This window comes from Paenibacillus ihumii, from assembly GCF_001403875.1.
GTDB lineage: Bacteria > Bacillota > Bacilli > Paenibacillales > Paenibacillaceae > Fontibacillus > Fontibacillus ihumii.
Genome location: NZ_LN884299.1, coordinates 3,437,674 through 3,495,344 on the forward strand (window position 1 = coordinate 3,437,674; position 57,671 = coordinate 3,495,344).

A 57,671-nucleotide genomic window follows, 5' to 3' on the forward strand; every position below is an offset into this window, starting at 1 on the left:
TGTCTGGTGAAATCACGTTGCACCTGAGAAGCGGCCTGCAGAACCCCCTCGTTAGAGAGTGCCTCCTCATGGTGGGGGTGCTGATGGTCCTGGACCTGGCCTTGCAGTGCGAAGGAATTCTACGGTCGCTTGTACACGTGACGGGGTGAAAAGGGGACAGAGCACAAGCAGCAGCGCGGTGATAAGCAGCGCACGCTCCCAGCTGTGCAGCGACTTGTGCGGCTGCACCGGGAAGTGGAGCGCCTCCTCCGGCTCCTCCCATTTCAGCTCGCGTCCGCCCGTTGCAGCGGCCAGCTTGGATAGCATCTCCCCGGCGTTCTCCGTTACGATCCGATATTCCGGAGAGTAAGGGATCACGAACCCGGTGCCTGTGCCCCCGCCAGCTACAACCTCGTCTCCACGCTTGCCCTGCAAATGAATCAGGAATGACCCCGGCTCCTCCACTGCAGTCACTCCGGTATAAATCCCGGGGGAGGTTTGGATAAGCGGCACAGTCTTATCTTTTAAATCCTCGCCCGTAATGATCGCTTCCAGCTCATCCGGCGGAGCCAGACCTTCCGAGGCGGCCACTTCAAAATAAACCTCATTCCCCTTCACCGTCGTGCTCACCTCAAAAGGCGAAGCTGAAAATTGCGGAAAAGTCCATTTCACCATATCCGCAAACAGCCCCGGGAATCCCGGCCAGTTCACCCAATCCCGGGACCATTTTCCCGTCAGATCGCTCGTCCAGGCAACGGTACGTCCCGAGCCATACTGCCAACGGGCAAGCAGCGGATCGGGTTCAGGGCTCGCCAGCACCGTCTGTGCGGTCGATTTGGCCGACGCCGCCACATAGCCATATATAGTCGGAAGACCCCCCGCCATCGATTCACGCCAGTCTCCGGGCTGAACCAATGCGGGCACAAATGGTTTGTCCACGATATACGTTCTGGCGATCACAGCCGCTTCCCGGCTGAATATCGTCGGCAGAGTCGTCGCGTCTTTGACGAAATAGTAACGCCCCTTCGCTTCCTTGGCAAGCGATTCCAGCAGCTGCGTGTCCGCACCGTCTCCTACAGCTACAGTCGACATCGTCATATGGTTGTCCTTCATCGTATTCAGCAGCTCTGCATACCCGGAATTGCCTGCCGACTGTCCATCCGTAAGCAGAATAATGTGCTTGCGCTGGGCATCGATACCCAGCAATTTATCCGCGGCATCCGCTACAGCAGGATAAATATCCGTCCCGCCCGCGCTCGGAATGCCGCTGATTCTGGCAATGACATCGTCCTTCCGGCCGGCGAGCTTCGTCGGCTCTACGACCCACCACGGCTTGTCGTCGAATGCGACGACCCCGACCGTATCCTTGGAGCGAAGCATCTCCACCGTTCGCATCGCGGATTCCTTCGCCAGCCTGATTTTGTCCCCCTCCATGCTGCCGGAACGGTCAATGACGAGAATGAGTCCCAGGGACGGAATTTCCCGTTTGCCCTGCAGCTCCATCGATACCGGCAGCAGCTTCTCGATCGGTGTCTTGAAATACCCGCCCATGCCGAAGCTCTCCTCGCCGCCGACCATCATAAAGCCGATGCCGTAAGAACGCACTGCCTGCTCGATGAGCTCCATCTGCTTGCCTCCGACCTGCTCGCCGGATACATTATTGAAAATAATGCTGTCATAACCGGCATACTTCGCCAGCTCCGCCGGAAGCAGGCCAGGCTCAATGACCGCATATTGAATCAAGCTGGACTTCAACGCATTTTCTAGATTGGAGGACGTTCCCGGCTTGCCTTCCACGATCAGCACCTTCGGGCTGCCGGTGACGCGGGTAAAAGCATAGCCCTCATTATTAGCGGCCTGCTCGTCCCCCTCCATAAATATTTCCGCCTTATAGCGATGAAGCCCAGGCTCCCTGGCCAGGCCTTGCAGAGCGAAGCGATTCTCCCCCCGCTCCAGAGCAACCGTCTTTCGGCCGATTTCCCGGCTATCCTCATACAAGCGAAGCTCGCCGCTGCCGGCATACGTACTGCGTATCGCTACCTCAAACGTAAAAGCTTCCGCTCTGTACAGCTTCTCCGGAAGATGCAGCGACTCGATGGCCACATCCCTCCGCTCCTTAGCCGCTGCCTGGAGCACGTCGACGCGGATGCCTCTCTCCTTCAGTGTTCTTGCTGCAGAGAGCGCATCTCCTACATTTTCCTCTCCGTCCGAAATGACGACGATTCTCTGATTTCCTTTCCCTCTGAACAGGCTTCCAGCTAGCTGAAGACCCTTCTCCAGATGGGTAAAAGAAGCGTTCACTTCGGCCCGGGCTCCGCCTTCGGTCAGCGGCAGGGGATCAAGATTCTTCTCGACGGCGCCATCCAGCCCGGCCGAGACGACGGCGACGCTGTCCTGCTCCCCTTTGGCCTTTGATGCCTGGGCGGCCCAGGCCAATGCGGCATCGGCACCCTCCATGCTGGCGGAACGATCGATCAGAAATACGACTTCCTTATTTTTAACCAATGTAAAGGTCTGAAAACCGGCTAAAGCCAATATCAGCAAAACAACGACTGCTGTCCGCAGACCTACAGCCCATTTCTTCCTTCCCCCGTGCAGGCGGAAATCCGAGCGGTACGCATAGAATGCACCAGCAGCGGCTAGAATCAGCAGCAATAACACCCACGGATGGTTAAATTGAACGCCCACGCTGGTACACCCCCCATTCTGCGATGATCACGATCAGCGCCAGCAAAACGGCCAAATACGTTAAGGAATGCTTGGATTTCGTCTCAGATTCCAAGCCGGAATCAGCCGAAGCCTTAGAAGGGTCTGAATCAGTCCGGGGGCCTTCCTCTGCCTGGCCCGCAGCAATATCGCTTCCATGACTCGCATTTATATCGCTGCCATGGCCCGCATCTGAACCGCTATCATGATCTGCAGCTGTATCGTGATCAGGCGAGCCTCCCTCGGTCCCGCCTTCTGTCGCGCCTTCGTTCCCGCTTGGACTGCCGCCAAATGCAAGAGCCTTGGTCTGCCCGATTACGGATTCGGCTGGAGGGGAGATTACCTCCAAGTAGTATCCGGGCAATGCACTGCCTTCCGCCCCCTTCATCTCAAAACGCCACAAGCCGGGAAGCTGAGGAGCGGTCTGCACTGCCGCCAGGCTTTGGCCATCGGTGACCGCTGGAATCGGCTCCGCTCCCATGTCCAGGGCATACCCGTCTGCAGGAATCCAAGAAGCCTCGGCGGCCTCCACCGACAAGGGAATTTCCAGCGCCGAGCCGGCAACCATGCGGCCGAGCCCTGTCGTTCTTCCCGCTTGCAGCCACTGCACGGCGTTGTTGACCATGACCGGGAATTCCGGACGCAGCGGCAGATCGCCGTCGCTTAATGAGAAGAGGAAGACCAGCCGGTTGATTCCGTTCTCCGTGCCGGCATAAGCCGCCGGTTTTGAACCGATCTCCATGAGCGGTCTGCCCCATGAGGGAATTTCCAGATCGAGCAGAGCAGCTGCAGGCGGATCATTCAGCGATATATAGCGGGTGACAGGGTGATTGGCTGTGATCGTTCTGCCGTTGGGCGGCTGAATCGTCTTGCCGCTGCCGCCAAGCATCCAGGACGGCGTCTCTTTTACAAGGCGGACCCATTCACCGGTCTCCAAATAAGCAGGAGGCATGCCGTCGATGATGATCATATCCGGTCTATCCTTGGGTAGTGCCGGAGCCTTTTCCCCTTCCCCGCCGGATTTATTGGAACCTGTGCTTGAGCCTGCGCTTGGGCCTGTGATTGGCCCAGGCTCCATTCTTGTCACCCTCGCGCCGGACAGCTGCAGTGCCTTCTCCAGAAACAAATTGCCCTCTGAGAGGAGCAGCACCTGGGGAGCCCCGCCTCTCTCGCGAAAAGCGAAGGCCTCGTTGTCCGGTGCATAATCGTCGTCTGGCTCCAGCTTTAATTTATAAATATCCGCAGCGGGCAGCTCCTCGAAGGTAACGGTCACGGCCCGGCCGCTCTCTACCTTGACGGCTTTCGAAGCCAGAAGATGGCCGTCCCCGGACAATTGCAATACGGCATCCAGCGGGGTACCGCCGTAATTCCGCACGACTGCTACACCGGTGCTCAGATCTCCCTCGTTTTTTACGCCGAACTGCTCCACCGCAGCATTGCTCGCCCCTTCGTCCTTCAGGGATACGACCTCTACCGGGGCTGTAAAGGAAATATCGTCCGCAAGCTCGCCCCAATGTTCATCGGTAAACACGAGAATCCTCGCATCGGGATCATCCCGCGTCAGCGCTGCGGCAAGAGACATTGTTTCCCGGTAGGCAGCCTTGCCGAACTCAGCCTCCAGCTTAGCCACTTGACCGCGAATCGCTTTAGGATCCCTCTCGCGGGTAAGCAGTACTTCCGGCTCGGCTCCCAGCTTCAGCAATGTAATCTCTCCGTCACCACCCAACGAATCGATATATTCGTTGACCTTCTTTTTAAGCTCGGCCATCGCCGAGCTGGAAGGCTGGGCATCCCCGCCGGATGCCCCGCTCCGCTTCGCGCTCATACTGGCCGAGCCGTCGAGAACGATGACCGTATGCCCGGACAGGCCCCCTTTGACCCACATGAACGGCATCATCAGGGCGAAGGCGAGCAGCGCGGCGGCCAGCAGCTGCAGCCATAGCAGCAGCCGGTTTTGCAGCTTCTGCCAGGGGCGGTTAGCCTCAATATTGCGGAGCACGCGGTTCCATAGCAAATGGCTGGGTACCAGCGTATCCACAGACTTTCGTTTAAACAGATACATCAGCACGATCAACGGGATCGCTAAAGCGAACCACAATCCGGCCCAAGAGGCAATTCCCATCCTTTCACCCCCTTCTTGTTGCCTAACCAATACAGATTGTCTTGCGAGGAGCCGCATCCTTGGTTCGGCCGCCAAACTCGACGTCCAGCACCATCCAGATGCGAAATAACAGAATGCGCGCAGCTCCAAGTGTGCTGTGCTGCGCTGCATGACTGCGTCGGGCAGGCACGGGCAGCACATTCTCATTCTTACTGGCACGGGCAGCGCTTTAGCTCTCTTCCCGGCACGGGCAGCGCTTTAGCTCTCTTCCCGGCACGGCAGCCCATTTTTATTCTTAATAAGATGCCAAAATACTTAACAAGTTTGAAATCAGACCCGATTGGCTGCCTCGATTCCGTACGCTTTTTAAAATACTGCGCCAGGACTCCATGAAGGAACTATCGCAATCGCTGGCCCACCAGTTATTTACGAGCCCAATACCCCAGCTCCGCGCAGCGTCTCGAAGATTCCCTCCTCCAGCGGCACGCCGGTATTTGCCTGTATATAAAAAATAGCCCGCTTACTGCAAAATCGCGCAATTTCCGCTTGATAAGCCTGCAGCGTTCGTCTATACTCCTCCAATACTTTTCCGGTCATAGCGATTTCTTTACCTGTGCCAAGCTCACTGTCCACCAGCCGCAAATCCCCGCTCAAGGCAGGGGTGATTTCCTCCGGCGATAACACGTGCACAAGTACGATTTCCTGTCCCGCTGCAAGTAAATAAGATAAGGTCTCCACAAGCTCGTCCATGCCTCCAGCCAGCCAAAAATCCGAAAAAATCCAGGTCATCCCCGGCTGCTTCGGAAGCGCTTTGGGCTGCCGCAGCGATCGGGACAAGCTGCCCTCGCCGCCCGGCTCTGCCGACTGCAGAAACGAAAACAACCGGGCGGCCGAGGCCTTCCCCCTGACGGGAGGAAGCTGTCCCTCCAGCTCCGAGCTGAATACCGCTGCCTGAACGCGGTCATAGGACGCCAGAGCCATATAGCCAACCGATGCGGCAAGTTTCTTCGCATAGTTCAGCTTGTTCGAGTCGGATTGGTTCCCCTCGGTTTGCTTGCCATCGATTTTCTTATCAGCTTGATCCCCCTCAGGCTTCTGTTCAACAGACTTGTCTCTGCCAGATTTGAGCGTGTCCGCCATGCCGGACACCCTGCCGCCCCCGAAATCCATAGAGGCAGAGGTGTCCACATACAGGCTCACCTGCAGCTCCTGCTCATCCCAATACTGCCGCACAAAGGGCCTGCCCGTCCGCGAATAGACGCCCCAATCAAAGCGGCGGATGTCGTCCCCCGGCGCATATTCGCGGTAATCCGCAAATTCCAGCGACGAGCCGAAGCGGCTGGAGCGCCTTTTGCCCTGCATCGTTCCGCGCACCCGCCGTTTGGACGCGATCGAGAGCCGCTCCAGACGCGGCAGCAGCGACGGAGGAAGAAGAGGCTCGCTCATCCCCTCGCCCCCTCGAGCGCGGACAGAATATCCTCGATCAGCGAGTCGGGGGAGATTCCGAGGGCCTGCCCCTCGAAATTCAGAAACAAGCGGTGGCGCAGCGCAGGAACGGCGACCGCCGCGATATCTCCCGTGGATACATGCATCCTCCCCTTGGATATCGCCCTGACCTTAGCCACCGATACGATCGATTGAATCCCTCTCGGTCCCGATCCGAAGCGCAAATATTTGCGGACGGATTCAGGAGCCGCAGCTTCCTCAGGATGCGTCATCATCAGCAGGCGAACCCCGTAATCCAGCACATCGTCGGCAAGCAGAACCTCCTTTGCAGCCTGCCGGATTTCCAGCAGCTCTTCCGCTGAGGCCAGCTTATCCGCAGAAGGCGGATTGCCCGAGGTCGTCCGGCGGACGATCTCCTTGAGCTCGTCAGGGGACGGGTAGCCGACATGGATTTTCAGCAGGAAGCGGTCCAGCTGCGCCTCCGGCAGGGGGTATGTCCCCTCATTCTCCAGCGGATTTTGCGTCGCCAGGACAAAAAAAGGCTGCGGCAGCCTGTGCGTCTCCCCGCCGACGGTGACCGTCTGCTCCTGCATCGCTTCCAGCATGGCGCTCTGCGTCTTCGGCGTGGCGCGGTTAATTTCATCCGCCAGCACGATGCTGCTGAATACCGGCCCGGGCTGGAAGACGCTATCCGTGCTGCCCTGAGGCCCGAAACGGATGACATTCGTTCCGGTAATATCGCTCGGCATCAGGTCAGGCGTAAACTGAATTCGCGAGAAAGACAGGTCGAGCGTATCGGCGATCGTGCGGACGAGCATCGTCTTACCCAGTCCCGGAATGCCTTCAAGCAGGGCATGCCCGCCGGCAAATACGCACCACAGCAGCTGCTCCACGATTTCCTCCTGGCCCACGATGACTTTTCCAATCTGCTCACGTACGCCAAACATCGTATTCTTCCACGACTCCACCTGCGCATTTGCTTCCAACATCATATGTCCCCCTTCTCCTTCATCTTAGTATCCCGGATCGATCTCGGTGAAATAGCTCTCCACCAGGCTCTGCACGCTTTGCGGCAGCTCGCTTCGTTCCAGGGAACGCTTGGCCTCTGCGGCGTAGTCGCTGTACACCTCGTCATAAGGCCGGCTTACGCCGTCAAATACAGGCGATTTCCCGCCCTTCTGCACATCTCCGCCGCCGCCGTGGATTTCGCCGCCGTCCCGCTCTAGATTTCCGCTGCCCTTCAAATCACGCGGTGTCGTTACGAGCTCGCGCCCGCCGCTGCCGAGTCCCGCGCCCTGTCCGGTGGCGGACCCCTGCCCGCGGCCCATGGTACCGCTGCCGCCGCTGTTTCCACCGCCTGAGCCAGACCCAGAGCCTTGGCCGCCGCCCTGACCCTGGCCTTGCCCAGCGCCCTGGCCCTCACCGCCTTCACCGGAGGCTCCGCTTCCCGGCTCCCCGTTGGCCAGCGCGGCATCGCCGGCCCATTGCTCAGCGATTCCTCCCATGCTCCACGTATCGGATACGGCGAGCCCGGAGGCGGCCATCTGCTCTGCCAGCTCCATCCCTTGCTTCGCCAGCGCAGCCGCCAAAGCTGAGGCGGCCTCGGCTTGGTCAAGGCCGGAGTTCATGCCTGCCATACTCTCTTGGAGGGCCTGCTCCAGAAGTTCCAGAGCCTGCTCCAGTTCCTGCGCATTCCCTTTCTCGAGCGCCTCGGCGGCTTTCTTCAAGGCTTCGGCCAGACGCTGGGCCTTCTCGTCGTCAAGTGGAGCCGCCTCCGCGATTTGACGCAAATCCTGGGCGAGCCGGTTCCGCTCCTCCTCAGACATGGAGGCGGCCTTTTGGCGGAAATCCTCCATTTTCTCGTTGAGCGCCTGCTGATTTTGCTGCTGCAGCGCCTGGGCGAGGCCTTCAGGAAGCGGATTAGCCTTCCACTCCTCCAGCCACTTCTCCATCTCCCGCTGCTTCAGCTCGATTTTGTCGGACATTTCCTTCAAGCTCTTCATCGCATGCTCCACACTATCCAGCGCATCTTCCGGCTCTTTGCTCAGCTCGAGCGCCCGCCGCAGCTCGGCGATCTCCCGGGAGAGCGCCTCCTTTGCGATCGGCTCCAGCTGGCGCGCCTCGAGCTCCTTTGCCTGCTCCTCCGTCTCCTGCTTCTGGGCAGCCACCCATTCCCTCTGCTCCTTGCGCTTGGCAAGCTCCTGCTCCATCGGATTCGGCAGTACGGCCAGCACGGCGATTGCCGTGAGCAAGCCTGCGGCGGATAGCCAGAACTTGCGGCGAACGGGGAAGGGAAGACGGCGCTTGATCTCGCGAACGTAGGCGGCGCCATATTGGGCGGCCTGCGCGCGCTGCCATTGTGCCGCTAACACATCCGATTCGCCAAACGACAGAGCGGTGGCCATCTCGTCACGCCGCTCTTCTCCGGTCTCCGCGCGATCCATCGTTCTGGCGGCCTCCAGAAGAGATACCGGTCTAGCGAAGAATCCCCATAGCAGGCCAACCAGCGTAAACAGCACAGCCAATCCCGCACTTTGCCACAGCAGGCCTTCTATCGGCCACAGACGGCCGGCACAAAGCCAGGCTGCTGCGGCTGCCAGTCCGGTTATCAGACCATATCGAGAACCTGCCCAAGCCCTGAGCCATTGCATGCGGCGCCGCACCACGCCGAGCTGCCGATAAATTTCCTCCATGCTGTCGACCTCCTTCCGTTCCTTCCCCTGCCATTCCTTTATTTGAACATTTATTTGTCACTCTGCTCATTGTCCTGCGGCTCCCAGTCCGTCTGCAGGCGCTGCCTGGACCGGCCGCGTTTGACCGGACGGATATAGCGGATGGCCAGCCACAGCACCAGGACGATAACTATGCTGTATACGAGCAAGAATTGCTGCCATAGCTGAATCGGCGCGCCTCCTTGCTGGCCGCTCCATCGCGTCATAAATACGGAGTCGGAAAACGTCGGTTCAAAAATGCTGATCAAAGCGCCCGCGGGATTGAGTCCCAGGATAAAACCGACCCACGAATAATCCGGCATCGAAGTGGCTCCCGAAACATAATAATTAGTCTGGACAGCCCCCATCGCAAACAAGTAAACCAGTCCGGTAACGAGAAAAATCACAAGCCCTACGCCATACGTCATGATGACCGCGACGATCGTCCGCTTGAACAGCGTGGAGAAAAGTACCCCGAGAGATCCGAGCAGCAGCATAATAAACAGATAAAACAGAAATACGAAGACAAGCTGCTTTGGAGCCACGCCTCCATAGAGAAATGCAATGCTGTATACGGGCAGCGTCGCTAAAATAACCAGCGTCATGAAGCTAAGCGAAGATACCAGCTTGCTCAAAATAATCGTCGAGGAGCTCTGCTGGGTCGTCAGCAGCATGTTCAAGGTCTGCTTCTCCCGTTCCCCGCTGATTACCCCGGCCGTCAGCGCCGGTGTCATGAATGCGATCAGGACAAGCTGGGCGATGCTGAGCGCATAGAACATGATCCGGCTGGCGCCTGGATCAATCCGGCCCGATAAGCCTGCGCCGCTGCTCATCATGACATAAATGATGCCCATCGCCAGAAGCCCCATCACCAGCACATACACGAACACCGTTATTGCCGAACGCGAAGACCGCATCCGCAGCCGGAATTCTTTATCCATTACAGGGTTGATTAACTTCCTACGCCAATCCATCCGCCGCGCCTCCCTTCGTAATCTCCAGGAATACATCCTCTAGATTCGTCTGTGCTTCGTGGAAAGATACGACACCGAAGCCCGCGCCGATAACCTTGTTCAGCAGCCGGGCTTGATCGGCATCCCCGCCGCCAAAATGCACATGAACCCCCGTCTTGTCGCTGAGAACCTGGCTGACATGAGGCTCATCCTTCAGCATGGCTGCTAGCTCATCCCCGCGATCCATGACGCGGATATGCAGCACACGCTTGACGCGCAGGCGGTTCTGAATGTCGGCTACCTTCCCTTGAGCAACCATCTCCCCGTGCTCAATCACGCCGATTTCGTCCACCATTTCCGCCAGCTCGGGCAAAATATGCGATGAGATGATGATCGTCTTGCCCATCAGCTTGAGCTCTTTCAGAATCTCCCTCATTTCAATCCGTGCCCGGGGATCAAGGCCAGAAGCCGGCTCGTCGAGAATCAGCACGTCGGGATCATGAACAAGACAGCGGGCCAAGCAGAGGCGCTGCTTCATGCCGCGGGACAGGCTGTCCACGTAGGCATCCTGCTTGTCGCTTAAATTGACCAGCTCCAGCAGCTGCGGAATAAGCTTCTCCCGTTCAGGACGCGGAATGCCGTAGCTGGCTCCATAGAAATGCAAGTACTCGGTCGTTCTGAATTGATCGTAAACCCCGAAGAAATCGGGCATATATCCTATTCGCTTGCGCACCTCGTGCGGATGCTCGGTCACTTCGAAGCCGCCTACGGATGCCGTTCCCGAGGTTGGCAGCAGCAGGGTTGCCAGGATAGACATCGTCGTCGATTTTCCGGCTCCGTTAGGTCCTACAAAGCCGAACACCGTTCCTTTCGAAATGGAGATATTCACCGACTTCAGCGCTTCGAAGCTGCCGTAGGTTTTAGTCAAATTACGTATTTCGATCATCGGCTGCTACTCCCCTTTACAGAGATTTCGGGCAGGTCGAATCCGCTCCAATCCTGCGCGGTAATGACGAGACGCAGCGTTGTTCCCCCGATCAAATATTGCGAGATCGGCTCGGGGAGCTTCGCCGTGCCCTGGTTCCATGAAATCGGCTCAACCTCTGCCTTGGCCGCATTCCACACGGCGACAGATGTGCTGTGACCCCGTTGATTCTGGCGCAGCTCGAGCTCCGAATACTCCACATTGCCCGGCAACACGTACTCAAGCTCCATTTCTCCCTCGGACATATGGACGCTGCGGCTGCTTTCATATCCCCATTCAGAAGACGTCGTCTTGGTGACGGCAGGCACAATATAACCGAAAGGCACGCTCCACTGCCCGTCATTTTGAAATTGCGGATCAATCCGCTGGACCCACATATTCAGCGGGTCTGCGGCCACACTTTTGCCGTTCACCTCATAATCCAGCATTTCATCCTTGCTCCAGCCGATAAAAGCATAATGATTCGTCATATTGTTCAGGTTGAAGTAACTGTTAATGAGCCCCCTGGCCCGCTCCAGTTTTCTATCCTCCTGACGGCTGCCTTTAGAGGGAAACAGCAGGTAGCCATAGTCATTGTAGTTCACCGTAGACGGCGAAGAGGTAATCGATGCCGTCTGATTTTTGGCAATATCGCCAAGCAAGTACATCTTATCGTTCAAGATGATTGCCGTATTCGTTAAATCCGCTGAAGTCTTATTCGTCACCGTACCTTGAGGAACGCCCTGGTCATCGAAGGAAATATTCATTTCCAGCTGGCCAAGCTGCCGCTCCTCCAGCTGCTTCACCGATAATTTGGCGAGGGAACGGTGCGTCATCCCTTTTAGATCCACGGTTGTGCCGCTATCGGCCAAGCGGATCAACTGCCGCTCCGGGGCCATCGTCTGTCCGCCGGAGATGAGCCCGTCCTCACGCTGCACCGTCACATGCGTTCCGGCCGGGAAGCTTAATTTGTAATCACCGCTTCGCGGAATGAATAATGCCGTGGATGTACTTCGTTCGGCGTAGCCTCTGCCATCAAGCTCGATGATGCTGAGCGTATTCGTCCGCAGCGTGCTTTTGCCAGTCGTCCCCGCGACATAAATTCCACCGCTGGCCAGCACGGCAATGACCGGGATTAACAGCCAGGCCCATTCGCGCTTATCCAGTTTTTTTAGTACAAAATACAGCCCTGGGGCAACAACAACAGCATACCCCAGCAGCAGCCAGAGCAGCAGAGAGTATGGCGGCAGAGTTAGGGTCGGGAAATAATCCAGCAAATAATTGATCCGCCGGTCCAAATTATCATTCCAAACGGTATTGCCCTGGGAAGTCGTAGCCAGCTGTACATGCTGCTGAAGCACTGTGTTCCAGAGTTCCGCATGACCGGACCATGATTGCAAGGGCTCCATGGAAACATCATAGGCCGCATAAATAACGCTGCCCTGGCCAACATCCCAGGAAGCAAATAGAGGCTGCTCCCCCTCTATCAGCGTTTGCGCGCCGTCTTTCGGCTTGGCTGCCGATACAGGGAAGGTACCGTCCAGCGAAATCGTCTTGCCCGTCGCCTTCTCCAGCTCCTTTAGCGAGGTAACATCGGCATGCCCTGAATAGTCCACGGGCGATAAATCCTCCAGCCTCTGAATTGTCTTGGCAAAGCCGGATCCCCCGGACAGGACGAGAGTCCCGCCTTTTTTCACCCACGCTTTAATCGCTTCCGTCCGCTTATCCCCGAGATTGCCCGTGGTGAAATTGTTGATAACGAGCACATCGAGCCCATCCAGCAGCAAGCCGTCCTCCGGCAATTGCTCCGGCTTAAGCGGAATCACCTTCACGTTCTTCCCCTTGCCGTTCAGCACGTTCAGAAAGTTCATGCTGTCCGGGTCGGAGGCCAGCACGCCGATCAAGGTGCCGGTGTCTCCCCCGGAATTCAAATAAGGGGTCGAAGCCTTGAATGGGATATACTTCCCGGTTTCTACCGAATTTTTATAGAATCGAATCGAGTTATTGTCCTTGTGGAAGGAATGTCCGAGGATGCCGAAAGCAACCTCCTTGGGCGTCCCTGCCGGCAAGTCGACTTTTACTGCATATGAAGCCCAATTGGAGCTGTTCGGGTATTCCGTCTGAACGACGAGTTCTCCGGAAATATCCGTATCGCTGGTCAGTGTAATTTTAAGCGGCGTCCATTGACCGATTTTATAATGGCCATCATAGCCGATTTCCGTCTTGATGCTGATCGACGGCTCTGCCGCATAGGCTGCCTGAGGAGTCGCAAGCCCTGGCAGCAGCGCTAATAGGGTGCTTAAGAGCCACAGCGTAGCCAGAGATATCCTCTTCTTGTAATTTAAGAACAAATGATTCTCTCCTCTCATCATCGAAATAATCCTATATAATAGGACGTTTCAAGCGTACAAATGTTTACATTCCGCTCTATTTTTCTGCATAAAACGCCAGCAGCTTACAAGTATCTGCGGCAAACATACAGCTAAAGCCGTCCAGTATGACATGCATGTCAACTGTGACGGCTTTCTATTTAGTAGGCAGATTTTCCTCTGGATTCGCGACTAGCTGAACACAACGGTTTTGTTCTGATGCACGAGAATGCGATCCTCGATATGCCATTTCACGGCGCGGGCCAGAACGACTCTCTCGATCGTGCGGCCGATCCGCTTTAATTCACTGACATCATCGCGATGGCTGACGCGCTGAACGTCCTGCTCGATGATCGGTCCGCCGTCCAGCTCCTCGGTGACATAATGGGCGGTGGCCCCGATAATTTTTACGCCGCGGTCATAGGCTTGGGCATACGGCTTGCCGCCTACGAAGGCTGGCAGGAAGGAGTGGTGGATGTTGATGATACGATTCCGGTAAGGCTCGATCAGTGCAGGAGACAGAATTTGCATATATCTCGCCAGCACGATCAAATCGACCTTCCCATCGACCAGCTCCAGCTGCTTCTGCTCGGCTTCTCTCTTCGTGTCCGGGGTAACCGGGATATGATGGAAGGGGATGCCGAATGATTCGACGTATTCCTTATTATCGGGATGATTGCTGATGACCATGGAAATTTCCGCATCCAGATCCCCGGCTTGCCATTGCCACAGCAGCTCCACAAGGCAGTGATCCTCCTTCGATACGAAAATGGCCAGCTTCTTCTTCCGGTTCAGCGGATAAATATCCCACTTCATTTCGAATTTGGCGGCAATGACCGCAAAATCCTGCTTTAATTGCGCCAGGTTGTCATGCAGCTGCCCCAGATCGAATTCGATTCGCATAAAGAACATGCCGCCCTCAGGATCCATTGTATATTGGTCCGATTGCACGATGTTTGCTCCATGCTGATGCAGGAAATCCGACACCGCGGCGACGATTCCAGGTCCGTCCGGGCAGGATATCAGCATCCGCGCCCGATGATTCTCATAGGGTTTGACAGGTCTTGCGCCTGATTTTACATGTATGTCCATCTTTCTCTCAAGTCCTCCTGCTATCTATTCTAAAACAACTGATTCTAGTTCTCGATTCTGCTATTTTTACAGAATTTCAGATTACCAATAGGCTTTTGGATTGCTTATAGGCTTTTGGCTGCAAGCCAGCCGATCAGCCGGAAATTGATTTGCTCCTCACTGTAATCCGGGAACAGGTTGGCTTCCAGTACGAGGTCGTAGAGCCGCTCCAGCGGTTCGCGCGGATCCGCCTTTCTTGCTTTGGCGTCATCCTTGAGCAATTTCCACGTATCCAGCACGAATGCGCGCTGGTCGATTTCGCGTTTTCCGAAGAAGCTGCTTAGCAGCTCCATTTCCGTCAGGAAGGATTCCCCGAAGCGCTCGGCCACACTGCCGCGAAGCAAGGCGATTTCAACTTCATACATCGGCCGCTGGGTTTTAGCGTCCTTGCCGATCCACGGCGTCTCCAGAATGAAAGGGCGACCCTGCAGCGATTCATGATGCACCACGCGGTTCAAGGCTTCGAATCCGATCCAGCCCGTTCCGATCGGCGTATGGCGGTCTTTCCGGGCCCCGACGGGGTTCTTGCTGTCATTGACGTGCACGACCGCAATCCGGTCCAGACCGATCAGCTGATCGAACTCGCGCAGCACGCCGTCAAGATCATTAACGATATCGTAGCCCGCATCATGGATGTGGCAGGTATCCAGGCAAATCGTCAGACGTTCGTTATGCTGCACTTTGTCAATAATGGCGGCAATTTCCTCGAAGCTGCGGCCCATCTCTGTCCCTTTGCCGGCCATCGTCTCCAGCGCAATGTTGACCTCTGTCTCATCCGTGCCATTCAGCACCTCATTCAAGCCCTCGGCGATCCGGTTAATGCCGTATTCGGCATCCTTGTCCGTGAACGCGCCCGGATGAAGCACGATGTTCCGTACGCCCAGCGCATGGGTGCGGCGGATTTCCTCCTGGAGGAAGTCTACTGCCAGTTGATACGTATTCGACTTATAAGAGCCCAGATTGATGATATAAGGCGCATGGACGACAATTTCATCAATTCCGGCTACCGCCATCGCGGCCTTGCCGTCCTCGATATTCATCGATTCGATCGGTTTGCGGCGCGTATTCTGCGGTGCGCCGGTATATATCATGAACGAGCTGGAGCCGTAGGATGCGGCCTCCTCCGTTGCGGTTAATAGCCCCTTGTCCGAGAACGAGACATGCGAACCTATTTTTAACATTAGCTTTATCCCCCTTATGGACAACGTTCTTTGAACAAACCTATTTTATCTTGAATGTCGATATAAATCCACAAATAAGGTATAATTCTTAAAGATTAAAGGGTTAAAGGACTAATTATTCGAGGTGAATGAATCAATGCCGTATTTGAACATAACATGGCTTGCACTGGCCTCTGCGGGGCCCAATCGCTGGTTTATGAACTCGATCGCATTCTGGGGATTCGTGATGCTGGGCGTCATGTGTATCGGCGGTTTTTTCATGTTCCGTAAATTTTTGAAGGTGCTTCCGAAGGCGGACGGCATGTCCAAGCTCGACTGGCAAAATCATTGGGTGGAGAAAAGCCGGCATTTGTGGACGGATGAAGCGAAGGCGTTCCTCGATCAGCTGGTTCAGCCCGTACCGTCTCCGTTCCGGGATATCGCCAAGCACTCGATTGCAGCGGAAATCGGCAAAATCGCCCTGCAGGAGGAAGCGACCGAGGTTACGAAGGATCACTGCATCAAGGGCTATATCGTAGCTACACCCAAGCGGGATTACAAGTTCCTGATGAACTTCCTCGAAAAGAGCAATATCGACTACCGTCCCTATCAGCATCTGATCAACAAATAGCACATTCCTGCATCCGGTCGCGACGTCTGCATACGCCTGCTTAGCCGGATGTTTTTCTCTTTAAATATTGCCATTTTACGAACCGTTACCAGCTGCATTCTACCATCTTAAGCAGAGGGAGGAATCGCTTTGAGAATCTTAATTACCGGAGGCACGGGCTTTATCGGAAGCGCTTTAACTTCTTATTGGCAGCAGCAAGGGCATGAGGTTACGATCGTTTCGCGCCGCAGGCCAGAGCAGGACGGTCATGCCTCTCCTGGCAATGAGCCCGCCGCCCCTTTGGCCTATATGACCTGGGAGCAATTGGGGCAGCCTTTCGCCCGCGAGCTGATAATCGATGCCGTCGTTAACCTGGCCGGGGCGACCCTGAATCAGCGCTGGACCGGCAAGGCCAAAAGCCGCATTCTGGATTCCAGGCTACTGGCAACAGACTTGACGGCAAATTGGGTAAGGTCCCTGAACCATAAGCCTAAGGTGATTATCCAAGGCTCGGCCGTCGGAATTTATGGAACCTCCCTCACGGACACCTTTGACGAGACCTCGCAACTGAAGGCGGATGATTTCCTTGCGAATGTGACCAGACAGTGGGAAGCTGCTGCAGATGAGGGCTTTCAAGGCCTTCGCCTCGTAAAGCTGCGCACGGGCGTAGTACTGGGGAATACGGGCGGCGCCTATCCGCTCATGCGACTTCCTATTCTACTGGGCGCGGGCGGAAAAATCGGAACCGGGCGCCAGTGGGTCCCCTGGATTCATATCAAAGATATTGTGGCCTTGATTGACTTTTGCGTGAAGCATCCGCAATTGGAGGGCGCGGTCAATGCGGTAAGTCCAGCACCCGTGACCAACGACGAATTCGGCAGAATCGTCAGCCGGGTTCACCGCAGACCGTATTGGCTGCCGCTGCCTGCCTTTGCATTAAAGACGATGCTTGGCGACATGTCCACTCTGCTGCTGGAGGGACAAAGAGTTATGCCGCAAGCGGCTTTGCAGTACGGCTTCCGTTTTCAGCATGCTGAGCTTGAATCGGCTCTGACGGATTTAAAGAAACGCCAGTAAGCCCGTTGTTAAGAATGGGGACAGCGGGCTATGCATACATATTTTTATGATCCACTTCTTCCCTGTCATCATGCAGAGGTTGGAATCTCCTATTTGGTGCCGTTCCTGGAACCTAAATCTTTGATGCGGCAGACACACCAGGATCATAAGATATGGAGCAAAGGCAGATAAGCCAGAAATGGTGCCACTGGGCGTTTATCTTCCACAAAAATATGATCCTCGAGTTCTCGAAAAAGAGCATGTATCCTTTTCTTGTATTGTCTGTTCTAGGGGGTGCAGTTCAGGTCATGAACGTGGAGGCTTTCTCAGTTGTAGGTTCTAATCGGCGTCCTGAAACCTATAAGTGCTACGATTAGAATGATTCCCCCTGCTAAACCGAGTGCTGCTGCTGAACTGACATAACTCCCTACGGCACCCCAAATCAGAAATCCCAGCGGCGACAGCAGGGAAGAAATACTGGCAATTTCTAGCACCCTACTTCTGAATTCTTCAGAAGGAACTGCAAACAAAATTGCTGTAGAAACGGTGCTCGTCATCGCAAATACAAAGCCAATGCAAAAAAAGATTAAGCTGAGAAAGATGATTCCTTGAATAAACGGGATACAGATATAAAACAATCCGCCGAGTAGCAAGCTGACAATATAAACATACCCGCGTTTACTTTTAATTTTGATCAGACCTAAAGTCATCGTGCCCAAGAAGGAACCAAGGGAATAGAATGTCAAGACGACACCATATTCATTGGAGCTGAACTGCAGCTCGTTTTGAACGAGATCCACCAAATTGACATTGTAACTGACGACAGCAATATTAGCTAAAGAATTTTTTCTTAGAGACCTTATCACCTACGATATCGGCAATGATGGAGAGCACAAACTTCGGAACCATTCCGACCAGTAATACAGTACCCATGATAAGCAGAGAGCCAGTTTGCTTCATCACGTACCACGCCAACACAATGCTGTAAACCATCGCTCCGATACTGGAAATGCCCTGTCCTATCCATAAATAAAAGACCGGGAGGAAACCAGTTGTATTATAAGGATCGGCAAGCGGATATGAGCTTTGTTTGGTTTTGACTCAGCTTTTATCAATTAGCGCCTTCAATCTATTTGGAGGGGTCGCCTATTTAGCTCCGCTACGGCGACATAGTACAAAAAAGGCTCGATATACTGCTCATCCCTAGCTGACTGAACAAGTCGAACTGGAATCAGTTGCAGCGGATTTGAAGACACGCCAGTAAGCCCGTCGTCCGGTGAGAGACAGCGGGCTGTGCTATACATATCTTTTACGATTCACTTTTTCCTTCACTTTTCCTTCGTCATGCGGAATTTTGATTCTCTTTGCTGTAACGAAACGTAATCTCGGCAATGGTAAAAGAATCTCCCGGCTCGAGCGGATAGTCTTTATAAGGCGCAAGCAGCTCGCCATTTAATTTGGTTCCGTTTCTGGAGCCTAGATCCTTGATGCTGCAGCCAGTCTCCCGGATCATGAGCTCAACATGGGCCCGGGACACCCCAGCCTCCTTCTCTACATACTGGGCCAAATCCTCGGAACGGCCGATTATAAAGCTTCCTTTGGAGAGAGGTATTCGTTCAGGACCAACACCCGAACGGGGCAATTTCTCCAAATAGTTAACGCTGCCGCCCTGTAAATGCCCTGGCGGCGATAAATTCTTCAATAATACGGTGGCAGAGGCTGCCGGAATCGGAAATACCGCGGGTGGATCAGCTTCAACAGAGGGGCTGCGCATCTCGGATCCCTGCGTTTGAATGGATTCAGAGAATCCAGGTAAAGGTTTCGGAGAAGGGGATAAAGCTGGAGAGGTCGCATTCCATCTCCATTTTTCCTCATAGCGGTGCAGCTTGCCGCGATCTGTAAGGTCGTGTTCTTGTTGCCTCACCTCTATGCTATCGCTTGCTTTGTCGTCAAATTGAAGCCCCCCTTCCCCGTTACCTCTGCCTCTAAACAAATTAACCGGATCAAAGTTCCTGCTATTTATAAATATTGCAATAATTACGACTACCAAGGATGATCCCGTACCCACATACAGCCCTACATCAGATGGCCTATCCAAATAGATGAATTTCCAAATCAATGCAACCAGCAATACCGTGCCTATCCATATATAGGCTGGTTTGATTTCCGTACGTCCTCCTGCCTTCCCCTCCTTGAATCTAACTTCTTCGGCCTCTTCTCCTACTGTCAAAGCCTCCACGTAAAGGCTAGCAGAGTCCGGCCACTCATTTAACCGGCCACGGTTTGAGCTTCGGTTTTCGCCTCGACCGAGGCTTCGGTCTGGATTTCGGTCTGAGATTCGGTGGGGGCCTTTGTCTGGGATTGCTCCTGAACTTCGGCTTAGATTTAGGCCAGATTTCTGAGCGGCGAGCGCAGCAGAGTGCGTGCTTCTGAAACTTTGCTGCATCGATACCTCAGGAGGTGCTAGTTCTCGCTCTCTCCCGATATCTCTGATGGGTATAATTGATCCTTGCAGCTCCACGCTGGGGTCAGGATCTTCGACAAGCAGTAAGGATGTCAACAGGTTTTTTAGCCCGCTAACCGAAAACCGCTCTCCCCCGCATAAGCTGATGATTTTCTGAATTCCGTTCCCTTCCATATCCGTGACCCTGGTCATCAGGCGATTGACGAGGTTCAGCATTGCCTGGGCTACAGAATGCTCCTGTGATATATGAAGCATAGGCACATAGGCCAAATACATTTTGCCGCTGGACAACTGCTCTTCGACAAAGATATGATCTGCGTCCAGCAGATGATTATCGGCAGAGAGCATGTATTCCTTGCTATTGTCGAGCACCTTAGCGATTTGCAGCAGCAGGCTGTAAAATTCCGTCATGGTCATCCAGTCGCTTTTCAAGCATTGGGTCAGCATTCTCTTCCCTGTAATTTCATAATGAAATGTTACGTTAGAATTAATCTCCCTGACATCCAGACGCAGCAGATTGGGAATCGAAACCGAGCCGAGCATGTTTCTCTGAACCTCGTTCAACTGATCGGCATGCAATCCCCCCTCCGTGTCAATCACCATATATGCCCCGCCGTTTCTGACAAAATCGGTCTTAATCCCCTTCAATGAAGCACACTCCCTTGCCGCTAAAAATAATAAACCGCCAGGATGGCGCCAGGCAGTACAGCCAGCATAAATGGAAAGGTCAGCGGCTTGTCCTGCGCTGCAAGAGATTGAATTGGACTGATGCTCCTCAGCAGGATGACCCCAAGCACACTGCGCAGTATACCGCCAAGCCGCCTCACCGCTTCCCTTCTGAATATCAAAATCAAGACTCCGATGCATCCGGCAGCCAGAATCGAATACATCAACACGGATAGCGTTAAAGGTACGCCGACCCAGGCTCCGATTCCGGCGAACAGCTTCACGTCCCCGCCGCCGACGGCTCGCACCGCATACAATGCCGCCATCACGCCAAAGCCCACCGCAGCGCCTTTCACGGCAAAAATTAAACCAGCTGCCCCACTGGCGATCCCATGATAGATTATGCCGAAAACCGTGCCGGAAATTGTAATCGCGTTGGGAATTTTCATCGTGCGAACATCGGTAATGAATGCAGCGGCAAGAAGTATAAAGCAGCCCCAAATTTCTACAGGCATAACAGCTCTCCTTCGCAACTATTTATTCGGGCTCTCGACCATGAACTCCGCCGATGTACGCAGCCCGTCCTCCGTCTCGACCACGAAAGTCCAGGTTCCGGGCGTCGTATTCCCCCCGACAAGCCAATGCCATTCCACGATGCCGTTGTCATCCGCGGCAGCCTCGCCGAGGAACTTCGCTTGGCTTACTCCGCTCTTGTAGTACACCGTCAGCTTCACAATCGCACCCGGCTCGACCTGTGCGCTGACACGCGCTTTGCGTCCGGCATATGCCGGGTCTGGCTTTGCCAGAATCACCGGGGCGCGTCCCTCAGCCTGCTCATCATTTCCCCCGGCCTCCAGCTCTCCGGTATCCCCAACCCACAGCCGTTCCTGAGCCCTTGCTTGCAGCACGATTTTTCGATTGCTGAAAGGCACTTTGATCGGCAGTTCATAGCTTAACTCGATGCCGAAATACGGATTCTTTCCCGTTTTCAGATCGGGCACCGTAATCCGGCTCACATGCAGCCGCCGCTCGCTAAGCAGCGTATCCTGCAGAAAAGGCTTCAATAGCGGCTTCACTACAGGATCAAGAGCAGCTTCAAGCATGCTGTTCTTCAGATCATTCAGCGGCTCCTCCCCCTTGACCGCCGCATCCATAGTCCAGCGGGATAAAGGTTCGGGAAGCGTATCAGCATATTCCCCCGCCCACTCCGACAACGACAGCTTGGGCATGCTCCAATCAAAGACGCTCCCTTGCCCCCGGACATCATCGTCTTCGCCATCCCCGCCGCTTTCGCTCATCTGCCGCGAATGCTTCTCCATGGCCAGAGCAGCAGGATAAATATGAGCGGACACCTGCCGAACCGCATTCGAGGCAGCACTGTTCATCTGTACGGAATAGACGGTCATCTGGACCATGTATATGAAGAAGAACATCACGATAATGAAAATAGGCAATACGAGCGAAGCCTCCAATACGATGCTTCCCCGGGAGGCTCCGGCTGAAGCCTCAATATGAATAATGCGCTTGCTTGACGGCATAATATCGGCTTCCTTCCACTCGTCCATGGATAACGCCAGCGCTTCCAATGGCTTTGGCCACGCCCGGCAGGAACCATAATGGCAAAGCTGCGGTCACTTCTCCCTTGATATAAGTAGCGCGTTCATCGGGATTAATCCCCGTTTTAAGCCGGATGACCGACAGCATCCGGGAGAGACGCTGCTCGCTGCCTCCATGCATCAATAAAAATAACCGAAGATGATCCCTATAAGTTAATTCGATTTTCAAAAAGGCGCTAAGCTGTATGCTGCCCTTCTGACAGAGCAGCACCATATCCTTGATCGCCTCGACAGCTCCGTACAGCAGAGCAGAAGCCAGAATTAACAGCGGATTGACCTTGTCCGCATTCTTGATAAGCCCTTCCATCGTCCGAATCGCCAGACGCATGGCGAAGATTTCGCCATAGGCCGCTGCAACGTTTCCTGCCGGATTATGAAAGCCGTACAGGATGTACTCCACCTCCTGCCGCTGGGGGGCAAATTGCTCTGCCATCGCCTCCGGCTTGTCCGAGCCGCCTTCCATAAGCTCCTTAAGCGTGCTGACGTCGAAAAAATCAAAATAACTGACGATATACTCCGTCTGATAGCCGTTATCGGTCATCCTGGACAGCATATCGGATAGAGACGCATATAAGGCATCCATCCCGCCCATGGCCTGCTCCCCCGTCTCATAAGGATCGGTATTGCGCCCCCATAACTCTCTCCCCGCTTCAGCGGAACGCTCCTCATTCAAGCTGCGATTTCCTTCAAAATAAGCCTTCAGCAGATCAAACTGCTTCTGATGCTCTCCCATCCTGCTCTTCAGCTCCTCGATCTGCCGCAGCAGATTGGACGCTTTCTTCAGCTCGGCGGCAGCCTGCTTCTCCGTCTGCTTGCGCTCTGCATCGCTGGAACGATGGGACTCCAGCGCGTCCTGAATTCGCTGCAGCGCATTGCCGCTCCCGGCATCGGCATACGTCCGTAAATAGCGATCAATTTCGCGGCAGGCCTGAAGCGTCTCAGACTTGAAGCCGCCGACGCTTTCTGCTCCTCCATAGGAAGAACTGGACAGCAGGGCGCTAACGGCTTGATGTGCTCTATTGAAGTCCGATTCCTGGGTTTCGATCACAGCTGCAATGTCCGCAAGGAGCGATTCCTGGAGCAATAAGGATTCGCTTCTAGCACGAATTCCGGCGATTTCCCCCTCGCCGGATGGTGCTTCGTCTCCCCCGGTGCTCAGTCCCCGGGATACCGAATCATATCCTTGCTGAGCCGGCCTGTTCTCGGATTCCTTAATCACCTGGAGCATTTGATCGTTGATTATCTGCACCTCCTCAAGCAAAGCCCTAGCTGCCGGAAGCTGCCGGGCATGCTGCCCTTCCGCTTCCTGATCGGCTTTCGAAAGGGCGCTGAAGGCCATCTCAGTATCATGCTGGTAATCCGCCAGCAGCCTGGCATACATCCGCTCGCTCGCCTCTCTTTGCCGATCCTCCTCCGCTTTGGCCAAGTAATCGTTGTATTGGGACGCCGCATCGGATATCAAGTGAATACGCCCCCCCAGCGGGCTGTCAGGAATGTATGAATAGCCCGTGCGGTTTAGCCGCTCCGCATAGCCCTTTGCCGAGGATGCGGCCTGCCTCTGCGCAGATAGCAGCTGATCCAGCTTATCCTCGCGTTCGTCATACAATCTCTGAAGCTTGCCCAGCAAATCCACCGTATTGGAGGCTTCCTTCATGACCTGCGACATCGGCTTGAATTTATTGACTACCCCGATTGCAAAATCAATCGGGGCCTTATACTTCATCTCCTCCCGAATTTGCTGGTTGAAAACGGCATAGCTGCCCAAGGGACGGAGCAATTCTACGGAGGAGGAATCCAGCCGAGCTCCCATGATGGGGAGATCATCGCTTCGCATCGCCAAGTCAAAATGATCCTGAAGCACCTTGGCCATTAAATAATTTTCGTCCGTCTCGCCAAAGGCGAACAAACCATACTTTCTATACAGTACCTTATCGTATGCGGATAATACCGATCGGGACGCCGCATGTGCGAGCGCTTCGGTCCTTGCCTGCAGCGCCGACATCCTGGCAAAATCGATAAAAACAGCTACAAAAGCAAAGACAGCCGCAAAAATTACGATCAGAAATACGGTCACAGCCCCTTTCTCTGAACGGCGCTCGTCAAACATAAGAACCTCCCTCGCTAAAAATGGCCTTACTTCGCAAATAATTTCAGCGCATTCCTCGCCTCGTCCCGATGGACATGCTCCCTCCCGGTTCCCTTGAACCTTGCTCCATAATAACGGACAAGCTCTACAGTTCGGATCCATTCTACCGGCTCCACAACATAGGAAGAGGAATGTCCTGATTGCATGACGTCCCCGATCACGGCTTCAAGAAGAGCAAGGGAAACATGACGGTTTAAAGAAACGGAAACTTTACGAAACAGCAGCCTGTTGTCATAAATCATTTGCCCTTCCATTTCGGCCGGAATAGAACCGCCCGTATTACTAAGCTTCTTTAGAGGCAGAGTGCTCCTGGCCTCCTCCACGCTTTGGCTTGGCAGCTCAAGCACGGCCGAGGAATTCCCGCCGAGCCCGCCAAAGAGAATCTGCAGCATGCCATCATCATGCATTCGCCAGTAAAGCGAATCATGCCGCCCCTCCTCATAAGCCCCCGTCCTTGGTTCACGGTGGCTGTTATCCCAGACATAGGCGCTGCGTTCGGCCGCTACGGCTGCCGTATGCCCCAGCACGGCATTTTGGTATAAATACATGCAAAAGAACATCAGCAGCAGAATTGCAAAGAATATGACCGGAAATACGAGCGAGGCTTCCATCGTAAAATTCCCATCCTTATTTCGAAGCAGGCTCACTACTCCCCGCCTTCCATGAATGAGTCGGTTTTCTTGCCGGCCTTGGAGAGCAAGTTTTCAATGATCGCCTTCAGCTCCTTGCGGAATACGACCGCGATAATAACGATGACCGCGACGATCAAAATCATTTCGAGCATCCCCAGCCCTTCCTCGTTCCGCCACAGCTCTCCCATTCTTCCGCGCAATACCTTCAACATCCATATCCCTCCTCGATTTAATAAAAGCCTACAAGTCCATAATCATGAATGCCGGAGTCCCCACTAAAACGACAATAATCAAAAACAGCAGCACCATCGGAAACACCAGCTTGGAGGACGCCTGCTCCCCCAAAGTTTTGCCGACCGCCTTTCGTCTCTCCCATAGCGTATGGGACAGATCGCGAAGCGCCAGTACAAAATCGCTGCCGCCCCGGCGATAATTCAATAGAACCGCCGTGGTAAATGCGGACACCTCCTGCATGCCGCAGCGTTTGCTAAAGCCCTCCATAGCCTGGGCAAAAGAGTATCCCCCTTCGCACTCCCGCTGCATCTGGAACAGCTCGCGATACAATGGATGACCCTCTTGTCCGCGCTTTCGTTCCAGACATTGCTTGATCGCCTGCTGAACGGTTGAGCCTGCTCCAACAAGCAGCACGATCTTATTCAGCAGCTCCGGCAGCTCAAGCAAAATCTGCTGCTCTCGCCGCTTAACCTTGCTATTCAGGTCATTGACCAGGGCTAGCGGCAGCAGCACGGCAAGCACTGCCCCAATGAGGAAACCGGTGGATTCGCCCTCCATGCCTAGAGAGATGAAGCAGCCGCCGATAAGCAGCAGAAAGCTGTAAGTTAGCATCTCTGCCAAAAAGAGCATCGTATATTCGCCGCCGCTCTGCTGGCCGTTAATGCGAGTAACCGAGCGCTGAATTTTGAAGAAGAACAGCGGAAGCCTCTGCGATACCTTCACGCGCTCCAGCACATACAGCATAGGTGGAGCAAGTCTCTGCAGCCGTATGCCCTCCATTTCCATCCTCTCAGCGCCAGGGTACTGGTTCGAGGCTTTGCGGTACAGCAGAGTCCATACCAGGAGCAGAGCGAGCGCCAAAATCCCCCACAGCAGCGCCATTTCACATTCCTCCCTATACCCGGATATCCATGATTCTCATCATGATCCAGGAGCACAAAGCAAACAGTAGAAGGGCAGCTGCCGAAATGACCAGGCCAGCTCCTTGATGAAGCGGCCGCATATAATCCGGCGAAGTCAAATCCATAAATAACAGGAACAAGACGGGCGAGGCCAGCATCGCCTTCGCTTCAAAGCGCTTCTGGGCAATCATGACGCTGATTTCCTGGCTGATTTCCAGCTTCTCGCTAAGGATAGAGGAGGTTCTTCTCACCACCTCTACTAAATCACCGCCGGATCGCTTACAGGTCGTGAATACATCCGCGAAGTTGCTGATGTCCTCCATGTCGGCCCGCCTGCTGAAATCCTGGAGCGCATCCTCGATCGGCTCGCCGTACTCCATGCGCGTGCATATAATTCCGAGTTCAATCATCAAATCATTCTTGCCGTCAGGATACAGCAGCCTCAAGTCCTGTATCGCTTCGCGAAAGCCGTTCTCCACGGAACGTCCTGCTGCAAGCGATGATGACAGCGAATAGAGCGCCTGCTTAAAGTCCAGGCTCAGCGCTTCCCTTCTCCTGCGCAGAAGGAACCTGCTCCACGGCTTAGGAACAAACGCCGCCGCGCCAGCAAGCAGAAGAGCCAGCAGCCAAGAGTGAAAAAAAATATACCCGACAGCATAAAACAAGGCGCCCCCTGCAGTTAGACAAAGCATGGTTTGCCTTCCCGACAGCACGTAGCTCTGATAATCCGGCAGCCGCTCCGTCCCGCTCGCCGAGGGAGAGCGTCCACGGCTTCGTCGAAGCCCAAATTTCATCATTATCCTCCCCTTGCCTACCATGCCTACTGGTCCAGTGCAATGCCCGCCATGAGCAGCTTATCGTGATTCATCAAGCAGCCCCGCTTCGCCAGTCTCCCTTGAATCCTCCCTTCATGCTCGCCATCTTCATGAAAAACATATAACGGATTCAGCACCACCTCCCCTTCTCGTAAACCGCACACCTCCGCGATTTCTACGACCTTGCGAGAGCGGTCGCGCAGCCTGGATAAATGCACGAAAATATCGATGGCCGAGCTGATTTGCTGGCGCACCACTTGAATGGGCAATTCAGCACCGCCCAGCACCATCGTCTCCAGCCGGCTAATCATGTCCCGCGAACTGTTGGCATGGCCGGTCGATAAGCTTCCATCATGCCCTGTATTCATCGCCTGCAGCATGTCCAAGGCTTCGCTGCCGCGCACCTCGCCAACCACGATCCGATTCGGCCTCATCCGCAGCGAGGTGCGGATTAAATCGCGGACGGAGATTTCCCCCTTCCCCTCCGTATTGGCGTTCCGCGTCTCCAGCGAGACTAAATTCGGCACCGTGGCGATCTGCAGCTCCGCCGAATCTTCTATCGTAATCACCCGCTCGTCCGGCGGAATATATTGTGATAATGCGTTCAAGAAGGTCGTCTTCCCGGAGCCCGTTCCCCCGCTGATAAAAATGTTATATTTCCCTTTGACGAGATTTTGCAGAAGGACAGCCGCCTCCTTACTCAACGAGCCCCATTCAACCAGCTGTTCCATCGTCACGGGCTGCTCGGGGAACTTTCGGATCGTCATCGTGGGCCCCTTCAGCGCGACCGGCGGCAGCACAATATTCACCCGTGATCCGTTCGGAAGCCTTGCATCCACAATCGGAGAGGAATCATTCACGACCCGGTTCACGGTAGAAACGATGTTCTGGATAATATCCTCCAGCTTCTCTCGAGATTCGAAGCGCACATCGAACTGCTGGACCTCGCCATCCCGCTCGATAAAAATTTCCTCATGGCTATTGATCATAATCTCCGTTACCGACCGGTCATCCACAAGAGGCTGGAGCACGTCGAGACCGCGGAATGAGTCATACAGCCTGCGTACCCACTTCCGCTTCTCGGAAGCCGTCAATCCATGAAGGCCGCTCTCCCCGAGCACGCGGCGTTCGATGTAATCCATCAGCTGTGCGTCCGTTAGCGTTGACGTCATATCCAGCCCGGAGCGAATACTTGCACGCAGCTCTATAAACAACTCCTCAGTCACCCCGCAGCTCCCCCAATTCCAACAGAGTTCCTTCCGCATACAGGCTGCGGCAGAGCCTAAGCATACCCTTCTGAAAAACCGGGGAGTACGGCAATGCCTCATGTGCATCCCCCTGGCTCCAGGCAGGGATATCCGCCAGCGTTATCTCGGCTGCCATGCCTGGCCTTGGCAGCGGATGAGCGGGCTCCCCCGCAGAGCGGTTTACCACAAACAGCGTCTTGCCCATAATCCGCCGGAATTGAGCGGGATCTTCCCGCTCCAGGTGAGACATCCACAATCCATTCTTGCGCATAGCGTTCCCTTCGTCGGCCAGCAGCCAGATCAGCTTGTCGGAACGCTCCAGCACCGTCTTCGTCCGCGCATGAGGATATGAATCAACGTCAATGATTACGGCATCGTAAAACCCGCTATCTGCGATAAAATCGATCAGAACAGCCGTATCCCTGCTCTCCATTTCCAGCATTTCATTGAAATTATCCAGCGGACCGAAGGTATCGGCTCCAAGCTGGGGATGCCTCTGAGCATAAGCCGAAACCGCCTGATTCAAAGGCTCGCCGCGTTCCTCTGCTGCTTTCAAATCATATAGAAGCCGGGCGAGGCCATGCACATGGTTGTTCCCCTCCCGCCAAGAACGAGCCTCGGATAAAATAGCGCTGCCGATCGTCTCCAGATTAAGATAAAATGCCCTGCGGCCTTCTTCGGCAAGCTGCTTTACAAGCTGAGTTGCGACCGTCGTCTTGCCGCATCCGCCTGCCGCGGAATAAACTCCGACGACAAGCACACGGCCCTCCGAAGACAACCGGATTGCAGCGCCTCCCCGCACATATTCCAGCACGGCGGATAGAAGCAGCGGCAGCGGTTGATATTTGGGGATGCTCTGCCCGGAGCTGCTCCCCTCCCCGCCCTCGTCAAGACGAATATAGGGAACCTGAACCTGGGGCCTCCCTCCGCAGCCCAGCCACGCCTCCAGAAATATATTCTCTGCCAGCACGACATCGGCAGAGAGCCGGCTCGACTCCATATGCCGCACGAAGGCATCCTCACGGCTAAATGCCGTGACGGTGAAACGGCGGTCAAACTCGCTATGGCGGACAAAATGCAAAAAAGGCTCAATATAATGCTCATCCTTAACGGCCAAAATCAGCCGGACCGGAACCACGCTTAACCCCCACCTCCTAAGAACGCCAAAAAAGCACCGCCCAATAACCGTTGTACGGTTGTTGGACGGTGCTTCCGCCGTTCATTCCTGAAATTTACAGTTAGAATAACATAATTTGCAAACTCGCGCAAGGCTTTTTACATTTGATTATTCATCCTGCAAAAAACGCTGCTTATTCTCCTTCGTGGGAACCAGACAGGTCTCATCCTTACCGAACCAGCGATAACGATTGGCGGCAACGAAACGATACACGGCATCCCGGAGGAATCGCGGCACAAGGATAAACCCATAGGCCAGCGGCCAAGGATAACGCAAACCTTTTGCGATGCGAAGCGCTGCGGATGACCGGGTATAGTAAGCGCCGTTCTGATAAAGAACAATCGTATCCTGCCGTCCCAAGTTGAGATGGTCCGGACTGTCCTGCAGTATTCTCTTTCCGGCCTCCGATTGAAGGGAGGCGAACCGAAAGCGGCGCTCCGGGTCGCGCTTAATAATAAATTTTACGGCGCCCTGGCATAGATGGCATACGCCATCGAACAAGACTACGCTTGGCGTCGGCTCTAATCTTCGTGTCATAATCGCTTCACCTCGCTTTAGAACGATTATAACATTCCGCTCCTAATGAAGCTTCCTAATTCTCAGGGCAATCCCCGGCTTGGCCGGCAGCTCGATCATGCTGGTTCCGCTAAGCACACCCTCGACCGGAGTGATAGTCATCTCCCAGGTGTCGATAATTTCCGCCTCGTAGCTGCCTCCCTCATCCAGCTCAGCTGTAAAATATGCCGGCCGGTGAATTCCGAAATACCCCAAATAATATTCTCCTTCTACACCGATCGTCTCCATTTGGCGCATCGTAAACAGCGGCTTGCTTTCCTCCGGCAGCTGTTCTGCAAATAACCGCAGAAAAGCTATCCTCTTGGGGCTGCCCCCCCGGAGTTCGCCGCCCTTGGCCCACCAGATTTCGCCTTCGGGGTGGAGATAAGTCTCGCCATGCCCTGCATAGCCCCCGCGGACGGCCGCCTCCCAGAAGCGGTGGGTCATCTCCTCGGCGGTGATGTTCCCCCAGCGAAACGGGACATTGCCCTCATACAGACATTCATCGATGACGATTGGCTTGCCGTAAGCTTGTTGCCACTCGCGCACCAGAGTAACGTCCCAGTGCTGGATGCTGCAATGCGTAACCCATTCGCGGCTGTGATCGTAGAACACTACGCTGCCTGGTTCATACATTCTCGTACCGTTATGAATCGAGCGAAGATGTCCGAAAGGATCCTCGGCCTGGACAGTTTGAAACAGAGCATCCCACTGCTCCACAGTTTTCTCGGTCATAAAATCATATTCATTGGCCAGGGACCACCATACGTTGCGGAAAGAGGCCAGCCTGGCTATGATATAGCGCAAATAACGTTGATCCGCCTCCGCAGGCATCCGGTCAAAGCCCCACCTTCCTTCGTCATAAGGATGGAATAGTATCAGGTCTGCTTCAATCCCCATTGCAAGCAGCTCATCGATATGCCCTTCCAATCTTCTGAAGAAGGAGGGATTGAATCTCGCAAAATCAAAGCCTTCCTCCGGGCTGCCTTCATACGGAAACTCTACCGGGTCGGTGGCATTGAAGCTGTAATTTTTCGGAAAAACCGTCATGCGCAGCTTATTAAAAGGCGATCTGCCAAGAGAATCTATCGTGCGCCGTCTTACCTCTTCAGGCTGATGAATCCAGGCATAGCAAGTCGTCCCGAATGGATGATATATCGTTCCATCCGCATAGCAGAATAGCCTAGCGTTCTTCACGGTTACATAACCGTGATTATCCGCGGCAGGCGCTGTACATTCGAATGTGCCCGACACGCCATGAAGCTCCGGCACCCTGCTCGCTGTCACATAAGACCAAATCCCAACCTCCTCAGGCATGAACCGCAGCCGATACACCCCGTCCCCATCGTAAAATCCCTTTACCTGAATGGATTGGGAGCCCTTCTTAAAGATTGCGCTCCATACCTCGTCGCTAAAAGGATCGCTTTGCTCCGGAGCCGATATGGCAAGCTCAAATCTGCCCCACTGCTCCACCATAGCTGAAGACGTCTCCCACTGTCCTGAATGCTGCAATTGATAACCTCCCTTGAATCTATGCATTTGTTGCTTTATCCCTTAATTCCGGTCGTGGCAATTCCCTCCACAAAGTACTTCTGCATCGAGAAGAAGAGAACCAGGCTGGGAACCAGGGATAATACAGACATCGCAAACATCGGCCCCCAGGACGATTCACCAGTCGAGTCCATGAACAGCCGCAGCCCAAGCTGAACCGTATAAAGAGCAGAATCATTAAGATACAACAGCTGGCTGAAGAAATCATCCCATGTCCACATAAAAGAGAATAAAGCGGTCGTTACTAAAGCAGGAAAAGCGAGCGGCAGAATCATGCGATAATAAATCTGCACAGGTCCGCAGCCGTCAATCCTTGCCGATTCATCCAATTCCCTGGGCAAGCCCCGAATGAACTGAACCAGCAGGAAAATAAAAAACGTCTCTGTAGCGAGAAACTTTGGGGTAATCAGCGGCAGAAAGCTGTCGACCCAATCCATATTTTTAAACATAATGTACTGCGGGATGGTTTTGACATGCTGCGGCAGCATGATCGTAATCATCATTAAGGTAAACCAGAGCTTCTTCAGGCTGAAATTCAGCCGCCCAAAGGCAAAGGCCGCCATAGAGCAAGAGATCAGATTCCCGATAATAACAAAAACGCATATCAGGATAGAATTCCAAAAATAAATGCCGAAGCCGCGCCCGGCAATCCCTCTCCATCCATCGGCGTAATTGCCGAAGGTGAACTCCTTGGGCCAAAGGCTGAGATCGCTGAATATATATTGGCTTGGCTTCAAGGAGCTCATAAACATCCATATGACGGGGTACATCATCAGCACCCCCAGCAATATAACAAAGCAGTGCTTCAGCAGTACCGAATAATTTTTTCTCGTCCATTCCATTGTTTTATTCTCCTCCATCCCCATAAGTCACCCAGTGCTTCGAGGAAGCGAAGATCACGGCCGTAAATACGCCGATAATTATCAGAAGCACCCAGGCCATCGCGGAAGCATAGCCCATTTCAAAGAATGAGAAGCCTTTAAGGTATAAGTAAAGGGTGTAGAACATCGTCGAATCCAACGGCCCGCCTTTCCCGCCGCTAACGATAAACGCAGGGGTAAACGCCTGAAACGAGCTGATGATTTGCATAATCAGGTTAAATAAGACGATCGGAGACAGCATAGGTATGGTGATGCTGATAAACTGCTTGAATCTGCCTGCGCCGTCGATCTGGGAAGCCTCATAATAGTCCTGCGGTATCTGCTTTAGACCGGCCAGAAATATAATCATGGAGGAGCCGAACTGCCAGACCGACAAAGCGACCAGCGACGATAAAGCGTACTTTGGATTGGACACCCAATCCGGCGCCTGAATGCCGAAGTAATTCAGAAGAAAGCTGTTGACCACACCGTCTCCGCCGAACATCTTGCGCCAAAGAACAGCGATGGCTACGCTCCCTCCCAGCAGTGTTGGAATATAGTAGACCGTTCTATACAGGCCCAGCCCCCGCATGCCCTTGTTCATCAATATCGCTACGAACAGAGCAAAGCCAAGCTTCAGAGGAACGGAGCTGAATACGTAAACGAAGGTTACCTGCAGTGATTTGATATATCGTGGATCATGATTGAACATCGTGTCGTAGTTGGCAAGGCCGACCCATTTAGATGGTGTAAGCAAATCAAAATTGGTGAAGGACAAATACAATGAAGAAATCATCGGTATAAGGGTCAGAACGAGAAAACCGATAAACCAGGGCAATAAAAAAAGATACGCCGTTGCATTACGCTTCCACCACTTTGCTAGCGGGTGGCTGCCGGCCCGGTCGTCTCGACCGGGCGCCGATGGTGTAGCTGCAGCCTGACTCAATAACGCTCATCCTTTCTGCGCTCTATGTCTAGTTTGCTTTATTCACTGCTGCTTCCGCCGCAGATACGACATCCGCCGCGGCTTCTGCCGGCGATTTCGTACCAAACCCTACGGCCATCGCTGCATTATTCAACTGGCCATCGAATTCACTGATGTTCGGAAGCTCGCGGTCCATGGAACTCGCTATGCCTGCGGAGAGATTAAAGTATTCATAAATCTTTTTATCAATTTCGCTGCCTTCGCCGATCAGCATCTCTCTTACCTTCTCCGAGCCCGGAATACCGCGGTCATTCCCGAGAATTTTAGTGGCCTCCAAGTCGTTGACCATAAAATCGATGAACATCGCCGCTTCCTTGGGATGCTTGGACTGCTTGCTGACCGTCATGAACTGGCTCGGTTGAATCCACAGGCCAGAGCGTTTCTCGTCCTGGGCGGCCGGCAGCAGGCTAACACCCAATTCATCCTGCATAGCATTTTGGAAGCCGGACATTTGGTTCGACCACACAAGGGACATCAGCACTTTGCCTTGTACAAGCAGCGAAACATCAGGGCTTGTCTCTGACATGGAGGCCGCTGCTTCAGAGGAAGGAACGATCCCCGCCTCGCGGAAGCGTTTCCACATTTCAAACCAATTTTCTATATCCTCCGCGGCAAAGGCTACCGTACCGTCGCGGTAAAACGTTTTGTCCTGCTGACGCAAAAAGTAGTTCAGATAATGCGGAAAGAAAGATTGATCCGCGAAAGCGTAAACCCCTTTGTCCAATTTCGTCACCGCATCCTTGCCGAATGCCTCAAGCTCTTCCCAGGTCATGTTCTCCTTCGGCGGCTGAATGCCGGCCTTTTCCAGCAGCGACTTATTATAAATCAGCCCCAGCACGTTGGAACCCAGGCTGATTCCGTACTGCTTGCCATCCATGGCTCCTGCTTCAATCACATTCTGATCAAAACTTTCGACATTGATCTCTTGTCCCATATAAGGGGTTAAATCCATTAGGGCATCCTTGGAAACATAGTCTGGATAGTTATTGCCGAGCTGCATCAAATCTGGCGGATTTCCGCCCGCGATTTGCGTAGCCAGTTTATCAAAATATCCGTCATTGCCCATATATTCAGGACTGATCTTGATATGCGGATACTTCTCTTGGAACTTCTCGATGACTTTCAGCGTTGCATCATGCCTGGCCTGAGATCCCCACCACATGATCCGCAGGTTGACCTTCTCCTCGCCAGCACGGTCGGATGGAGATGCAGCACTCGGCTTCCCTACCTTCGCTCCGCCTCCCGAGCAGGCCGTAACGACGAGCAGCAGCAGCACAAGCAAAGCAGTCAGCAGTTTTTTCTGATGTTTCATGTTCAATTTCCCCCATTCTAATTTTTACATTGGCAGAATTCCTTCTATATATATTAAAAAAGTGCTAGTAACCGTTTTCATAACTTCCTGTTCAATAATCCCTTTCGCGTAAGTACGAGGCAAGTGCTGGTCTGCCTGCAAGCTCGTCAACCATATTGAGCACCAGCATGTTCCAGTTCAGGAACCCGCCGTTCATGACGGCTAGGCCGCTTGACGGATCGTAGTATTCATGGAGCGTTCCGCTCTTCTCCAGGTCGCTGCCGAAGAGCAGTACCGTTTTGCGGGCGATCTCCTCCGCCTCTGTCTTAAAGCCGTAATCCATTAAGCCGCGGAACGTCACGTAGTTGACAATTCCCCAAATCGGCCCGAGCCAGTTAGAAGGATTGTTGGTCGCCGAAATATTATACATTTTCTCATCCATCGCAAGCGAAGCAACTCCATAGGGGCTGTTGAATGTATTTTTGTCCGCGAGATGAAGCGCGGATAGATAAGCGCTTTGCTCCCTCGTCGCCGTCCCCGACCATAAAGGAATGAATCCGCTCCAGGCTCGGATTTTAATGGGCAGCGTCTTCCAGAAGACGCCTAGCCCAGTATGGAACCAGTCGAACCGGCGCGTGCTGATATCGACATCTACCGAATAGAAGAACTTGTCTCTCGGATCCCAGCACTCCTCCTGAATCGCTAGCTCCAGCGTCTTGGCTTTCTCCAGATAATGTTCTCTTCGGCCCATGAATCCCCATTTGCCGCAAAGTAAAGCCATAGCCTTCAGTTCGCTGACCATAAATGCATTCAAATAAATATTAGCCGTTGAATATTTCGGTCTTCCAAAGGTCGCCGGATCATTGTCCATTCCAATCATGATGTCGTCTGCCCAAACGTACAATTTGCAGTTTTCATTATAGTAGTCACGGTCATAACAGCCAAAATACTTCTCCAGTCCTTCAATGTATGGACGGGCCCACTCGTAATCCCCGCAATGCCCCGAGACTAGGGCAATATGCTGACTCAGGAAAGGCTTGTGCATATTGAGCTTGAACCCTTCCTTTCGCTTGCATATAAGATAAGGCTCCTCGGTCTTGCCCTTCTCAATCATCATGGGAATATAGCCGTCCTCCTGCTGATGATCGAAGAAATTGTGGATATTCCCTTTCGCATATGGCGTTACAGCCCCGACTGGTAGCAGGCTGCCCTCCAGATTCAGCAGGGCGTATGCCGACCAGAAGGAATCCCAGTCCCATAAATTCGCACTGTACACGGAGCCGGGATCTATAAAAGGATATTTCAGATAATGCGCCGGCTCCTTCAAACAACCTTCAGCCTGTTCGGCGATGAAATTTCGGAGCAGGTGCACATGCCGCTCATAGCTATTCGTGTTCATCTGCAACCCCCTGTAATTTACCTTGAGATTATATTCTGAAATCGCAACTACTCCGTTGATAAATCGCTTTCAAAGTAATAGTTCCCGGATCCAGCCGTATAGAGCGATCGTCCTTCCTTCGTCCCGATAAAACTGGCCGGTCCGACGGTATGCGTAACTTTACCGGGAATGCAGAGCTCAGCCGTGGTATTCACCGGCAGGCTCACCTTGAGGCTGAACCTGTCCTTCTCCCTGGACCAGTTCACAGCGATGATGCCGTAAGGACATTCGTAGCTGCAGCTGATATGGGTCAGGCGTCCTCCCGGATAGGGCTTGATCTGTATTTTTTTAAACCCGGGCTCGGAGTAATCTGGTTCTATGCCAGCAGCATATCTGTACAGCCACTCTCCCACGGAGCCAAGCGAATAATGATTAAAGGAATTCATAGAAGGAGATTGAAAGCCCTTCTCCTCCGTCCAACCGTCCCAGCGCTCCCAGATGGTCGTTGCCCCGTGCTTCACCGAATACAGCCAGGACGGGAACTCCTCCTGCTGCAGCAATTGATACGCCAGATCATTCAAGCCATTCTCGGATAATACCGGAAGCAGGTACCCTACGCCGAGAAAGCCGGTGCTCAAGCGATAACCGTTCTCCACAATCAGCTGTTCAAGCCGCTTTAGGGCCTGCATCCTGATCTCCGGATCCAGTAGATCAAAATAGACAGCCAGTACATATACGGTCTGCGTATCTCCTTTGATCCTGCCGTCAGGGGATACATATGCCTTCATGAATGCAGTGCATATTCTATCAAACAGCCCGCGATAAGCATGCGCATCCTCACTCTTTCCAAGCACGTCGGCGATTCTGGCCAGCAAAGAGACGCTGTAGCCAAAATAAGCCGTTGCGAGCACATCCTTGGGGGTATCAGCACCGATCGACAACCAGTCCGCGTGATCCGCGTAATCCCCCCGCAGCAGCCCATCGCTGTTTGCTTCGAGATATTGGACCCAGCGCTGCATGGCGGCATAACAATCATTCAAGATAGCCAGGTCTCCGTACATGAGATAGACCGTCCACGGAATGATGACCCCCGCATCCCCCCAGCCCGCATTGTCGGGCGCGAACCATTTTGCGCTGCTGATACCTTTATAAATTCGCCAGCCTGCGTCCGGGGCAACATCAGGGAAGGCTCCTTCCGGCGACTGGGCATCCAGGACATCTACTATATACTTGCGGAAAAATCCCGCAACGTCCATGTTGTATGAAGCCGTACGTATGAAGATTTGCGCGTCTCCCGTCCAGCCAAGCCGTTCATCGCGCTGCGGACAATCCATCGGAACGGACAAAAAGTTGCTGCGCTGCCCCCACTTGATATTGGAAAGAAGCTGATTAACCTGATCATCGGAGGTGTGAAGCTGCCCGGCCGGCCGCATGTCCGAATGCACGGCCTTTGCCAGCAATGCCAGCACAGTTACGTCTTCAGAAGAAGTCTCTACTTCCGCATATCTGAAGCCGTGGAATGTAAAGTGAGGCTGAAAGATTTGTTGTGCCGTCCCATCAAGCACATAATGGCAGGTTTGTACGGCTTTGCGCAAATTCAGGGTATAGAGCGAGCCCGACTCGTCCAGCATTTCCGCATGAGTGACCGAAGCCTTGCTGCCTGCCGGACCATACGCTGTCAATGAGGTCCAGCCTGTCATATTCTGGCCAAAGTCGAAGATGATCGTTCCGCGTTCTGTCACATAGCTCCGAACAGGCTCTATGGTTTGCGTAATCCGGACAGGCGGGCCGCTATGCGCTTGAAGCTTTCCCTGATATTGCGGAAATACCTCCGGTACACTCCAGCTGGAATCGTCGAACCCGGAGCGATCCCAACCGCGCTGCTCGAGCCGGGAATCGAAGCTCTCCCCCTTGATCATATCGGAATAGCGAACCGGCCCTTCATTCATTCGCCAGCTCTCATCAGTACAGAAGCTTGCGCTGGTTCCGTCCAAGTACTCTACCTCAAGCTGCATCAAGCAGCACGGGGCATTGCCATAAATCCGGGTCCCCATCATGCCTACATTGCCGGCATACCAGCCAGTCCCCAGTACAATCGACCATGCATTCCCCCCTTCCTGAAGCAGCTCCGTAACATCATAAGTCTGATAAAGGACTCGCTGCGCATAATCTGTCCAGCCCGGAGCCAGTAAATGGTCGCCTACCCGCCTGCCGTTCAGCCGCGTCTCGTACATCCCCAGCGCCGTCGCGTATAATCTTGCCTTATAAACAGGCTTCTCAATATTCAGCTCTCGGCGCAGATAGCATGCAGGGACAAGCTCTTTCCCCTGCTGCATGGCCCGGCCGATCCACTTGCCGGCCCAATCCGCCTCTGCCAGCCCCGTGCCGAACTGTCCCACATGGCTCCAAATCCCCTTCTCCTTATGCTGGAGCCACACTTGAATTTTGTAATAATATGTCGTCCCAGGGGACAACGCCTTGCCGCCGTATGGAACGTAAACGGAACGATCGCTTTCTACTTTGCCGCTATCCCACATATTTCCCTGATCCCGAGCCAGAATTGCTTCGTTGTCAGCCACGACAACCCGATAAGCGGCTTGCCGTAAATTCCACTCCGGATCATACAGAGCCTGTGCCAGCTGCCAGCTGAATCTGGGGCGATCTGTCCCGATTACGAGAGGATTTTCTTCATCCTCGACTAACAGCCGCGCTATTCTTATTGACATGAGTATGCTATCTCTCCTTTAATTTAAGGCCCTTAAACCATTACTCTGCAGATTGTTGTTTCAGATTTATCCACAGTATAGGTGAATTGAAATATCAATTTATAGGGCAATCCGGCATAATAAAAGGGGGGATAGTGTAGACTTGATCTTTCTGCGAATCTATGTTTATTATTATGAAAAAGCACACAGGCCACTCATTCTCTACACAAAAATGGAGGCGCTTTCAAATGGTGTTTACGTTGCATGGCACCCGGTTCTTTGAGGATGATTTTCCAATCTATCTAAATCGTGAAGTCGAAGCGTTTCATCTGCGCGAACATGTACATGACTTTGTAGAACTATGTCTGGTCGAGGAAGGACAGGGGCATCATTACATTGACAAAAAATCATATCCCGTGCAAAAAGGAGATGTCTTCCTGCTGCCCGTAGGTACTGCCCACGTGTTTCGTCCGGTCTCGGCAAGAAGCTCGCATCCCCTCGTAGTATGCAACTGCATTTTCAAGTTGGAAGCACTGCAGGAGCTCATGGACTCCTTTCAGCCTGGCTCTGCGCTTTATGACATGCTGACCCGAACATGCGCCGGAGAAGGCTGCTGGTATCAATTCCAGGACAAACATAACCGGCTGCATCAGCTGTTTAACGAAGCTTACATCGAGTACCATAACAGGGGGAGCAATTACAGAGTGCTCATCCGCTCGCTCGTGCTGCAAATTTTCATCACGCTTGATCGCCTTGCTAGAGAGACAGCTGCGAGCTCCTATGTAGAACCCTCTGCTTTGAAGGCTGACAGAATGCAGGAAGCGCTGCAAATTCTGCAGGATCGTTACCAGGAGCATTTGACATTAGAGATAATGGCTGAGAAAGCATTCATGAGCGTCAGGCAGTTCCAGAATATGTTCAAGCAAGCGACGGGCAAAACTTTTAACCGCTATGTGCAGCATATCCGCGTTCTTAAAAGCTGCGAGCTGCTCGTTCATACCGATTGGTCCGTCGCTCAAATCGCCGAGGAGGTCGGCTACTCCGACATGAAATTTTTTCATGCGTTATTTCGGAAAATTACGGGGGAATCCCCGCTGAGATACCGCCAAATCTATAAAAATCAGGAGAAGTGCAGACCGGCATCCGACGCCGACAAGTTTATTATGTAAATAGGAGAGCCAGAAACTGATAGCTCTATAATTAAATAAAAAGCAAGCGGGTCGGCCAAGGAAGCTCCTTGATCAACCCGCTTGCTTTTCAATCTTATGACGACCCATAGATCCCTCTACGAGCCAGTCTCCCAACGTTGATTGACTGTTATCTTACTGAGCCAGCGCCTTCTCGATCCACTGACCATCATCAATCTGCTGCCCGATCACTCCGCTGAATCTGTCCATGCACTTGCAAATGAAATCTTTGCGACATACCGGGCAAGGAGTTCTCTGAAGCCGGCTGATGTTCGTAAGCCGCCATTCCGGATTCCGGTGGTAAGATACTCGGCACGCCGTGCCATCAGCCATCGTAACGATGAATTCATACAGTCCTTCCTTTTCGTTGCTGCTGGCTTTGGTCACGTTATGAACACTCGGTCTGTAAGACATGGTCATCACCCGTATTATCAGATTTAAATCCCAATTTAGTACTTAGACATATTAAATAATTTTTTACGGCGTGTCAACTTGGAATTCAATGACAATTGGATCTATTGTCAGCGTGAAAAAAGACTTCTCTTGGCCACAGTATTGCCCGCGAGAAGTCTTTTCATATCTTCAGCCTTCGATTAAGTTCAGCTTCACTTCGATATTGCCCCTCGTCGCCTTTGAATATGGGCAGAAATCATGCGCCTTGTGCAGCAGTTCCTGGGCCTTTCCGCGATCAACCCCCGGAATTTGTGCATCGATCGCCACGGCTAATTGGAATCCGCCATCCGAGGGATCCTTGCCGATGCTAACTTGATGCTTCACGACTGCATTTTCCAGCTTTACGCCTGCTTGTTCAGCCACATGCTCCAGCGCGCTGGCAAAGCAAGCGCCATAACCGGCCGCGAACAGCTGCTCGGGATTGGTGCCGGATCCCCCTTGTCCCCCCATCTCCTTAGGCATGCTCAGCTCCAGCTTCAACGCGCCGTCGGAAGTCTCCACAGTGCCTGTGCGGCCTCCTTGGACCGTTGCGGCTGCCGTATACAATGCTTTCATGAATCGTTCCCTCCTTGCAAAGATTCGGGTTAATGTTCATTAAAGCAACGAGCCTGCTTTGAAACGCTCCTCGTTGTTATTCTCATAGGATAACAAGCCATCTCTCGTCACCTGGAGCCGTAAGGACTGCCGGGAGCAATCATGCATACTCTCAAAAACCAAAAAACCGTCTCCCAGCAAATATTACTGCTGAAAAGACGGTATTCACTGCTCGATTATGCGGTCGAGAGGACTCGAACCTCCACGGGTATACACCCACTACCCCCTCAAGATAGCGTGTCTGCCATTCCACCACGACCGCATGTTATGTTTGAAGCGAACATTGATTATTATATCGCTGCAGGTACTAAAAGTAAAGAGTTATTATTTCCCTTGCTTCTTCTTCATTCGCCTGCGATATTCAGTAAACTCCAAATATTCCCGGACAAAAGCCTTCTCCTGATCTGTCAGCTGGCTGCCCAGGCGAACCCAATCCGCTTCCGCGGCATATATCTCTTTCCGTTCAAGAATCCGGTCCGCCCGGTGCTCCTGACCCGTCATCAGCCAGTCCAGGCTTACATCGAAATATGCAGCAATGTCGATAAGCTTACTCGTCCCGGGAGATGACTTGCCGCGCTTCCAGTCGCCTAAATTGCCGGTGCTGATTCCGAGTCTCTGGCAGAATTCCTTCTTAGTCATCGCTTTGCTCTTGATCAGCGATTCAATTCTTTCGTAAATGGACAATTCTCCTACCTTCCTTCGCAGCGAATAATTACGCAATTAAGTATTCCTTGTTGTAAAATCACGTTTTTGCGTGTATAATTTCTTTATCCCACTTTTATGTACTTTGGTGGATTCCCCCAGCTCTATTATATCATAGCCCCCGTAGCCATTCATTTCTTCGGCCCTGCTTCATAGTGGTTTCAGCCCAGCATTATTTACTTTCTAGTAGATAGGAGTGTTTGCAATGACTCAGGATCCATCTTTATGGATTGCGGCTGTCCAGTCCTTGAATCAGTGCCTGGCTATTACCGATTCCCAAGGGACGATCCAGCATATTAACCCGACTTGGGCATCAAAGGCCGCACAGCTTGGCTTATCTCCGGTCTGGGACCGGCCCGGAATAAATCTCATAGAATTTCTGAAAAACCCGGACAACCGTGCAATGTGCCCCAATGCCCCTATGTTCATCTCCCAGCTCAATAACATACTCCAAGGGGATTGTTCATTTTATAGCAAGGAATTCCACATTCATTTATCTTTGTCTCAAGAAACGATCTGGTTCCAATTGGAGGTCATTCCGCTGATTGAGCAGCACAGCTCCCAAATTAGCGGCGTTGTCCTCAGCTGTATCGACATGACTCGCCATAAGCGGTATGAGCTGCAGCTTGTGGAGATTATTTCCGAGATCCGCACGCTGCGCGGGCTGCTCCCCATTTGTGCAGTCTGCAAGCGAATCAAGAATAGAAATGATAACAACCACTGGGACGATATCGAGAGCTTTTTAATCAAGAATACTCACGCCGAATTCACCCATGACATCTGCCCGGATTGCATTCGTGTCTTGTATCCAAAATACTCCTCCTCCCTTGATTTACCAACTAGCAACGAATAGCGTCTGCACGTATGAATCATTTAATTTCTTGCTGGCCTGCTCATTTTTCTGCCTAGGAGCTGTCCCGCCGTCGCTCCGACAAGTCCCCCGACAATAAGGCCGATTCCGCCCAGGTTCATGATTCCGGCAAGCGTAGCTAATCCCCCGCCTGTGCAAGCTGCAATTAGATGCGGAAGTGTGCGCTCGCCGGCAAAGAGCAGAGCCAGAAACAGCGCTGGAAGTGCAAAGCCAAGCACGGCTGCTGCTTCAGAGGGTACGACTCCGCCGATTCCCGCACCGACTAGGGTACCGGCAATCCATGATCCGTATGCTGCAAGCGCAATTGTCAAATAATACGAAGGGGTCAGCCGTTCGCCTCCGGCCGCCCGGTTAGAGGTCACGACGAAGCTCTCATCCGTCAAGCCGAGCGCTGCCAACCACTTCAAAGGCTCCTGCCAATGCGCCAGATAAGGGCCCATCGTGGCACCATATAAGACATGACGCATATTGACCAGCAGGATCGTAGCGATGATAGTTGCCGGAGCCGTGGCCGCCTCCAGCATGCTGATAAGCATAAACTGTGCACCGCCGGAGTAAATCCATATGGAGCTGAAGAATGACGCATACCAGGGCACTCCGCTGGCTGCTGCCAGTACGCCAAATGTAATAGATAAAGGGAAGTATGCCAGTACAACTGGCAAGCCATCCCTTAATGCCAAAGTTATTCTGTCCCGTCGACTCATGCTTGTATCCCCTGTCACATGAAATAGTATAATGCTGCATAGAACGCGATCCCTGCTGCTACGGTGAACAGCAATCGCCGGGTCCACCAGGCAATCGCAACCGTAGGTACGGCTGCTAACAGCATGGTATTATCCTTGATGGGAATCCACTGCCCATCGTTAAGCAGCAGCAAGGGACCCAGCAAGGCTCCAAGTACCGCAGGAGACACATAGGCCAGCCATTCCTTTGTCCGCTCCGACCACTGCACTCGGCTTCCAAGTACAAGCGAGCCTGCGCGAAATAAATAAGTTCCTGCTCCAATAAGGAGAATCATCCAAAGTTGAGATTCCATTTGCTCATTCCTGTTCCTAAATTGTCTTTTTTAATCCAAGCAGTATTTCAGCACAAAGCATTGTTTCCCACCCGGTATACTCTATTTTTATAATATCATAGTTTCCCTGTGTTGACCTGAAATCAATTTCATAAATTATACTCTTAGCAAACAACCACAGAACAAGCTATAGGGAGGCTATCACATGAAATTAATTGCTATCGATCTGGACGGAACTTTATTAACCGCAGAGAGCAAGCCAAGTGTAGAAGGTCTAGCGGCCATCCGCAGCATCCTGTCCGCGAATCATCATAAAGTGACGATTTGTACAGGCAGGGCCCGCTTTGACGTGATGGGGATCCTTGGCGAGGATCTATCCATTCCGATCATTTCCTCGAACGGGGCTGCCGTACATGATGAACATGGGAAGCTGTTGAAGGAAACTCCGATCCCCCATGTTATCGCTGCTGAATCCATAAATTATTTATTGGAGCAGGATGTATATTTCGAGATATTTTCCCCTGATGAAATTTATTCGCCTTGCGGCGGGGAAGGCAAGCTTCAGGCTGAAATCGATATTCTCGCCAGCGCCAACCCAAACATAGACATAGATACGCTGCAAAAGGGAATACAAATCCAGTTCCAGCAATTCGGCATCCAGCAAATCGATGATCCCCGCGAGGTAGTCCGTTCAGGAACCGCTGTTTATAAATTGCTTATATATACTTATGACGATGCGAAGCTGGAGCGAATCCGCAACCACTTCCAAGATCAGGCTTATACTCATACTACAGCTGCTGCCAAGCATACGCTGGAAATCATTTCAACCGATACGGACAAAGGAAGCGCGCTCCAATTTATGGCTTCCCATTATCATATCGGCATGGCCGATACGATCGTGATCGGGGATAACTATAATGATATTGCCATGTTCCAGGTAGCCGGAACAGGTGTAGCAATGGGGAATGCTGTCGATGAAATCAAACAGCTTAGCACCCTGGTCACACGAAGCAATAACGAGCATGGGGTGGCATATGCCCTGAATACCCTCCTTAATTTATAGCACTAGAGGGGCATAAGGGCTGAAAGGAAGAAAATTTACAAATGCAAATTGCAAAAGAACCTTGCATCCGCAAGGTTCTTTCTGTGTCACGAATGCGGTCGAGAGGACTCGAACCTCCACGGGTATACACCCACTACCCCCTCAAGATAGCGTGTCTGCCATTCCACCACGACCGCATATTAAATTGTTAATTTCAAAGGAGTTCTCACCCCTATGAAGCTATGAATGAAAGTGGTGACCCGTAGGGGATACTCTCTCTTCGTTCGAGACTGCGATGTATTCCTACCGAAGCTGATGCTCCGACGAACCCCTTATGGGGGTTCTCCCCCCTATGAAGCACATAAAGAAAGTGGTGACCCGTAGGGGATTCGAACCCCTGTTACCTCCGTGAAAGGGAGGTGTCTTAACCCCTTGACCAACGGGCCTTATCCATATTATACTGCATTTCATTTTCGAGTGACAACAAAAATGAGTATATCAAAATGTACGAGCGTTGACAACCCTTTTTTCGCATAAGAAACAAAAAAAGTCCACCCAGGACTTGGCCTTGCATTCGAACCGTTAAGGGTTCTCAATCTATAGTGGCGGAGAGAGAGGGATTCGAACCCTCGCACCGCTTACGCAGTCTAACCCCTTAGCAGAGGGTCCCCTTATAGCCACTTGGGTATCTCTCCAAACCAATGGCTCCCCGAACAGGACTCGAACCTGTGACAACTCGATTAACAGTCGAGTGCTCTACCGACTGAGCTATCGGGGAACAACAACATACTATAGATTCATCGTATAATTTATCATGATTTTTAGGCAAAGTCAAGATAATGCCTGGGCATAGAAGAGTGGCCTGGCCTCGCAGCCAGACCTTTACGGAAACTTTAGGAATCCTTACGGTGCCGCGCCAGTTCGATGAGCATGACGATGAGCACGAGCAGTTGGATCAGCATTTCTGCACTCATTATGCTTCGCCTCCATCCGCATATTGCTCCTTCGAAGCCGGCTGCTCCTCTCCCCTTGGAATCCTTACGCTCCCACTACATATATATGACAAGCAGAGCCGTTTCTTGCCAACAAAAAAGAACCATCCTCTCCATAAAAAGAGATCAGGTTCTTCCGTTTGTGTTTGTTCTGATGGATAAGCTCCTGCTTGGTTTTGGTTCTTCGTGTCCTCAGATCGGCTGCGGCAAAGGGGCTTCGGCTCAACTCCGGGTTTCGTTTCCCTTCACGCATTAATTTATCGCGCATACGTTTGGCTTTTGATTTAGCCATAAATAGTCACATCCTTCTTCGTTTTGTTGTAGTATACCATACTTGCAGGCCATAACAGCAGCTCACCTTAATTAATTGCGGCCGGATTGTTCATAACTGGACAATCTCAGGGTTCCCGAGCACTTCCCGCAGCGATATCGCTGGGGATTTATGCGGCGCTTGCGCAAATATTCCATTCCGCAGCTTGTGCACTGGAGCTTATAACGGTAAGGCAATGATTTTCTTCCCTGGTCCCCAGGCAGTGATTGACAATATCTGCTTCCCCCGACCCGGCTTAATAAAGCCTTAAAGTCAGAATCCCGATGCCTATAGCCTTTGCCCATTATATGCAAATGATAATGGCATAGCTCATGCTTGATGATCTTCTCTACTTCCTCCATGCCGAAGGCAGCCAGCTGGGCCGGATTAATCTCAATGTGATGCGATTTCATGAAATACCGTCCGCCTGTCGACCTCAGCCGCCGATTAAATCTGGCCTCATGCCGAAAAGGGAGCCCAAAGCTGCGAAGCGATATTTCCTCGACCCAAGCCTGCAATTGTTCATCCGTCATGACAATAACCTCCTCGTTGCGCTGGCAAAACACATTCCCGGCCGGGATCTGGCGCTGTTTATACTTGAATTCTAACTTCCTGTTAAGCTACACTGTCAAGTAGCAATAAGAACAAAGGAGACTGTTAAAAAATGGCCCTAATGAGATATGTGATTCTACAGCAAGGCTGCGATTTGCTTTTCGTGGAAATGCCCTCGGATTACGCTTACCAGCTCAGCGCTCTCAATCTGCGTCTGAACAAAGAAATCGATAAACTTACCGCAGCTCAGGTTCCATCCCTGCCGCAAGCGATTGCCGAATGCGACCAGCTCGATCTGCTCCAGGAATCGCTGCAGATTACAAGCGGCCTGGATTATATTAATGAGCTTGAGGCAGCCTTCTCCGCGATCCGCGAAGAGAATTATCCGCTAATCTCATTGCTGACAGAGATTCGCGCCCTTCAAGCCCAGTTGGAGCAATGGTACGAGGAAGAAGGACAATAAAACCTATGGACCTGCACACTTCACGGCCGCTACCCATATGCTAAACGTACATAGGGAAATGTCGGGGAGGAGATTGTATTGCCTAATTGGCTCAGCAACCAAATGATGCGTGCATTCCATAAAAAAGACCGGCGCCAGATTCGCCTGCTTAACGACTGTTGGTTCTTTTACTACAGCCGCCGCAAAAATAGCAGTGAGGCCAGTCAGATTCAGTAGAGCACCACTGCAGCCGCATCATGCCAAAATCCCCTTCAGGTTCTGCATCGACCCGTCTGCCAAATCATGACGGGCCGAACACGTTCGCTTAAAGGGGATCTTATCCTAGCATGACAACATCCAAAATCCATCAGGAAGCCTCGGCATTTGCCGGAGGCTTCCTTTCTATTTATTCATGCTGTTAATTTTCTCGACCAGCTGCCGCAATGCCGCTCCGCGATGACTGATTGCCTGCTTCTCTGACACGGTTAGCTCAGCCAAGGTCTTCTCATACTCCGGCAGATAAAAAAGCGGATCGTAACCGAAGCCGCCTTCGCCGGCCGGTTCAGACGTAATCCAGCCTTCCACCGTCCCGGATGCCTCTGTAAATTCCCCGGTCTCCGGGTCATACAGGGCCAGATGACAGACGAATCGGGCTGTGCTGAGCAAGGGCTGCTCCGTATCCTCTCCAAGCCGCATACCCTCCAATTCGCTAAGCAGCTTTGCATTATTGTCCTCATCCGAAGCGCCTTCCCCTGCATAGCGGGCGGAATAAACCCCTGGCGCGCCATCCAGCTTGTCAACGCATAATCCCGAGTCGTCGGCCAAAACCGTCTGGCCCAGGAAATCGCCCACTTCCTTGGCCTTCTTGCGGGCATTGTCCGCAAACGTCTCTCCATCCTCGACGACTTCGGGAACCTCGGGATAATCGTACATGCTTTTCACAGGCTTGCCCAAAAAAGCAAGTCCATGGGCAAATTCACGGACTTTTCCCTGATTTCGGGTAGCTACGATTATGACCGATTCCTGCTTGTTCATTATACCCCCGCCTCCGGCTGCTTGCTTCCAATTTTAAGGGCGATCGGCCCTAGAGCTTCACGCTGAATTTGAATCATTTCATGAATGCCCTTCTCCGCGAGCTCCAGCATTTTATTCAGCTCTTCCCGGGAGAACGGATTCTCTTCACCGGTTCCCTGTACCTCGACGAACTGCCCCTGCCCCGTCATAACTACATTCATGTCGACCTTAGCCTTGGAGTCCTCGTCGTAATTAAGATCGAGAAGCGTCTCTTGCCCGACGATGCCAACACTAACGGAAGCCAGGTAATCCGTAATGGGGAACACAGGCAGGGAATGCTTCTGAACGATCTTATTCACCGCCAATGCCAGAGCAACGAAGGCCCCAGTAATCGACGTTGTACGCGTTCCTCCATCCGCCTGCAGCACATCGCAGTCAATCGTAATCGATCGCTCGCCAAGCGCCTGCAAATCAACAACAGAACGCAAGGCCCTGCCGATCAGACGCTGGATTTCCATCGTCCGTCCGCTTTGCTTACCGCGAGCCGATTCGCGTTGGTTACGGGAGTGCGTAGCCCGGGGAAGCATCGAATATTCTGCGGTAACCCAACCTTTGCCCTGGCCTTTCATGAACATCGGTACCTTCTCTTCAACCGTAGCCGTGCATATTACCTTCGTGTCTCCAACCTCAATGTATACGGAGCCTTCTGCATATTTGTTAATATTTACTGTTAAGTTCAATGGCCGCCGCTCATTTGCTTCACGCCCGTTTATTCTCATCGTAACCCGCCTCCTACGTTTCATGCTGTCTTTACGCTTTCCCTATTCTACCAAAGTGTAAGCATAAAATCACCATTCCATTCCTCCCCGGCGATATCTCTTGATCCCGGCTAATTCAAAAAACAAAACCAAACGCAGCAAAAATGCCTGGCATAGCAGAAATGGGCCTGCCGAGGCAAGCCCATAACATATCAAGGATTTCTAAATAATCACATCGGGATTTGATTGATGTTCTCCGGTCTGGACACGGGCTCGCTGTATTTCTGATTATCGAGTCCAATGACCTCCTTCTCCCCATTCAGCCAGATCCGCACCTGATCCTCCTGCGAATTCTCCGTTACCGTGAGTACCACCGATTGCAGCATTTGAGCAGGCACCCTCTCACCAGGATCGAACATATCATCACTGATCGATACGGTTACAACGCCATCCTGCGACACTTCGACGCTGTCCACGCTCGTATTGTCGGTAACGACTCGCTCCAGCCCTTCTCCCTGCGCTGGTCCTTTGATCAGCTCTTGCAGCGCTGATTGCACCCGGTCGGAGCTGCCTGTGACAAAGCGGGTGACCGGCACAAAATATTGCACACCATCCGGCGTTGCCGCCGAGAAATATACGGTCACCGGACTGCTCAGCGACAGGCTCGTACCATTGCCGATCTCCAGGTTAATGCCTAAGGCTCGCGTCAGCGGACGATCCAGCGGCGTCCCATCCACAGGCATTTCGTTCAGCTTGGCTCCATTAACCCAGAGCTGCACCTGCCGAATGTCCGGATCCTCCGTTAAAGTCCAAGTAAGAGCCTCCATGATCTTACGCTCATCATTGGCATCATAATTGTGAAACGGCTCTGTGAACTCTACCACGGCCAGCTGCTGATCCTTCTGCAGTGTAATGGCCTTGACCTCTGTCCCTTGCGGCAGCACCCCTGAGAATCCCTCTGGAACCAGCTTGGCGAATGGCCCGTCCTTCACTAAGCTCTCCAGGGCACGGGTTAACTGCGTGCCGCCTTCTTCGTCCGGCAGCCTCAGAGCAACCGGAGCAAGCAGGCCGTGTTCATTCTCCAGATAGACCGTGGACATTGGGCCATCCGTACTCAGGCTTGTCTGCTCCTCCGCCTCAAGGCTTCTAAGCATCTCATATTCGACATCCACAGGCGGAGGGTCGATGGAGCCCGATGATTTGGCGGCAAAGGGATTACAGGCTGACAGCAATAACGGGATTGCGAGCATTCCCGCTATGGCAGTATTGCGTAATGAGCGGTTCCATTTCATGACCTGGGTTCCTCCCTAACATTTTTCTAAGGTTTGTATTACTATATATACGAGCCCCTTCTTGAAAAATAACTAATTTTTCCCGGAAGTGGACAAACTGCATCATAGTCGAGTCAGAGAAATCAAGCAGATGACATCATAAAAGAGGGGTAGAGGTGAATGGGGATGGATCAACCAAAAGCGAAGGTACCTTACAGCTTGAACAGTAAAAAGGTCGCTGACGTAACCATGGAATGGCTGCAAAAACGCGGGGTGACCCTCAGCGAGATTGCCGAGCTGGTCATGCTGCTGCAGCAAAAGTATTACCCTAGCCTGACCATCGAGGAGTGCATCCACAATGTGGAGCAGGTTCTTAGCAAGAGAGAGGTTCAGAATGCCGTGCTTACGGGTATCCAACTGGATATTTTGGCGGAGCAGGGCCTCTTGATCCCAGAACTGCAGGATATGATAGTCAACGACGAAGGCTTGTATGGCGTCGATGAAATTTTAGCCTTCTCGATCGTTAACGTCTACGGAAGCATCGGCTTCACGAATTACGGCTACGTTGACAAGCTCAAACCCGGGGTATTGGAGCGGTTAAATGATAAAAGCTTAGGCCCCTGCAACACGTTCCTCGACGATATCGTGGGCGCCATTGCCGCTTCAGCCAGCAGCCGGATCGCTCACCGCAAGCAGGCGGAGCGCGAGAAGGAGCAGGGCGAAGAGACGATGGATTCGGACCGGTAGCATCATCTTCTGAGAATAAAGAACAAGCTGCGGAAGCTCGCAGCTTGTTCTTTGTTGTAGCACATATTTCAGATTTTATAAGTTTGCTGTAAGGCCCTGAACCGGAATCCCGCGTCGCCGCCAGTCTCCTCCATCGCTGCTCGACCTTGGCGGACGAGCTCAAGCAAATGAGCCAGCGTCTCCGACATGGCAAACCGCATCTGATGGATGCCCAGCTTGGTTCCGAATAGGGTCTTGCAGACCTCAAAGCCCGTGAGCGGCACCTCCTGCAGCAGCCGCTCCATCCGCTCAAGACGCTGCTCATGGTGCTGAATCAGCAGGCGAATCCGCTCATCGAAATAATCGAACGGACTGCGGTGCCCGGGGAAAGCCATGCTAACATCATAAGCGCCCAGCCGCTCAAGCCCGTCAATGAAAGACTGCAGCGGATAAGGCTCGCTATCTGGCACCAAGCTGATATTAGGAGATATTTGCGGCAGTACGGCATCACCGCAAATCATGACTCTTCTGCCCTGGTCGTAGAAAGACAGATGACCAGGGGCATGTCCGCCGCTCATGACAGGTTCCCAGCTTCTTCCCCCCATAAGGATTGAACTGCCCTCCTCTACAAAGGTGACTTCTGGAAATGGCGTTACCTGCCCTATAAAGCTGCGCAGGTGAGCCGGAAGCTGATGGAGCCATTCCCCGGGCATGCCGTGCTGCCGAAACAGAGCGGGCAGCGCGGCATCAACCGTACTGCCTTGTCCCCACATCCGCTCCGACTCTTCGTAGGACCTGGCCGACATATAGACTGCAGCCTGTGTCAATGATTGTAAATACCCGGCCATCCCGAAATGATCCGGATGATGATGAGTAAGGACAATTGAGGTGATATCGCCAGGACGAAGCCTAAGCTCCCTCAAAATCTCTCCCCATTCTCTCTCCGTCGCTGCCGTTCGCGGACCAGGATCTATAATAGTGACCCCCTCCGGTCCGCGCAGCAGGTAGCTGTTCACCTGACGCAGCGGAGGTGCCATGGAAATCGGAATTTGGACTATGCCTGCTTCTCCCCATTCTTGAAAAAAACCGCTCGTCATAAGGAGCTTCCGACCATGATCATGCGAGGGGATGTCTCCGGGTCGTAAGGAATATCGCCGTAGCCCCCGTATATTCGCTCCAATTGCAGGCCGCTTCTGTTCAGCATTTCCGTAAAATCCTCTCGATCATACAATTTTATCCGTTCCAAATACCGCCTTGGTTCATCCGGGGCACTGGGATCCTTGGGACCCGTATTTTGAATCGTGATATGCTTCTTTACGTATCCGTCCTGAATGCTGCGCTCCTCCGTAATGTGCTGGCCTTCATCCACCCTCTCGGAGCAGGGGACTAAATGCTCCACGGTATATGCTGGATTTAGAAAATCAATAATGAATTGTCCGCCCGGCTTCAGAACCCTGCGAATTTCCTCCAGCACCTTGATATGTTCTGTATCCTCCTCGAAGTAGCCGAAGGAAGAGAATAGATTGACGACCGCATCAAAGCCGCCTTCCAGCGGCAAATTACGCATATCGCCCTTAAGCCAGGTAACGCGGCCTTCGGGATCATTCTTACGCGCTTCCCGCAGCAGCACGTCAGACAAATCGATTCCGGTCACCTCATAGCCCGCCTCGACCAGCGCCATGGAATGCCTTCCCATACCGCAGCACAGGTCGAGCACTTTTGCTCCCGCAGGCAGGCCCAGCCAGGAAATCATCGTATGTACTTCGCGTTTTGCTCCTTGCACGTCGCGATGTTTATAGACGAGTAAATAATCCTCACCAAAGCTTCGTTCATACCACTCCGCCATCAGAACTTCTCCTCCCCTATCTATGACCAAAAACTTCTCTATTAATAAGGTATACATAAACCCCGGAACTTGCAATCCAAATTGCCGTTCGGCAGCAAAGCCTTTGATATTGCTCCTTTAAAATGCAGCGATAGCCAGCGTCTCAAATCTGAGACGCTGGCTATCTGAAAGACGAATCCTATTAAATTCGCTTCATGCAATTAGCTGACGGCAGGGTTACTTGCAGACCCGCTATGAGCTGTATCGGGGTTCGTTAATTTATTCGTGATTTTGGCTCCGCTTTTCACTTCATTCAGCCAATCTCCGAACAGCTCCGAAATCTGCTGTGATACCAGGCCTTTTCGAATCTCATCCTTGCTATCTTCGAGCGTGGCCTCTTTAGCTTCCTTGCGGTCGGTTAACTTAATGACCTTATAACCATCATTCGTCTTCACCGCACCGCTGATTTCATCCTTCTGCAGCTTGAAAGCGGCCTCCTCAACCGCCGGCTCTACCTGTCCCCGTTCGAAGAATCCGGTGTCGCCCCCAGAACCCTTCGTAAACGTATCCAGCGATTTGTCCTTGGCCAGCTCCGCAAAATCCTTGCCATCCTTCAACTGCTGAATGATGTCGTTAGCCTCAGCTTCCGTCTCTACCAGGATCACCGAAGTCCGGACCTGCTCCGGCGTATCGAAGGATTCCTTGTACATTTCGAAAGTTTCCTTGATTTCTTCGTCCGTCACATTCGTTTTATCCTCAAGCAGCTTGGTAATCATGACGTTCAGCTCGGCTTCCTGCTTCAAATCGTCCAGCGTCATGCCATACTGCTGAAGCATCTGCTCCAGCACTTCCAGGCTGCCAAAGGATTTGGTGTAATTATCAATTTCTGCGTTGATATCCTCTTCAGTCACTACGATTTTCTTCTTCTTGGCCTCCTGCGTTATCAGCGCCTTCGTAATCATCGCTTCCAGCGCTTGCTTCGCTTGCTCGCCGCCGCTGGCCTTCACGAGCTCGTCATAGAGCTCATCCTGCGTTATTTTCGTTCCATTAACCGTTGCTACGACATCCTTCTTGCTTCCAATCAGGGGATATACCAATGCAATTACAAGTCCTACGGCTAAAATTAAAGAAATAATCGGCCAAGCATTGGAGGATTTGGAAGCAGCGGGTGTCATTCCATCTCCTGCAGCGGCTTGTCCGTTCCAGGCATACGGCGGTGCAACTATTTCCTTCCTACCGCTGGTCTCAGCAGCTTCTGCTTCCGGCGGCCTGTTTGATTCAGCCTCAGCGTGGGGCGCAGCATCTTCAGCATCTGCCTCCGGCGCGGTCCCGCCGCCTGCAGTTTCCTTCGCTTGGGCATCAGCTTCCACCGCCGGTTCAACTTGCGCATCTGCATCTGCTTCGGCATCAGCTTCTCCATCGGCTTCTGCATCTACTTTTGCTTCTGCACCTGCTTCTGCACCTGCTTCTGCATCAGCTTCCGTATCTGCTTTTTCACCAGCCCCTGCGGCCCCTAAGGCAGCTTCGTCAACAACTTCGGCACCATCCTCATTTTCCAGTCTGCTTGCTGTCTCTATGGATGTCTCCTCGGTTGTATCTACGGAAGTACCTTCAACTGCTCCTGTTTCCTCAGAAGCTTTCTCTTGCCCTGACCCTTCCTCCAATGATTCTTGTTCCTTCTTATCTTTATCTTCCATATTAAGCATTAACTCCCTTCATCTCACCTTAACGGTACGAGCTCTATAAATTAAGCTCTCTTAAAAGAGAGTAACAGAATTCACGGAATCAAACATTAAATTCTTATAAAATTAAACAGACTTTTATTAAAATCTGCTTAATTCACATCTTCAGCAGCACTGGCGGTTAGAATAAACGTATGATGCTGCGATCATTCGTGTTGGCTGCCAAAACGTAGTAAAATATATATAGGAGTACCAATAACGTCCGGGAGGATATGATCAACGATGAACTATGAATCCTATTTTCAAACACACAGAGAACAGCATTTAGATGAATTAAAGCAGCTATTGACGATACCAAGCATTTCTGCCCTATCTGAACATAAACCTGATATCGCCAAGGCTGCGGAATGGATTGCCAGCGCTTTAACGAATGCAGGCCTGGAGAATGTAGAAATTATTCCGACCAAAGGGCATCCGATTATTTACGCGGACCATCTGCATGCTCCAGGCCAACCAACCGTGCTCGTCTACGGACACTATGACGTTCAGCCGGTGGATCCGCTGCACTTGTGGGAGACGCCCCCGTTCGAGCCGACGATCCGGGACGGCAAACTGTATGCACGCGGAGCTACTGACGATAAAGGGCAGCTGTTTCTTCACATCAAAGCTGTGGAGGCTATTTTAAAGGAAGAGAAGCAGCTTCCCGTCAACATCAAGTTCTGCATTGAGGGCGAGGAGGAGATCGCCAGTCCCAACCTTCCGCCTTATCTGGATGAACATAGGGAGAAGCTGGCGGCCGATGTCGTGCTCATCTCCGATACGGCTCTGCTGGAGCCAGGCAAGCCGGCCATCTGCATCGGCTTACGTGGACTGTGCTCTCTAGAGGTTGCCGTGCAGACCGCTAATACGGATCTTCACTCGGGAACCTTTGGCGGCGGCGTGCCTAATGCGCTTCACGCTATCGTCTCCTTACTTGCGTCGCTTCATGACGATAAGGGAAGAGTGGCGGTAAATGGATTCTATGAGGGCGTGCCCGAGCTGACGCCTGCGATGCGCGAGGAATTCGCCAAGCAGCAATTCAATGAGGAGAAATTAAAAGCCGATTTAGGCCTTGACACTCTTTATGGAGAGGAAGGCTATAATTTTGTGGAGCGGACTGGCGCCCGTCCGACGCTGGAGCTGAACGGGGTCTACGGCGGATTTCAAGGGGAAGGATCCAAGACCGTAATTCCGAAAGAGGCTCATGCCAAAATCACATGCCGATTGGTCGGCCATCAGGACCCGCAGGATATTTTGGATAAAATCGAAGCTCACTTAAAACAGCATATCCAGCCTGGCGCCAAGCTGAGCATCGTCCAAATAGAGAAGGCCCGCGCGTTCACCATCGATCCTTCGAATCCAATGCTGCAAAAAGCGGCGGACGCTTACGAACGCGTATATGGGACACGCGCCCTGTTCACCAACGACGGCGGCTCCATCCCGATTGTCGAGACCCTGTCCCGCGTGCTGAATGCACCTGCCGTCATGATGGGCTTTGGACTTCCGGACGAGAACCTGCATGCCCCGAACGAGCATTTTAATCTGGAGAATTTCGATAAAGGGCTGTTAACGATCGTAGATTATCTGAAATCTCTCTAGTACGTGTGATAATCAACCTTTCCAGCCCCCTCCGTACGGAGGGGGTTGGATGATTTTATTGGTGTATCTGGATGGTTTATTGGCGTATCTGGATGATTTTACGGCTATATTTTTATTGCTATATAGGATGAACTAGAAAGTTCAACCTATAGTAAATGGATTTATAGTAGTTAGTTTCTGCAGCAAGGAAGGAAAGAAAAAATTAAATGGATTTCGCATCGTTAAAAGTAAAGGAATTGCCAACCATGGCTGGATTCTTGATTTTAGGTGCGTAAAACCCAACTAATCCCCTGAACCATTCACTTAGAGTTCGATTAGATACAGGAATTCCATTTAGTTAGTGATGACAGCTTAAATGCCTAGCTTGAGATACCTAAACTTGATATACCTATGCTTGATATACCTAAACTTGATATACCTATGCTTGATAAAGTCAGGCAACGTCTGGGTATAGCATTTGATTGCAAACTTTGTGTTCAGCCTTTGCTTACGGCCTTTAAATACAGCCTTTGCGTTTAGCTTTTGCGTTTAGCTTTTGTGTACAACCTTTGGGCACAGCCTTTGTTATGTTCAATCGTGCTATTTTTGTATGTCATTTGTAATTTTGTAGCAATATTTCCTTTTCATAGATTTCAAAACTATATTGTGAATCGTCACTTTCGTTAAGCATGTGTTGACGCCGTATTTCAAAAGTAATCAGCGATTGTCGCTTATGACTTTGACGTAAAAACCACCATTTTAGCGAATTTTCGGACATTTATCACTAAATATCCCGAAACAAAAAATGCCCATCTTGCCGGGAATAGACATCGTAGGGCTAAGTTCGATATTTTATACAAACAGACATGCAATTTAACGCACTAAGGCAATAAAATTTCGTCTACAATAATAATGTAACATTCATATCGAGTATAGATGAAGGAGGACTGATTATGCTCCTAGAAGAGGAAGTTCCCAATTTATTGAGGGCAGGCTTGCTTATCGTAATGCTCCCTGTACTTGGAATTTTAATTAGCTTCTGTGTTAAAAACAAAAGACAGGGGTACGGTTGGATTCTTAGTCAGTTTGTACTATTCACATTGTGTGCATTATATTTTACGAGAATACTCGAAACAAGAGCATTAACTAGCTCTGTATATAATTCTTTGGCATTTACGATGATAGGGATTGTCTGGGCCATAAGCATGTCCTTTTTTATTATGGGTCTTCTCAAAATAAGCAAGAGGAATAGGAGCAAATATAATTAAGTTATCTGATACATAGTTGTAAAAACTGAAGCGAGAGAGAGGAACCTGCGGTAATTAAGCGCCGATTCAAATAAGATTCCACAGTCTAATTCGCGAACCTTTTTCGATTTATTCAACGCAGTCAACCCCTATAAATAAAATTAACGCCGGAGAGAGTGCCCCGGCGTTAATCGTTCCTATCTACCGTTTTTACCGCCCTTAACACCGCGGGCAATCTTAATCATAATGTTCGTCGACATACTGTCACCCATTGAATGGATAACAGATTGAGTGCTTGCTTGGCGGGGAATGATTCGCATAGAATCCAAACTTTGTAGTTTGTCGCTTCGTTAATTCTATGCGCGCGTAAAAAACCACGCGCCATTACTGGCTTTTTATTTGCGTGATACATTACACATCACATTCGTCATATGATTTCGAAACATTTTTAACGATAAATGACATTTCCCGCTTCTTTGAACTGGCGTGATTTTTCCTCAAGGCCTTTGGCGATAGCCTCCTCTTCTTCAATTCCATGCTGCTTGGCATAATCGCGAATGTCCTGAGTAATTCGCATGCTGCAAAATTTAGGGCCGCACATGGAACAGAAGTGAGCGGTCTTTGCTCCTTCCGCGGGCAGTGTTTCATCATGATACTCCAGAGCCCTCTCTGGATCAAGCGAGAGGTTGAACTGGTCTCGCCAGCGGAATTCGAACCGGGCCTTGGATAACGCGTTATCTCTTTCTTGGGCCCCGGGATGTCCCTTCGCTAGATCGGCTGCATGCGCGGCTATTTTATAAGCGATGACTCCCTCGCGAACATCGTTTTTATTAGGGAGGCCGAGGTGTTCCTTAGGGGTCACATAACACAGCATAGCCGTCCCGAACCAACCGATCATGGCCGCTCCTATCGCTGAAGTAATATGATCGTAGCCTGGGGCAATATCCGTAGTTAACGGGCC

The 57,671-nt window shown here is 52.3% G+C and carries 52 protein-coding genes and 5 tRNA genes (1 of these 57 running past the window's edge); 9 read left to right on the forward strand and 48 right to left on the reverse strand.

The genetic code is table 11. The annotated features are described in order from the left end of the window. Positions 1 to 66: 66 nt before the first annotated feature. From BN2762_RS22690 to BN2762_RS22735, 11 genes are all read right to left on the reverse strand, one after another. Positions 67 to 2,667: a VWA domain-containing protein gene (locus BN2762_RS22690; protein WP_230202572.1), complete on the reverse strand. Its 2,601-nt coding sequence runs from the start codon at positions 2,665 to 2,667 to the stop codon at positions 67 to 69. Further along, positions 2,651 to 4,807, reverse strand: coding sequence for a vWA domain-containing protein (locus BN2762_RS22695; RefSeq protein ID WP_055109108.1), 2,157 nt, complete (start codon positions 4,805 to 4,807; stop codon positions 2,651 to 2,653). The genes BN2762_RS22690 and BN2762_RS22695 overlap by 17 nt, the downstream gene beginning before the upstream one ends. 22 nt (positions 4,808 to 4,829) lie before the next feature. Continuing rightward, positions 4,830 to 4,976, reverse strand: coding sequence for a hypothetical protein (locus tag BN2762_RS27395; protein WP_187386573.1), 147 nt, complete (start codon positions 4,974 to 4,976; stop codon positions 4,830 to 4,832). A gap of 236 nt (positions 4,977 to 5,212) precedes the next feature. Then, positions 5,213 to 6,232, reverse strand: a complete 1,020-nt coding sequence (locus tag BN2762_RS22700; protein WP_055109109.1) for a DUF58 domain-containing protein — start codon at positions 6,230 to 6,232, stop codon at positions 5,213 to 5,215. Beyond that, the gene (locus tag BN2762_RS22705) at positions 6,229 to 7,221 is read right to left on the reverse strand and encodes an AAA family ATPase (protein ID WP_055110322.1); all 993 of its coding nucleotides are present in this window, start codon (positions 7,219 to 7,221) and stop codon (positions 6,229 to 6,231) included. Before BN2762_RS22705 ends, BN2762_RS22700 begins: the two co-directional genes overlap by 4 nt. Positions 7,222 to 7,245: 24 nt before the next feature. Continuing rightward, complete coding sequence (locus BN2762_RS22710) at positions 7,246 to 8,925, reverse strand: hypothetical protein (protein ID WP_055109110.1); 1,680 nt, start codon at positions 8,923 to 8,925, stop codon at positions 7,246 to 7,248. A 50-nt stretch (positions 8,926 to 8,975) separates the two neighbouring features. After that, positions 8,976 to 9,917: an ABC transporter permease gene (locus BN2762_RS22715; protein ID WP_055109111.1), complete on the reverse strand. Its 942-nt coding sequence runs from the start codon at positions 9,915 to 9,917 to the stop codon at positions 8,976 to 8,978. Beyond that, positions 9,904 to 10,842: an ABC transporter ATP-binding protein gene (locus BN2762_RS22720; protein ID WP_055109112.1), complete on the reverse strand. Its 939-nt coding sequence runs from the start codon at positions 10,840 to 10,842 to the stop codon at positions 9,904 to 9,906. The genes BN2762_RS22715 and BN2762_RS22720 overlap by 14 nt, the downstream gene beginning before the upstream one ends. Then, entirely contained in the window at positions 10,839 to 13,211 is a 2,373-nt protein-coding gene (locus BN2762_RS22725; RefSeq protein ID WP_055109113.1) for a DUF7408 domain-containing protein, read from the reverse strand. Before BN2762_RS22725 ends, BN2762_RS22720 begins: the two co-directional genes overlap by 4 nt. Before the next feature lie 210 nt (positions 13,212 to 13,421). Further along, positions 13,422 to 14,321: a formyltetrahydrofolate deformylase gene (gene purU / locus BN2762_RS22730; protein WP_055109114.1), complete on the reverse strand. Its 900-nt coding sequence runs from the start codon at positions 14,319 to 14,321 to the stop codon at positions 13,422 to 13,424. Positions 14,322 to 14,425: 104 nt separating this feature from the next. After that, entirely contained in the window at positions 14,426 to 15,541 is a 1,116-nt protein-coding gene (locus BN2762_RS22735; RefSeq protein ID WP_055109115.1) for a deoxyribonuclease IV, read from the reverse strand. A 136-nt stretch (positions 15,542 to 15,677) separates the two neighbouring features. Between BN2762_RS22735 and BN2762_RS22740 the strand changes: the two genes are divergently transcribed. Together BN2762_RS22740 and BN2762_RS22745 are read left to right on the forward strand one after the other, a co-directional pair. After that, the gene (locus BN2762_RS22740) at positions 15,678 to 16,151 is read left to right on the forward strand and encodes a DUF2621 domain-containing protein (protein ID WP_055109116.1); all 474 of its coding nucleotides are present in this window, start codon (positions 15,678 to 15,680) and stop codon (positions 16,149 to 16,151) included. A gap of 129 nt (positions 16,152 to 16,280) precedes the next feature. Beyond that, positions 16,281 to 17,207: a TIGR01777 family oxidoreductase gene (locus BN2762_RS22745; protein WP_055109117.1), complete on the forward strand. Its 927-nt coding sequence runs from the start codon at positions 16,281 to 16,283 to the stop codon at positions 17,205 to 17,207. Between the two features lie 305 nt (positions 17,208 to 17,512). On the opposite strand, the gene BN2762_RS22750 is transcribed toward BN2762_RS22745, so the two are convergent. The 18 genes from BN2762_RS22750 to BN2762_RS22835 form a co-directional block, all read right to left on the reverse strand. Beyond that, entirely contained in the window at positions 17,513 to 18,052 is a 540-nt protein-coding gene (locus BN2762_RS22750) for an MFS transporter (protein ID WP_083485091.1), read from the reverse strand. Positions 18,053 to 18,528: 476 nt separating this feature from the next. Continuing rightward, complete coding sequence (locus BN2762_RS22755; protein WP_055109119.1) at positions 18,529 to 20,298, reverse strand: DUF6382 domain-containing protein; 1,770 nt, start codon at positions 20,296 to 20,298, stop codon at positions 18,529 to 18,531. Between the two features lie 20 nt (positions 20,299 to 20,318). After that, positions 20,319 to 20,831 (reverse strand): A24 family peptidase, encoded by a 513-nt coding sequence (locus tag BN2762_RS22760; protein WP_055109120.1) that lies wholly within the window; start codon positions 20,829 to 20,831, stop codon positions 20,319 to 20,321. A gap of 18 nt (positions 20,832 to 20,849) precedes the next feature. Next, entirely contained in the window at positions 20,850 to 21,881 is a 1,032-nt protein-coding gene (locus BN2762_RS22765) for a pilus assembly protein (RefSeq protein WP_230202573.1), read from the reverse strand. Next, entirely contained in the window at positions 21,823 to 24,039 is a 2,217-nt protein-coding gene (locus BN2762_RS22770) for a hypothetical protein (protein ID WP_055109122.1), read from the reverse strand. Before BN2762_RS22770 ends, BN2762_RS22765 begins: the two co-directional genes overlap by 59 nt. Before the next feature lie 26 nt (positions 24,040 to 24,065). Then, positions 24,066 to 24,725: a TadE/TadG family type IV pilus assembly protein gene (locus tag BN2762_RS22775; RefSeq protein WP_083485093.1), complete on the reverse strand. Its 660-nt coding sequence runs from the start codon at positions 24,723 to 24,725 to the stop codon at positions 24,066 to 24,068. Then, the gene (locus BN2762_RS22780; RefSeq protein ID WP_055109123.1) at positions 24,725 to 24,922 is read right to left on the reverse strand and encodes a Flp1 family type IVb pilin; all 198 of its coding nucleotides are present in this window, start codon (positions 24,920 to 24,922) and stop codon (positions 24,725 to 24,727) included. Before BN2762_RS22780 ends, BN2762_RS22775 begins: the two co-directional genes overlap by 1 nt. A 28-nt stretch (positions 24,923 to 24,950) precedes the next feature. Further along, the gene (locus BN2762_RS22785) at positions 24,951 to 25,826 is read right to left on the reverse strand and encodes a type II secretion system F family protein (RefSeq protein WP_055109124.1); all 876 of its coding nucleotides are present in this window, start codon (positions 25,824 to 25,826) and stop codon (positions 24,951 to 24,953) included. Between the two features lie 13 nt (positions 25,827 to 25,839). Then, a complete protein-coding gene (locus BN2762_RS22790; protein ID WP_055109125.1) occupies positions 25,840 to 26,640 on the reverse strand; it encodes a type II secretion system F family protein in 801 nt (266 codons plus the stop codon). 26 nt (positions 26,641 to 26,666) lie between these two features. Further along, positions 26,667 to 27,887 (reverse strand): TadA family conjugal transfer-associated ATPase, encoded by a 1,221-nt coding sequence (locus tag BN2762_RS22795; protein WP_055109126.1) that lies wholly within the window; start codon positions 27,885 to 27,887, stop codon positions 26,667 to 26,669. Then, positions 27,880 to 29,046, reverse strand: a complete 1,167-nt coding sequence (locus BN2762_RS22800; RefSeq protein ID WP_074048674.1) for a P-loop NTPase family protein — start codon at positions 29,044 to 29,046, stop codon at positions 27,880 to 27,882. The genes BN2762_RS22795 and BN2762_RS22800 overlap by 8 nt, the downstream gene beginning before the upstream one ends. Positions 29,047 to 29,193: 147 nt before the next feature. After that, on the reverse strand, positions 29,194 to 29,622 hold the full coding sequence (locus tag BN2762_RS22805; protein ID WP_055109128.1) for a thiol-disulfide oxidoreductase DCC family protein: 429 nt from the start codon (positions 29,620 to 29,622) through the stop codon (positions 29,194 to 29,196). Positions 29,623 to 29,664: 42 nt separating this feature from the next. After that, positions 29,665 to 31,152: a DUF5605 domain-containing protein gene (locus tag BN2762_RS22810; RefSeq protein ID WP_316246822.1), complete on the reverse strand. Its 1,488-nt coding sequence runs from the start codon at positions 31,150 to 31,152 to the stop codon at positions 29,665 to 29,667. 35 nt (positions 31,153 to 31,187) lie between these two features. Continuing rightward, the gene (locus tag BN2762_RS22815; protein WP_055109130.1) at positions 31,188 to 32,033 is read right to left on the reverse strand and encodes a carbohydrate ABC transporter permease; all 846 of its coding nucleotides are present in this window, start codon (positions 32,031 to 32,033) and stop codon (positions 31,188 to 31,190) included. 4 nt (positions 32,034 to 32,037) lie between these two features. Further along, positions 32,038 to 32,997 (reverse strand): carbohydrate ABC transporter permease, encoded by a 960-nt coding sequence (locus BN2762_RS22820; RefSeq protein ID WP_055109131.1) that lies wholly within the window; start codon positions 32,995 to 32,997, stop codon positions 32,038 to 32,040. 28 nt (positions 32,998 to 33,025) lie between these two features. Continuing rightward, on the reverse strand, positions 33,026 to 34,348 hold the full coding sequence (locus tag BN2762_RS22825) for an ABC transporter substrate-binding protein (RefSeq protein WP_055109132.1): 1,323 nt from the start codon (positions 34,346 to 34,348) through the stop codon (positions 33,026 to 33,028). A gap of 91 nt (positions 34,349 to 34,439) precedes the next feature. Then, positions 34,440 to 35,726 carry an MGH1-like glycoside hydrolase domain-containing protein gene (locus BN2762_RS22830; RefSeq protein WP_055109133.1) on the reverse strand — a complete coding sequence of 429 codons (1,287 nt, stop codon included), beginning with the start codon at positions 35,724 to 35,726 and terminating at the stop codon, positions 34,440 to 34,442. 47 nt (positions 35,727 to 35,773) lie between these two features. Next, the gene (locus BN2762_RS22835) at positions 35,774 to 38,431 is read right to left on the reverse strand and encodes a glycoside hydrolase family 78 protein (RefSeq protein WP_055109134.1); all 2,658 of its coding nucleotides are present in this window, start codon (positions 38,429 to 38,431) and stop codon (positions 35,774 to 35,776) included. A gap of 227 nt (positions 38,432 to 38,658) precedes the next feature. Here BN2762_RS22835 and BN2762_RS22840 point away from each other — a divergent pair, with 227 nt between their 5' ends. Beyond that, entirely contained in the window at positions 38,659 to 39,579 is a 921-nt protein-coding gene (locus BN2762_RS22840) for an AraC family transcriptional regulator (protein WP_055109135.1), read from the forward strand. 153 nt (positions 39,580 to 39,732) lie between these two features. Here the strand turns inward: BN2762_RS22840 and BN2762_RS22845 are convergent, their stop codons facing one another. From BN2762_RS22845 to BN2762_RS22860, 4 genes are all read right to left on the reverse strand, one after another. Then, a complete protein-coding gene (locus BN2762_RS22845; protein ID WP_055109136.1) occupies positions 39,733 to 40,011 on the reverse strand; it encodes a hypothetical protein in 279 nt (92 codons plus the stop codon). Positions 40,012 to 40,179: 168 nt separating this feature from the next. Continuing rightward, positions 40,180 to 40,605 carry an organic hydroperoxide resistance protein gene (locus tag BN2762_RS22850; RefSeq protein WP_055109137.1) on the reverse strand — a complete coding sequence of 142 codons (426 nt, stop codon included), beginning with the start codon at positions 40,603 to 40,605 and terminating at the stop codon, positions 40,180 to 40,182. 218 nt (positions 40,606 to 40,823) lie between these two features. Then, a tRNA-Leu gene (locus tag BN2762_RS22855) sits at positions 40,824 to 40,906 on the reverse strand. 62 nt (positions 40,907 to 40,968) lie between these two features. Then, positions 40,969 to 41,328, reverse strand: a complete 360-nt coding sequence (locus BN2762_RS22860) for a helix-turn-helix domain-containing protein (RefSeq protein ID WP_074048675.1) — start codon at positions 41,326 to 41,328, stop codon at positions 40,969 to 40,971. A 223-nt stretch (positions 41,329 to 41,551) separates the two neighbouring features. On the opposite strand from BN2762_RS22860, the gene BN2762_RS22865 reads away from it, so the two are divergent. Next, on the forward strand, positions 41,552 to 42,199 hold the full coding sequence (locus BN2762_RS22865; RefSeq protein ID WP_055109138.1) for a PAS domain-containing protein: 648 nt from the start codon (positions 41,552 to 41,554) through the stop codon (positions 42,197 to 42,199). A 20-nt stretch (positions 42,200 to 42,219) separates the two neighbouring features. On the opposite strand, the gene BN2762_RS22870 is transcribed toward BN2762_RS22865, so the two are convergent. Continuing rightward, complete coding sequence (locus BN2762_RS22870) at positions 42,220 to 42,921, reverse strand: AzlC family ABC transporter permease (protein ID WP_055109139.1); 702 nt, start codon at positions 42,919 to 42,921, stop codon at positions 42,220 to 42,222. 14 nt (positions 42,922 to 42,935) lie between these two features. Further along, positions 42,936 to 43,253, reverse strand: coding sequence for an AzlD domain-containing protein (locus BN2762_RS22875; RefSeq protein ID WP_055109140.1), 318 nt, complete (start codon positions 43,251 to 43,253; stop codon positions 42,936 to 42,938). A gap of 184 nt (positions 43,254 to 43,437) precedes the next feature. Between BN2762_RS22875 and BN2762_RS22880 the strand changes: the two genes are divergently transcribed. Beyond that, positions 43,438 to 44,295 (forward strand): Cof-type HAD-IIB family hydrolase, encoded by an 858-nt coding sequence (locus BN2762_RS22880; RefSeq protein ID WP_055109141.1) that lies wholly within the window; start codon positions 43,438 to 43,440, stop codon positions 44,293 to 44,295. A gap of 93 nt (positions 44,296 to 44,388) precedes the next feature. Here BN2762_RS22880 and BN2762_RS22885 read toward each other — a convergent pair. The 6 genes from BN2762_RS22885 to BN2762_RS22910 all read right to left on the reverse strand — a co-directional run bounded on the left by BN2762_RS22885 (position 44,389) and on the right by BN2762_RS22910 (position 46,109). Further along, positions 44,389 to 44,471, reverse strand: a tRNA-Leu gene (locus BN2762_RS22885). 174 nt (positions 44,472 to 44,645) lie between these two features. Then, positions 44,646 to 44,720, reverse strand: a tRNA-Glu gene (locus BN2762_RS22890). A gap of 157 nt (positions 44,721 to 44,877) precedes the next feature. Beyond that, positions 44,878 to 44,969: transfer RNA gene (locus BN2762_RS22895), tRNA-Ser, on the reverse strand. A 7-nt stretch (positions 44,970 to 44,976) separates the two neighbouring features. Continuing rightward, a tRNA-Asn gene (locus BN2762_RS22900) sits at positions 44,977 to 45,052 on the reverse strand. 260 nt (positions 45,053 to 45,312) lie between these two features. Beyond that, on the reverse strand, positions 45,313 to 45,558 hold the full coding sequence (locus BN2762_RS22905) for a hypothetical protein (RefSeq protein WP_055109142.1): 246 nt from the start codon (positions 45,556 to 45,558) through the stop codon (positions 45,313 to 45,315). A gap of 71 nt (positions 45,559 to 45,629) precedes the next feature. Beyond that, complete coding sequence (locus BN2762_RS22910) at positions 45,630 to 46,109, reverse strand: SprT family protein (RefSeq protein ID WP_055109143.1); 480 nt, start codon at positions 46,107 to 46,109, stop codon at positions 45,630 to 45,632. A gap of 131 nt (positions 46,110 to 46,240) precedes the next feature. Here BN2762_RS22910 and BN2762_RS22915 point away from each other — a divergent pair, with 131 nt between their 5' ends. Both BN2762_RS22915 and cmpA read left to right on the forward strand, forming a co-directional pair. Next, the gene (locus BN2762_RS22915) at positions 46,241 to 46,591 is read left to right on the forward strand and encodes a hypothetical protein (RefSeq protein WP_055109144.1); all 351 of its coding nucleotides are present in this window, start codon (positions 46,241 to 46,243) and stop codon (positions 46,589 to 46,591) included. Positions 46,592 to 46,669: 78 nt separating this feature from the next. After that, entirely contained in the window at positions 46,670 to 46,807 is a 138-nt protein-coding gene (gene cmpA / locus BN2762_RS27065; protein WP_148499989.1) for a cortex morphogenetic protein CmpA, read from the forward strand. Positions 46,808 to 46,972: 165 nt separating this feature from the next. Here the strand turns inward: cmpA and BN2762_RS22920 are convergent, their stop codons facing one another. The 3 genes from BN2762_RS22920 to BN2762_RS22930 form a co-directional block, all read right to left on the reverse strand. Next, positions 46,973 to 47,605 (reverse strand): XTP/dITP diphosphatase, encoded by a 633-nt coding sequence (locus BN2762_RS22920; RefSeq protein ID WP_055109145.1) that lies wholly within the window; start codon positions 47,603 to 47,605, stop codon positions 46,973 to 46,975. Continuing rightward, positions 47,605 to 48,363 carry a ribonuclease PH gene (gene rph / locus BN2762_RS22925; protein WP_055109146.1) on the reverse strand — a complete coding sequence of 253 codons (759 nt, stop codon included), beginning with the start codon at positions 48,361 to 48,363 and terminating at the stop codon, positions 47,605 to 47,607. Before rph ends, BN2762_RS22920 begins: the two co-directional genes overlap by 1 nt. 209 nt (positions 48,364 to 48,572) lie before the next feature. Beyond that, on the reverse strand, positions 48,573 to 49,634 hold the full coding sequence (locus tag BN2762_RS22930) for a GerMN domain-containing protein (protein WP_055109147.1): 1,062 nt from the start codon (positions 49,632 to 49,634) through the stop codon (positions 48,573 to 48,575). A gap of 165 nt (positions 49,635 to 49,799) precedes the next feature. Between BN2762_RS22930 and BN2762_RS22935 the strand changes: the two genes are divergently transcribed. Continuing rightward, on the forward strand, positions 49,800 to 50,360 hold the full coding sequence (locus tag BN2762_RS22935) for a phosphatidylglycerophosphatase A family protein (RefSeq protein ID WP_055110325.1): 561 nt from the start codon (positions 49,800 to 49,802) through the stop codon (positions 50,358 to 50,360). Positions 50,361 to 50,428: 68 nt separating this feature from the next. Here BN2762_RS22935 and BN2762_RS22940 read toward each other — a convergent pair whose 3' ends face one another. The 3 genes from BN2762_RS22940 to BN2762_RS27895 all read right to left on the reverse strand — a co-directional run bounded on the left by BN2762_RS22940 (position 50,429) and on the right by BN2762_RS27895 (position 53,861). Further along, on the reverse strand, positions 50,429 to 51,436 hold the full coding sequence (locus BN2762_RS22940; RefSeq protein WP_055109148.1) for an MBL fold metallo-hydrolase: 1,008 nt from the start codon (positions 51,434 to 51,436) through the stop codon (positions 50,429 to 50,431). Further along, the gene (locus tag BN2762_RS22945; protein ID WP_055109149.1) at positions 51,433 to 52,185 is read right to left on the reverse strand and encodes a class I SAM-dependent methyltransferase; all 753 of its coding nucleotides are present in this window, start codon (positions 52,183 to 52,185) and stop codon (positions 51,433 to 51,435) included. The genes BN2762_RS22940 and BN2762_RS22945 overlap by 4 nt, the downstream gene beginning before the upstream one ends. A gap of 200 nt (positions 52,186 to 52,385) precedes the next feature. After that, positions 52,386 to 53,861: a peptidyl-prolyl cis-trans isomerase gene (locus tag BN2762_RS27895; RefSeq protein ID WP_230202574.1), complete on the reverse strand. Its 1,476-nt coding sequence runs from the start codon at positions 53,859 to 53,861 to the stop codon at positions 52,386 to 52,388. Between the two features lie 267 nt (positions 53,862 to 54,128). Between BN2762_RS27895 and BN2762_RS22955 the strand changes: the two genes are divergently transcribed. Further along, entirely contained in the window at positions 54,129 to 55,484 is a 1,356-nt protein-coding gene (locus tag BN2762_RS22955) for a dipeptidase (protein WP_055109151.1), read from the forward strand. 1,674 nt (positions 55,485 to 57,158) lie between these two features. On the opposite strand, the gene thiC is transcribed toward BN2762_RS22955, so the two are convergent. Continuing rightward, positions 57,159 to 57,671, reverse strand: the end of a protein-coding gene (thiC, locus tag BN2762_RS22965) for a phosphomethylpyrimidine synthase ThiC (protein WP_055109153.1). 1,269 nt of this gene lie beyond the right edge of the window; the window shows 513 of its 1,782 coding nt (coding positions 1,270–1,782); its start codon lies off the right edge, out of view; the stop codon is at positions 57,159 to 57,161.

What these genes read in the sequence shown, in the direction of transcription:
- BN2762_RS22695 (WP_055109108.1), bottom strand. Translation starts at nt 4,807, where the DNA reads ATGGGAATTGCCTCTTGGGCCGGATTGTGGTTCGCTTTAGCGATCCCG.
- BN2762_RS22700 (WP_055109109.1), bottom strand. Translation starts at nt 6,232, where the DNA reads ATGAGCGAGCCTCTTCTTCCTCCGTCGCTGCTGCCGCGTCTGGAGCGG.
- BN2762_RS22705 (WP_055110322.1), bottom strand. Translation starts at nt 7,221, where the DNA reads ATGTTGGAAGCAAATGCGCAGGTGGAGTCGTGGAAGAATACGATGTTT.
- BN2762_RS22710 (WP_055109110.1), bottom strand. Translation starts at nt 8,925, where the DNA reads ATGGAGGAAATTTATCGGCAGCTCGGCGTGGTGCGGCGCCGCATGCAA.
- BN2762_RS22715 (WP_055109111.1), bottom strand. Translation starts at nt 9,917, where the DNA reads ATGGATTGGCGTAGGAAGTTAATCAACCCTGTAATGGATAAAGAATTC.
- BN2762_RS22720 (WP_055109112.1), bottom strand. Translation starts at nt 10,842, where the DNA reads ATGATCGAAATACGTAATTTGACTAAAACCTACGGCAGCTTCGAAGCG.
- purU (WP_055109114.1), bottom strand. Translation starts at nt 14,321, where the DNA reads ATGGACATACATGTAAAATCAGGCGCAAGACCTGTCAAACCCTATGAG.
- BN2762_RS22735 (WP_055109115.1), bottom strand. Translation starts at nt 15,541, where the DNA reads ATGTTAAAAATAGGTTCGCATGTCTCGTTCTCGGACAAGGGGCTATTA.
- BN2762_RS22740 (WP_055109116.1), top strand. Translation starts at nt 15,678, where the DNA reads ATGCCGTATTTGAACATAACATGGCTTGCACTGGCCTCTGCGGGGCCC.
- BN2762_RS22760 (WP_055109120.1), bottom strand. Translation starts at nt 20,831, where the DNA reads ATGCCTGTAGAAATTTGGGGCTGCTTTATACTTCTTGCCGCTGCATTC.
- BN2762_RS22765 (WP_230202573.1), bottom strand. Translation starts at nt 21,881, where the DNA reads ATGGACGAGTGGAAGGAAGCCGATATTATGCCGTCAAGCAAGCGCATT.
- BN2762_RS22770 (WP_055109122.1), bottom strand. Translation starts at nt 24,039, where the DNA reads ATGTTTGACGAGCGCCGTTCAGAGAAAGGGGCTGTGACCGTATTTCTG.
- BN2762_RS22780 (WP_055109123.1), bottom strand. Translation starts at nt 24,922, where the DNA reads ATGTTGAAGGTATTGCGCGGAAGAATGGGAGAGCTGTGGCGGAACGAG.
- BN2762_RS22785 (WP_055109124.1), bottom strand. Translation starts at nt 25,826, where the DNA reads ATGGCGCTGCTGTGGGGGATTTTGGCGCTCGCTCTGCTCCTGGTATGG.
- BN2762_RS22790 (WP_055109125.1), bottom strand. Translation starts at nt 26,640, where the DNA reads ATGAAATTTGGGCTTCGACGAAGCCGTGGACGCTCTCCCTCGGCGAGC.
- BN2762_RS22805 (WP_055109128.1), bottom strand. Translation starts at nt 29,622, where the DNA reads ATGACACGAAGATTAGAGCCGACGCCAAGCGTAGTCTTGTTCGATGGC.
- BN2762_RS22815 (WP_055109130.1), bottom strand. Translation starts at nt 32,033, where the DNA reads ATGGAATGGACGAGAAAAAATTATTCGGTACTGCTGAAGCACTGCTTT.
- BN2762_RS22825 (WP_055109132.1), bottom strand. Translation starts at nt 34,348, where the DNA reads ATGAAACATCAGAAAAAACTGCTGACTGCTTTGCTTGTGCTGCTGCTG.
- BN2762_RS22830 (WP_055109133.1), bottom strand. Translation starts at nt 35,726, where the DNA reads ATGAACACGAATAGCTATGAGCGGCATGTGCACCTGCTCCGAAATTTC.
- BN2762_RS22835 (WP_055109134.1), bottom strand. Translation starts at nt 38,431, where the DNA reads ATGTCAATAAGAATAGCGCGGCTGTTAGTCGAGGATGAAGAAAATCCT.
- BN2762_RS22840 (WP_055109135.1), top strand. Translation starts at nt 38,659, where the DNA reads ATGGTGTTTACGTTGCATGGCACCCGGTTCTTTGAGGATGATTTTCCA.
- BN2762_RS22845 (WP_055109136.1), bottom strand. Translation starts at nt 40,011, where the DNA reads ATGTCTTACAGACCGAGTGTTCATAACGTGACCAAAGCCAGCAGCAAC.
- BN2762_RS22850 (WP_055109137.1), bottom strand. Translation starts at nt 40,605, where the DNA reads ATGAAAGCATTGTATACGGCAGCCGCAACGGTCCAAGGAGGCCGCACA.
- BN2762_RS22865 (WP_055109138.1), top strand. Translation starts at nt 41,552, where the DNA reads ATGACTCAGGATCCATCTTTATGGATTGCGGCTGTCCAGTCCTTGAAT.
- BN2762_RS22870 (WP_055109139.1), bottom strand. Translation starts at nt 42,921, where the DNA reads ATGAGTCGACGGGACAGAATAACTTTGGCATTAAGGGATGGCTTGCCA.
- BN2762_RS22875 (WP_055109140.1), bottom strand. Translation starts at nt 43,253, where the DNA reads ATGGAATCTCAACTTTGGATGATTCTCCTTATTGGAGCAGGAACTTAT.
- BN2762_RS22880 (WP_055109141.1), top strand. Translation starts at nt 43,438, where the DNA reads ATGAAATTAATTGCTATCGATCTGGACGGAACTTTATTAACCGCAGAG.
- BN2762_RS22905 (WP_055109142.1), bottom strand. Translation starts at nt 45,558, where the DNA reads ATGGCTAAATCAAAAGCCAAACGTATGCGCGATAAATTAATGCGTGAA.
- BN2762_RS22910 (WP_055109143.1), bottom strand. Translation starts at nt 46,109, where the DNA reads ATGACGGATGAACAATTGCAGGCTTGGGTCGAGGAAATATCGCTTCGC.
- BN2762_RS22915 (WP_055109144.1), top strand. Translation starts at nt 46,241, where the DNA reads ATGGCCCTAATGAGATATGTGATTCTACAGCAAGGCTGCGATTTGCTT.
- BN2762_RS22920 (WP_055109145.1), bottom strand. Translation starts at nt 47,605, where the DNA reads ATGAACAAGCAGGAATCGGTCATAATCGTAGCTACCCGAAATCAGGGA.
- rph (WP_055109146.1), bottom strand. Translation starts at nt 48,363, where the DNA reads ATGAGAATAAACGGGCGTGAAGCAAATGAGCGGCGGCCATTGAACTTA.
- BN2762_RS22930 (WP_055109147.1), bottom strand. Translation starts at nt 49,634, where the DNA reads ATGAAATGGAACCGCTCATTACGCAATACTGCCATAGCGGGAATGCTC.
- BN2762_RS22935 (WP_055110325.1), top strand. Translation starts at nt 49,800, where the DNA reads ATGGATCAACCAAAAGCGAAGGTACCTTACAGCTTGAACAGTAAAAAG.
- BN2762_RS22940 (WP_055109148.1), bottom strand. Translation starts at nt 51,436, where the DNA reads ATGACGAGCGGTTTTTTTCAAGAATGGGGAGAAGCAGGCATAGTCCAA.
- BN2762_RS22945 (WP_055109149.1), bottom strand. Translation starts at nt 52,185, where the DNA reads ATGGCGGAGTGGTATGAACGAAGCTTTGGTGAGGATTATTTACTCGTC.
- BN2762_RS27895 (WP_230202574.1), bottom strand. Translation starts at nt 53,861, where the DNA reads ATGGAAGATAAAGATAAGAAGGAACAAGAATCATTGGAGGAAGGGTCA.
- BN2762_RS22955 (WP_055109151.1), top strand. Translation starts at nt 54,129, where the DNA reads ATGAACTATGAATCCTATTTTCAAACACACAGAGAACAGCATTTAGAT.